Origin of the sequence: Vibrio sp. 10N.222.47.A9 (assembly GCF_963872585.1) — a bacterium.
GTDB lineage: Bacteria > Pseudomonadota > Gammaproteobacteria > Enterobacterales > Vibrionaceae > Vibrio > Vibrio splendidus.
Genome location: NZ_CAWNBB010000024.1, coordinates 1 through 54,641 on the forward strand (window position 1 = coordinate 1; position 54,641 = coordinate 54,641).

General features: G+C 45.1%; 45 protein-coding genes. 30 read left to right on the forward strand and 15 right to left on the reverse strand.

The window, feature by feature from the left end; genetic code table 11:
• The first annotated feature begins 864 nt into the window (after window positions 1-864).
• From AACT19_RS06440 to AACT19_RS06465, 6 genes are all read left to right on the forward strand, one after another.
• Entirely contained in the window at window positions 865-2,592 is a 1,728-nt protein-coding gene (locus AACT19_RS06440) for a dipeptide ABC transporter ATP-binding protein (protein ID WP_004735537.1), read from the forward strand.
• 94 nt (window positions 2,593-2,686) lie between these two features.
• On the forward strand, window positions 2,687-4,240 hold the full coding sequence (locus AACT19_RS06445) for an ABC transporter substrate-binding protein (protein WP_004735538.1): 1,554 nt from the start codon (window positions 2,687-2,689) through the stop codon (window positions 4,238-4,240).
• Window positions 4,241-4,420: 180 nt separating this feature from the next.
• The gene (locus AACT19_RS06450) at window positions 4,421-5,398 is read left to right on the forward strand and encodes an ABC transporter permease (protein ID WP_004735540.1); all 978 of its coding nucleotides are present in this window, start codon (window positions 4,421-4,423) and stop codon (window positions 5,396-5,398) included.
• Between the two features lie 2 nt (window positions 5,399-5,400).
• Entirely contained in the window at window positions 5,401-6,339 is a 939-nt protein-coding gene (locus tag AACT19_RS06455; protein WP_017089048.1) for an ABC transporter permease, read from the forward strand.
• Between the two features lie 187 nt (window positions 6,340-6,526).
• Window positions 6,527-7,483, forward strand: a complete 957-nt coding sequence (locus AACT19_RS06460) for an SPOR domain-containing protein (RefSeq protein WP_076645772.1) — start codon at window positions 6,527-6,529, stop codon at window positions 7,481-7,483.
• Between the two features lie 198 nt (window positions 7,484-7,681).
• Window positions 7,682-8,923, forward strand: a complete 1,242-nt coding sequence (locus tag AACT19_RS06465) for an NADH:ubiquinone reductase (Na(+)-transporting) subunit B (RefSeq protein ID WP_076645774.1) — start codon at window positions 7,682-7,684, stop codon at window positions 8,921-8,923.
• A gap of 93 nt (window positions 8,924-9,016) precedes the next feature.
• Here the strand turns inward: AACT19_RS06465 and AACT19_RS06470 are convergent, their stop codons facing one another.
• From AACT19_RS06470 to AACT19_RS06480, 3 genes are all read right to left on the reverse strand, one after another.
• Window positions 9,017-9,268: a DUF6482 family protein gene (locus AACT19_RS06470; RefSeq protein ID WP_065682885.1), complete on the reverse strand. Its 252-nt coding sequence runs from the start codon at window positions 9,266-9,268 to the stop codon at window positions 9,017-9,019.
• Window positions 9,269-9,400: 132 nt separating this feature from the next.
• Window positions 9,401-10,756 carry a glutathione-disulfide reductase gene (gene gorA / locus AACT19_RS06475; RefSeq protein WP_004735546.1) on the reverse strand — a complete coding sequence of 452 codons (1,356 nt, stop codon included), beginning with the start codon at window positions 10,754-10,756 and terminating at the stop codon, window positions 9,401-9,403.
• 188 nt (window positions 10,757-10,944) lie between these two features.
• Window positions 10,945-11,799 carry a 23S rRNA (adenine(2030)-N(6))-methyltransferase RlmJ gene (locus tag AACT19_RS06480; RefSeq protein WP_029222664.1) on the reverse strand — a complete coding sequence of 285 codons (855 nt, stop codon included), beginning with the start codon at window positions 11,797-11,799 and terminating at the stop codon, window positions 10,945-10,947.
• A 279-nt stretch (window positions 11,800-12,078) separates the two neighbouring features.
• Between AACT19_RS06480 and prlC the strand changes: the two genes are divergently transcribed.
• Window positions 12,079-14,121, forward strand: coding sequence for an oligopeptidase A (prlC, locus tag AACT19_RS06485; protein WP_017081711.1), 2,043 nt, complete (start codon window positions 12,079-12,081; stop codon window positions 14,119-14,121).
• 96 nt (window positions 14,122-14,217) lie between these two features.
• Here prlC and asnC read toward each other — a convergent pair whose 3' ends face one another.
• The gene (gene asnC / locus AACT19_RS06490) at window positions 14,218-14,682 is read right to left on the reverse strand and encodes a transcriptional regulator AsnC (protein WP_009848066.1); all 465 of its coding nucleotides are present in this window, start codon (window positions 14,680-14,682) and stop codon (window positions 14,218-14,220) included.
• Window positions 14,683-14,808: 126 nt separating this feature from the next.
• Here asnC and AACT19_RS06495 point away from each other — a divergent pair, with 126 nt between their 5' ends.
• The 3 genes from AACT19_RS06495 to AACT19_RS06505 all read left to right on the forward strand — a co-directional run bounded on the left by AACT19_RS06495 (window position 14,809) and on the right by AACT19_RS06505 (window position 19,600).
• On the forward strand, window positions 14,809-17,931 hold the full coding sequence (locus tag AACT19_RS06495) for an EAL domain-containing protein (protein ID WP_076645776.1): 3,123 nt from the start codon (window positions 14,809-14,811) through the stop codon (window positions 17,929-17,931).
• Between the two features lie 172 nt (window positions 17,932-18,103).
• Window positions 18,104-18,883 (forward strand): class I SAM-dependent methyltransferase, encoded by a 780-nt coding sequence (locus AACT19_RS06500; protein ID WP_004735552.1) that lies wholly within the window; start codon window positions 18,104-18,106, stop codon window positions 18,881-18,883.
• A gap of 141 nt (window positions 18,884-19,024) precedes the next feature.
• Window positions 19,025-19,600, forward strand: a complete 576-nt coding sequence (locus AACT19_RS06505; RefSeq protein ID WP_076645778.1) for a hypothetical protein — start codon at window positions 19,025-19,027, stop codon at window positions 19,598-19,600.
• A gap of 147 nt (window positions 19,601-19,747) precedes the next feature.
• Here the strand turns inward: AACT19_RS06505 and AACT19_RS06510 are convergent, their stop codons facing one another.
• Together AACT19_RS06510 and uspA are read right to left on the reverse strand one after the other, a co-directional pair.
• Window positions 19,748-20,626: a carboxylate/amino acid/amine transporter gene (locus tag AACT19_RS06510; RefSeq protein WP_004735554.1), complete on the reverse strand. Its 879-nt coding sequence runs from the start codon at window positions 20,624-20,626 to the stop codon at window positions 19,748-19,750.
• A gap of 52 nt (window positions 20,627-20,678) precedes the next feature.
• The gene (gene uspA, locus AACT19_RS06515) at window positions 20,679-21,113 is read right to left on the reverse strand and encodes a universal stress protein UspA (protein ID WP_004735555.1); all 435 of its coding nucleotides are present in this window, start codon (window positions 21,111-21,113) and stop codon (window positions 20,679-20,681) included.
• Window positions 21,114-21,302: 189 nt separating this feature from the next.
• Between uspA and ftnA the strand changes: the two genes are divergently transcribed.
• The 3 genes from ftnA (at window position 21,303) to AACT19_RS06530 (ending at window position 23,666) form a co-directional block, all read left to right on the forward strand.
• Window positions 21,303-21,830, forward strand: coding sequence for a non-heme ferritin (gene ftnA, locus AACT19_RS06520; RefSeq protein ID WP_004735556.1), 528 nt, complete (start codon window positions 21,303-21,305; stop codon window positions 21,828-21,830).
• Between the two features lie 68 nt (window positions 21,831-21,898).
• Window positions 21,899-22,222 carry a universal stress protein UspB gene (gene uspB / locus AACT19_RS06525; protein WP_004735557.1) on the forward strand — a complete coding sequence of 108 codons (324 nt, stop codon included), beginning with the start codon at window positions 21,899-21,901 and terminating at the stop codon, window positions 22,220-22,222.
• A gap of 250 nt (window positions 22,223-22,472) precedes the next feature.
• Complete coding sequence (locus AACT19_RS06530; protein ID WP_076645780.1) at window positions 22,473-23,666, forward strand: NAD(P)/FAD-dependent oxidoreductase; 1,194 nt, start codon at window positions 22,473-22,475, stop codon at window positions 23,664-23,666.
• A gap of 184 nt (window positions 23,667-23,850) precedes the next feature.
• On the opposite strand, the gene AACT19_RS06535 is transcribed toward AACT19_RS06530, so the two are convergent.
• Window positions 23,851-24,744: a DMT family transporter gene (locus AACT19_RS06535; RefSeq protein ID WP_004735560.1), complete on the reverse strand. Its 894-nt coding sequence runs from the start codon at window positions 24,742-24,744 to the stop codon at window positions 23,851-23,853.
• Window positions 24,745-24,882: 138 nt separating this feature from the next.
• Here AACT19_RS06535 and rmuC point away from each other — a divergent pair, with 138 nt between their 5' ends.
• From rmuC to tatC, 7 genes are all read left to right on the forward strand, one after another.
• Window positions 24,883-26,415, forward strand: coding sequence for a DNA recombination protein RmuC (gene rmuC, locus AACT19_RS06540; protein ID WP_004735561.1), 1,533 nt, complete (start codon window positions 24,883-24,885; stop codon window positions 26,413-26,415).
• 65 nt (window positions 26,416-26,480) lie between these two features.
• On the forward strand, window positions 26,481-27,260 hold the full coding sequence (gene ubiE / locus AACT19_RS06545) for a bifunctional demethylmenaquinone methyltransferase/2-methoxy-6-polyprenyl-1,4-benzoquinol methylase UbiE (RefSeq protein ID WP_026012235.1): 780 nt from the start codon (window positions 26,481-26,483) through the stop codon (window positions 27,258-27,260).
• A 98-nt stretch (window positions 27,261-27,358) separates the two neighbouring features.
• Window positions 27,359-27,964, forward strand: a complete 606-nt coding sequence (locus tag AACT19_RS06550; protein ID WP_019350537.1) for a ubiquinone biosynthesis accessory factor UbiJ — start codon at window positions 27,359-27,361, stop codon at window positions 27,962-27,964.
• On the forward strand, window positions 27,961-29,595 hold the full coding sequence (ubiB, locus tag AACT19_RS06555) for a ubiquinone biosynthesis regulatory protein kinase UbiB (protein ID WP_017079346.1): 1,635 nt from the start codon (window positions 27,961-27,963) through the stop codon (window positions 29,593-29,595). The genes AACT19_RS06550 and ubiB overlap by 4 nt, the downstream gene beginning before the upstream one ends.
• Window positions 29,596-29,649: 54 nt before the next feature.
• Complete coding sequence (gene tatA, locus AACT19_RS06560; RefSeq protein WP_004735565.1) at window positions 29,650-29,904, forward strand: Sec-independent protein translocase subunit TatA; 255 nt, start codon at window positions 29,650-29,652, stop codon at window positions 29,902-29,904.
• A gap of 3 nt (window positions 29,905-29,907) precedes the next feature.
• Window positions 29,908-30,315 (forward strand): Sec-independent protein translocase protein TatB, encoded by a 408-nt coding sequence (gene tatB, locus AACT19_RS06565; protein ID WP_004735566.1) that lies wholly within the window; start codon window positions 29,908-29,910, stop codon window positions 30,313-30,315.
• A 136-nt stretch (window positions 30,316-30,451) separates the two neighbouring features.
• Window positions 30,452-31,207 carry a twin-arginine translocase subunit TatC gene (gene tatC / locus AACT19_RS06570; protein ID WP_004735567.1) on the forward strand — a complete coding sequence of 252 codons (756 nt, stop codon included), beginning with the start codon at window positions 30,452-30,454 and terminating at the stop codon, window positions 31,205-31,207.
• Between the two features lie 349 nt (window positions 31,208-31,556).
• On the opposite strand, the gene AACT19_RS06575 is transcribed toward tatC, so the two are convergent.
• The gene (locus tag AACT19_RS06575; protein ID WP_017079345.1) at window positions 31,557-32,318 is read right to left on the reverse strand and encodes a TatD family hydrolase; all 762 of its coding nucleotides are present in this window, start codon (window positions 32,316-32,318) and stop codon (window positions 31,557-31,559) included.
• 207 nt (window positions 32,319-32,525) lie between these two features.
• Between AACT19_RS06575 and hemB the strand changes: the two genes are divergently transcribed.
• From hemB to AACT19_RS25505, 4 genes are all read left to right on the forward strand, one after another.
• The gene (hemB, locus tag AACT19_RS06580; protein WP_004735569.1) at window positions 32,526-33,569 is read left to right on the forward strand and encodes a porphobilinogen synthase; all 1,044 of its coding nucleotides are present in this window, start codon (window positions 32,526-32,528) and stop codon (window positions 33,567-33,569) included.
• Window positions 33,570-33,647: 78 nt separating this feature from the next.
• Entirely contained in the window at window positions 33,648-34,082 is a 435-nt protein-coding gene (locus AACT19_RS06585) for a GNAT family N-acetyltransferase (protein WP_076645783.1), read from the forward strand.
• Window positions 34,083-34,760: 678 nt separating this feature from the next.
• Window positions 34,761-37,574: a DNA polymerase I gene (polA, locus tag AACT19_RS06590; protein WP_065682019.1), complete on the forward strand. Its 2,814-nt coding sequence runs from the start codon at window positions 34,761-34,763 to the stop codon at window positions 37,572-37,574.
• 193 nt (window positions 37,575-37,767) lie between these two features.
• Window positions 37,768-37,815, forward strand: coding sequence for a hypothetical protein (locus tag AACT19_RS25505; protein WP_438356636.1), 48 nt, complete (start codon window positions 37,768-37,770; stop codon window positions 37,813-37,815).
• A 266-nt stretch (window positions 37,816-38,081) separates the two neighbouring features.
• Here AACT19_RS25505 and AACT19_RS06595 read toward each other — a convergent pair whose 3' ends face one another.
• Together AACT19_RS06595 and yihA are read right to left on the reverse strand one after the other, a co-directional pair.
• Complete coding sequence (locus AACT19_RS06595) at window positions 38,082-38,681, reverse strand: hypothetical protein (RefSeq protein ID WP_017081700.1); 600 nt, start codon at window positions 38,679-38,681, stop codon at window positions 38,082-38,084.
• A 230-nt stretch (window positions 38,682-38,911) separates the two neighbouring features.
• Window positions 38,912-39,571: a ribosome biogenesis GTP-binding protein YihA/YsxC gene (yihA, locus tag AACT19_RS06600; RefSeq protein ID WP_004735573.1), complete on the reverse strand. Its 660-nt coding sequence runs from the start codon at window positions 39,569-39,571 to the stop codon at window positions 38,912-38,914.
• Window positions 39,572-39,719: 148 nt separating this feature from the next.
• Here yihA and AACT19_RS06605 point away from each other — a divergent pair, with 148 nt between their 5' ends.
• The 5 genes from AACT19_RS06605 (at window position 39,720) to hemN (ending at window position 44,323) form a co-directional block, all read left to right on the forward strand.
• Entirely contained in the window at window positions 39,720-40,337 is a 618-nt protein-coding gene (locus tag AACT19_RS06605; RefSeq protein WP_004735574.1) for a c-type cytochrome, read from the forward strand.
• A 557-nt stretch (window positions 40,338-40,894) separates the two neighbouring features.
• Window positions 40,895-41,533, forward strand: coding sequence for a class I SAM-dependent methyltransferase (locus AACT19_RS06610; protein ID WP_004735576.1), 639 nt, complete (start codon window positions 40,895-40,897; stop codon window positions 41,531-41,533).
• Complete coding sequence (yihI, locus tag AACT19_RS06615) at window positions 41,533-42,090, forward strand: Der GTPase-activating protein YihI (RefSeq protein WP_004735577.1); 558 nt, start codon at window positions 41,533-41,535, stop codon at window positions 42,088-42,090. Before AACT19_RS06610 ends, yihI begins: the two co-directional genes overlap by 1 nt.
• Before the next feature lie 6 nt (window positions 42,091-42,096).
• Complete coding sequence (locus AACT19_RS06620) at window positions 42,097-42,585, forward strand: DUF2489 domain-containing protein (RefSeq protein WP_017079341.1); 489 nt, start codon at window positions 42,097-42,099, stop codon at window positions 42,583-42,585.
• Window positions 42,586-42,931: 346 nt separating this feature from the next.
• Complete coding sequence (hemN, locus tag AACT19_RS06625; protein ID WP_004735579.1) at window positions 42,932-44,323, forward strand: oxygen-independent coproporphyrinogen III oxidase; 1,392 nt, start codon at window positions 42,932-42,934, stop codon at window positions 44,321-44,323.
• Window positions 44,324-44,414: 91 nt separating this feature from the next.
• On the opposite strand, the gene AACT19_RS06630 is transcribed toward hemN, so the two are convergent.
• From AACT19_RS06630 to glnA, 5 genes are all read right to left on the reverse strand, one after another.
• Window positions 44,415-47,033: an EAL domain-containing protein gene (locus AACT19_RS06630; RefSeq protein ID WP_076645785.1), complete on the reverse strand. Its 2,619-nt coding sequence runs from the start codon at window positions 47,031-47,033 to the stop codon at window positions 44,415-44,417.
• Window positions 47,034-47,141: 108 nt separating this feature from the next.
• On the reverse strand, window positions 47,142-48,545 hold the full coding sequence (glnG, locus tag AACT19_RS06635; protein ID WP_076645787.1) for a nitrogen regulation protein NR(I): 1,404 nt from the start codon (window positions 48,543-48,545) through the stop codon (window positions 47,142-47,144).
• Window positions 48,546-48,667: 122 nt separating this feature from the next.
• Window positions 48,668-49,744 carry a nitrogen regulation protein NR(II) gene (gene glnL, locus AACT19_RS06640; protein ID WP_017079339.1) on the reverse strand — a complete coding sequence of 359 codons (1,077 nt, stop codon included), beginning with the start codon at window positions 49,742-49,744 and terminating at the stop codon, window positions 48,668-48,670.
• 168 nt (window positions 49,745-49,912) lie between these two features.
• Window positions 49,913-50,476: a DUF4124 domain-containing protein gene (locus AACT19_RS06645; RefSeq protein ID WP_076645789.1), complete on the reverse strand. Its 564-nt coding sequence runs from the start codon at window positions 50,474-50,476 to the stop codon at window positions 49,913-49,915.
• Window positions 50,477-50,702: 226 nt separating this feature from the next.
• On the reverse strand, window positions 50,703-52,112 hold the full coding sequence (glnA, locus tag AACT19_RS06650) for a glutamate--ammonia ligase (protein ID WP_004735585.1): 1,410 nt from the start codon (window positions 52,110-52,112) through the stop codon (window positions 50,703-50,705).
• A gap of 564 nt (window positions 52,113-52,676) precedes the next feature.
• Between glnA and typA the strand changes: the two genes are divergently transcribed.
• The gene (gene typA / locus AACT19_RS06655; RefSeq protein ID WP_004735586.1) at window positions 52,677-54,509 is read left to right on the forward strand and encodes a translational GTPase TypA; all 1,833 of its coding nucleotides are present in this window, start codon (window positions 52,677-52,679) and stop codon (window positions 54,507-54,509) included.
• The last annotated feature ends 132 nt before the right edge of the window (window positions 54,510-54,641 follow it).

The following is a 54,641-nucleotide window of genomic DNA, read 5'->3' on the forward strand; positions in this document are numbered from 1 at the left end:
TTTAATGGAATTGGTATTACCACAATAGAGGCTTCAGTCGAAAGGTTGAGATTTTTGACATCTGTCGTTGAAGTTATTCTTGATTGTGAATACTGATACCCTAAATATTTCAATGTCTTGCTTGATGTGGCCTTCGTAAAATTCATCCTTTGTATCAGGAGAACTCTTACCTTTTTTCTAGATTATCCCGCCTTTCTAAAGGTGTCGGCTTTATTAAATGAGCTGATCGATATCTAATTTTATATAAAACTCACCGCCAATCATTCGACAAATTAATAGGTTTGGTCTAAAGATTTCTATGAAAAGTGAAATTTGACGCTAAATATGTTCTCTAAGGCCTGTATTTGACAGTTTTCTTTACATCAAGTCGCTCAAAATCGTCTCCATTTTAGTAAGTCTTTCGTTTCACTGGTTGGTATTCGTTGAAATGATGTTAGGGGTAATATATATGGTTAATATGCTTCTATCTGGTTGTTTTGTTTGCTTAAATTGCAAAAAATAGCATTTGTTTCTATAGTGTTAATTGTTTTTTGGAATAATTATTTGTTTTTAGTGACTGGTAGTGAGATCTGCTTTTAACCATAGTTTTAACTCTACAAGTAAGTGGTAGTAAGGGATTTGTGAGTATTTATTATCGACAATAGAATGTTGATTTTTATTACTATATGCTCTCTGGGTGAATAGTTATGTGGTGCTTTTGCTTGTTAAGCGTTTAATGTCGACTTTTTATCCTATTTTTGTTGCTTTTCTGTGAATTATTTGCCAAATTGTCAACCGTATAAAATATCAGAACAATATTCTGGTAAGAATGGATTCAATTTTGCAGACAGGGCAGAGAGCTGCCAAAGCAGTAGAGGTCTGGTAATGTCACTTTTAGAAGTAAAAAATCTTCGTATCGAATACCCATCTCGTCATGGAGTTCACGCAGCAGTAAAATCGCTTTCGTTCAACATTGAACGTGGTGAGATTGTTGGCGTTGTAGGGGAGTCTGGTGCCGGTAAATCAACAGTAGGCAATGCTGTGATCGATCTACTGAGCCCTCCTGGTCGCATTGCTAGCGGCGAGGTATTTTTGGATGGCGAAAAAGTCTCTGGCCTATCTCCTGAACAGATGCGTTCTGTTCGCGGCTCAAAGATTGGTTTTATCTTCCAAGACCCAATGACTTCTCTTAACCCTCTATTCACAGTAGAGCAGCAGTTAAAAGAAACGATTCATGCCAACATGAAGGTTTCGGATCAAGAAGCTTACCAACGCTCATTAGATTTGATGAACCAAGTTGGTATTCCGCAACCAGAAAACCGTTTAAAGCAGTACCCACACCAATTCTCTGGCGGTATGCGTCAGCGTGTTGTTATCGCGATCGCATTGGCCGGTGAGCCTGACTTAATCATTGCCGATGAACCAACAACCGCACTGGATGTGTCTATCCAAGACCAGATTTTGGGTTTAATTCGCGACCTATGTATTAAGAAGAACGTAGGTTGTATGTTGGTCACGCACGACATGGGTGTCGTATCTAACGTTACCGATCGCGTAGCGGTTATGTATCGTGGTGATTTAGTTGAGTTTGGCCCAACGGCGAAAGTCCTTGGTACTCCTGAACACCCTTACACGCACAGTCTTATCTCAGCGGTTCCGCGTTCAGATCGTAAACTCGATCGTTTCCCTCTTGTGAGCTACATCGAAGAAGCGCACGAGATGGAACCACTTGATGTGAAAAACCACTGGTTAGGTCAAAGCCAAGATCACCGTGATTACACTGGCCCGTTGTTGAATGTTGAAAACGTCAACTTACGCTTTACTACCAAGGATTCTTTCTTTGAGAGTCGTCGTGAGTACGTTCAGGCGTCAAACAATGTGAGCTTTGAAGTACACGAAGGTGAAACTTTTGGTCTTGTGGGTGAATCTGGTTCGGGTAAATCAACGATTGCTCGTGTGATTGCTGGCTTGTACGCACCTAACTCAGGCAAAGTGACCTTTGAAGGTATTGACCTTACTGGGCTTAAGTCTGAGAAAGAGCGTCGCCCAATGCGTCGCCAAATGCAGATGGTGTTCCAAAACCCATACACATCAATGAACCCTCGAATGAAGATCTTCGACATCATTGCTGAACCTATCCGATTCCATAAACTTACGCGCAACGAGAATGAAACTCGTCAGATCGTTCACGACCTGCTAGAGCACGTTGGTTTAGGCAAGATGGCTGGAGTTAAATACCCACACGAATTCTCAGGTGGCCAACGTCAGCGTATTTCTATCGCTCGCGCCTTGGCAACTCGCCCACGTCTTCTGATTTGTGATGAACCTACGTCGGCGTTAGATGTGTCGGTACAGGCTCAGATTCTTAATCTATTAAAAGACTTACAAGACGAGCTCAACCTAACCATGCTGTTCATCAGTCACGATTTACCGGTTATTCGTCAAATGTGTGATCGTGTTGGTGTGATGCAAATGGGAGAACTATTGGAAGTAGCGCCAACAGAGCAGCTGTTCCAATCGCCTCAGCATGAATACAGCAAACACCTAATTTCTTTAATGCCTGAATTTACGGGTTTAAGAGAAGAAAAAGCAGTGGCAAAAGCCGCGATATAAAAATCAGCAGGCTGGAGTTTGGCTTGCTAAAAATAATAAACAGACGCAAATACAACAACTAGGGATCTGGATTCCCGCATGAAGGAGTTATGCAATGAAAACCATGAAAAGCAAATTAGCAGTAGCTTTAATGGCAGCTGGCCTAAGCTTTAGTGCAGCAGCAGCAGATATTACCGTTGGCTACGCAGCTGACCCAGTATCACTTGACCCGCACGAGCAGCTGTCTGGTGGCACACTGCAAATGTCTCACATGGTGTTTGACCCTCTAGTACGTTTCACTCAAGAGATGGATTTTGAAGGCCGCCTAGCATCTAGCTGGGAGCGTGTTGATGATACGACTTTCCGTTTTAATCTACGTAAAGGTGTGAAATTCCACTCTGGTAACGAACTGACTGCTGATGATGTTGTGTGGACTTTTGAACGTCTACAAGCTTCTCCAGACTTTAAGTCTATCTTCACGCCATACGAAAAAATGGTAAAAGTGGATGACTACACAGTTGAGCTAATATCAAAAGCGGCTTACCCACTAGTACTACAAACAGCAACTTACATCTTCCCAATGGACAGCAAGTTCTACTCTGGTCAGACAGCGGAAGGTAATGATAAATCTGAGCTAGTTAAGCACGGTAACTCGTTCGCTTCGACTAACGTTTCAGGTACTGGCCCATTCATCGTAACTCAACGTGAGCAAGGCGTTAAAGTAACGTTCGAACGTTTCAACGATTACTGGGACACAGAAACTGAAGGCAACGTAGACAAGCTAACACTTGTGCCAATCAAAGAAGATGCAACGCGTGTAGCTGCACTTCTTTCTGGTGACGTGGATATGATTCACCCTGTAGCACCAAACGATCACAAGCGTGTTAAAAACGCTAAGAACATCGATCTAGTAACGCTACCTGGTACTCGTATCATTACGTTCCAAATGAACCAAAACAGCAACGAAGCACTGAAAGATGTGCGCGTTCGTCAAGCAATCGTTCATGCGATTAACAATGAAGGTATTGTTAAGAAAATCATGAAAGGTTTCGCGACAGCTGCTGGTCAGCAAAGCCCAACAGGCTACGCGGGTCACAACGAAGATCTAGTTCCTCGTTACGACCTGAAAAAAGCGAAAGAGCTGATGAAAGAAGCGGGCTACGAAGATGGCTTTACACTAACTATGGCAGCGCCTAACAACCGTTACGTGAACGATGCGAAAGTAGCGCAAGCGTCTGCGGCAATGCTGTCTAAGATTGGTATCAAAGTTGATCTTAAGACGATGCCTAAAGCACAGTACTGGCCTGAGTTTGACCTATGTTCAGCAGACATGATGATGATCGGCTGGCACTCAGATACAGAAGATTCAGCTAACTTCAACGAGTTCCTAACAATGACTCGTAACGAAGAGACGGGCCGTGGTCAATACAACTGTTCTGGTTACTCAAACCCAGAAATGGATGCGATTGTAGAAGCTTCTAACACTGAAACTGACCCTGTTAAGCGTTCTAAGATGCTGAAAGGCGTTGAAGCAACACTTTACAACGATGCGGTATTCGTACCCCTACACTGGCAAAGTGAAGCGTGGGGCGCGAAATCTAACGTAGGTGCAGCAGACGTAGTAAACCCAATGGTTATGCCTTACTTCGGCGACCTAGTTGTAAAATAATCTAGCTTGCTAGAATCGAGAGCCTGAAGCTTTCAGGCTCTCAATATTATTAAGATATAGATTTAAGTTTCGGTATTTGGTCTTCCTTCAGTCTGGCTAAATACCTTTTTTAAGACTGAATTTTTTGTTGTCTAGTCGCGGATTTCGGTTAGACAGTCATGGATAGATAAGGGGCAAGGAATGGTTACGTTTCTGGTCAAGCGCCTGTTTCAGGCACTGATAGTGATGTTTGTGATCAGTTTGGTGGCGTTTGCCATTCAGGATAACCTGGGCGACCCGTTACGTGAGTTAGTCGGTCAATCTGTTTCAGAGGCGGAGCGTCAAGCGCTACGCGATGAACTCGGCTTAAATGATCCCTTCGTTACAAAATATACTCGCTTTATAGGCGCAGCCCTACAAGGTGATCTTGGTACTTCATATTTCTTTAAACGCCCTGCAGTGGACGTAATTTTAGACAAATTGGTCGCGACGCTTGAACTTGTGTTCGGTGCTTCTCTGATTATTGTTTGTCTGTCGATTCCATTAGGCGTTTATTCTGCGATACACCCAAAAAGTTTCTTCACTAAATTGGTCATGGCGGGCAGTAGTATCGGCATCTCGGTACCTGTTTTCTTAACTGCAATCATGCTGATGTATGTGTTCTCTATTGAGCTAGGTTGGCTACCGTCATTTGGTCGTGGTGATACGGCAAACTGGTTTGGTTGGGAGTCTGGCTTCTTAACGCTCGATGGCCTTGCACACTTGGTACTGCCGAGTATTGCTCTGGCATCTATCATGCTACCTCTGTTTATTCGTCTAGTTCGTTCTGAAATGCTAGAAGTTCTAAGTTCTGAATACATTAAGTTTGGTAAAGCGAAAGGCCTAGCGCTAAACAAAATCTATTACCAACACGCATTGAAAAACACCATGCTACCGGTTCTTACTGTTGGTGGTGTTCAGATTGGTACTATGGTGGCATACACCATTCTTACTGAAACGGTTTTCCAGTGGCCCGGTACAGGTTTCTTATTTTTAGAAGCGATCAACCGTGTAGATACACCACTGATTACCGCATACGTTATTTTTGTTGGTCTTATTTTCGTAGTGACTAACACGATTGTTGATTTGCTTTACGGTGTTATCAACCCAACCGTTAACATCACAGGGAAAGGAGCATAATCATGGAACAGACATCGACAGTGCCGTCTCGCTGGGAACGTTTTAAGCAATCAGATATTGTGTATTACTTCTTACGCGACAAAGTGGCAATGGTGAGTTTCGCCATTTTCTCAATCTTTTTAGTGATGGCATTAGCAGCACCTATTCTAGCGCCAACAGACCCGTACGACGTGACATCGATTGATATCATGGATTCAGAGCTGCCACCATCTTGGATGGAAGATGGCGAAGAACGTTTCTTGCTCGGAACGGATGAGCAAGGCCGTGATATTTTATCGACTATGCTTTACGGTTCGCGCTTATCACTGACCATTGGTTTTTTAGCGGTAGGCCTACAACTGACGCTTGGTATCATCATTGGCTTGTCTGCGGGTTATTTCGGTGGCCGTATTGATAGTTTCTTGATGCGTTTCGCTGATGTTCAGCTTTCGTTCTCAACCATGATGGTTGCGATCATTGTCTCGGCCATCTTTAAGGCTAGCTTCGGCAGTGACTTCTACGCGCAATATGCCGTTGTTATGCTGGTGGTGATCATCGGTATTGCTGAATGGCCGCAGTATGCTCGTACAATTCGCGCATCGGTATTGGCAGAGAAGAAGAAAGAATACGTAGAAGCGGCACGTGTGATGGGCTTTAGAGCGCCTCGCATCATGTTCCGTCATATTCTGCCTAACTGTTTATCTCCAATTTTGGTTATCTCTACGGTGCAGGTGGCAAATGCCATCATGTCAGAAGCGGCACTTTCTTTCCTAGGTTTAGGCCTTCCGGTAGACCAACCATCACTGGGTGCTCTGATCAGTACAGGTTTTAACTACATTTTCTCAGGAGCATGGTGGATCACAGCATTCCCAGGTGTGCTTTTGATAACATTGGTTCTAGTTATTAACCTATTAGGCGACTGGTTACGTGACGTGTTTAACCCTAAAATTTATAAAGGGTGATAGCTCTGATTGATTTTTAGATAAAAAAGTCACTAAATTAAGAGCCGTAAGCAATTACGGCTCTTTTTTTGCTTAATGGATCTGGAACTTAGTATCATTGATAGTGTCAATAATACTTAAAATGGAATTCATGTTTTATCGACATATATTCGGTAATAATTAGCCCGTAAGGGTTTAAGTGGTGGTTATGAAATTGACAATGAATGCTGTATGTCGTGCTGTGATGAGAAATTATCGTATGGGGCTTATCGCTGCATCCCTTTTGGTCTCGAGCCAAGTGAGTGCAGAGTCGGTTCTATGTGATGCAACTCAGGCAAGCACTAACCAATTACCACAGCTAGAGCAATCATGTCCGATAGGCAAGGGTGTTTGGGGAAGTAAGGCGCCTAAACGTCATTCAGATAACGAGCTGTTTTGGGTTCAATGTGGCCTGCTGAATAAGCCTTTGTCACTGAACCGAGCAAAGCCCCTATATGAGAAGATCTCGACCAACGTTTGGATGAAGCCTGAAGGCGGAGACTATCGTTGCTTAATCGGACCTTATTCTACCTTCTCGGATGCGAGAAAAGACCTAGCTCAGGTGCGCAAGGTCCCCGGTTATGGTGAAGCCTTTATTCGCATGGTCGATAAGTCGAAAACCTCATCACAGCCTATCGTTGCAAAACCGGCAGAGTCAAAAGCTGTAAAGCCTAAGGCTCCTGTAAAACCAAAACCTGCTCCGAAACCTGTGGCTGCGAAGCAAGCGGCAGCGGTAACGAGTGCTGCAGCTATTCAGACGCTACCAAGCGGTAACGCGAATTCAGACAACGATTTGGAAATCGAAATCCGTGTGACAGCCAATGTTGCGGGTAGCCAATATGCGATTCCTTACCTTCTAGACCATCAACAACAGTTCTATATGGAACAAGGCAAGCCTTGGAGCCGCCTAGATTTCGATAGCGCTGAGTTGGTGTGTAATCAGGTCAGCATGAAACTGATGACTGAAAAGCAATGGCAGAGCATCTTGAGCTCAAAAGTTATGGAAAAACAGAACTGGCCAATGCATCTACCTTATTGGGGCGCAGATAAGAAAGGCCTGTTTACCAACGGAAACGTAAACCAATTGAAAGGTTCTTCATTGCTTAATGTGATGTGCGTGAAATAACGAAGACCCGTTGTAAGACTAAACAAGCCTCAGCCATTGCTGGGGCTTTGTTGTTTATACACCTTCCTTTTTCAACATCGGTTCGACTTTTGGACACCCTTTCTTCATACGAATTTGACTAAAAATCGCTATAAATTGTTCAAATAGAGCAGTTGATGCGTAGAAAACCATAACTCAAGCAATAAGGTGATTGAGATTATGAGTTTAAAAAAACGATTAGAAGACGTGGCTCCACGCTTCGAAGCTGGAGGGAAGTACGAAAAGCTTTACCCTGTGTATGAAGCGTTCGCCACCATATTTTATACGCCCGGCAACGTAAACCGAGGCCAGACCCATGTTAGAGACAGTATCGATCTCAAACGAATCATGATTCTGGTGTGGCTAGCGACCTTTCCCGCGATGTTTTGGGGGATGTATAACGTCGGAAACCAAAGCTTCCTCGCATTAACGTCCAGTTATCAACTTAACGAACTTACCTCTGTTATTGAAAGCAGCTGGCGCTTGTCATGGGCATTTGGTGATGCGCAGTCATTGATAGCAAGTGGCTGGGCAAGTCAGATGTTGCTTGGTGCACTCTATTTTCTACCTGTTTATGCCACAGTGTTTGTTGTGGGTGGCTTCTGGGAGGTCTTGTTTGCAGTCGTTCGCAAGCACGAAGTTAATGAAGGCTTCTTTGTTAGCTCGGTGCTGTTTGCACTCATCCTCCCGCCAACCATTCCGCTCTGGCAAGCCGCATTAGGTATCACTTTTGGTATCGTTGTCGCCAAAGAGCTGTTCGGTGGTACAGGACGAAACTTCCTTAACCCTGCACTAGCAGGCCGCGCGTTTCTCTACTTCGCTTATCCAGCCAACATGTCGGGTGGGCTTGTGTGGGTTGCCGCTGACGGCTATTCAGGCGCGACACCACTGAGTCAATGGTATGAGGGTGGCAGTACTTCGCTTATCAATAATATGACTGGCGAGTCGATCACCTGGATGGATGCGTTTATCGGTAATATACCGGGCTCGATGGGTGAGGTGTCGTCACTGCTTATCATGTTGACGGGTCTGATTCTGATTGCCATGAAGATAGCCTCTTGGCGCATTGTTGCGGGTGTGATTATTGGCCTTGTGGCGACCTCTAGTTTGATGAATTGGATCGGATCTGAAACCAACTCGATGTTTTCTATGCCGTTCTACTGGCACTTTGTGTTGGGTGGCGTTGCCTTTGGTACTTTCTTTATGGCGACCGACCCAGTTTCTGCCGCTTTTACCAATCAGAGTAAATGGGCTTACGGGATTCTTATCGGTGTGATGACGGTTGGTATTCGCGTGCTCAACCCTGCTTATCCAGAGGGCATCATGCTGGCTATCTTGTTCGCCAACCTCTTCGCCCCACTGTTCGATTTTATTGTGAAAGAGCAAAACATCAAACGCAGACAGAAGCGGACATTGCGTTGATTTAAGTGAATAAGAGGGAAAGTTACTCCCAGTAAGAAAGGCTTACATTGATGTAAGCCTTTCAATTTTTATCGAGATTGATTTGAAGTTGATTTAACTCCACTTCAAATCAATCTCGAACGGTTGGGTGTGGCCACAATGCTCACCACACATTTCGTCGTAGGCACTGTTGTGAACCAGCATTGCCGACGCCACGCCTTGGTCGCTAAAGTGGTCGCGTGCTTGGTTAACACTCAAAAACTTCATTGGGTGCTGGTGATCGTCTTTGATTAACTGTTTTTGCTCGTCAATGATTTGGTAAGCCAAGTAGATCCCGCCTTCAAATGATTCAATTAGTAGATTCATCACAAACTCCATTGCTGTTCTAGATAGGTCAGTATCTGTGTTACGTGGAGTTGGGGAGTAAGGTTCAAGAGTAGGCATAAAAAAAGCAGGCACAAGGCCTGCTTTTTAAGAGTTATCAACAAATGGCGTTGACTATCTCATCGTTACGAATTCTTCGCTGCCCGTTGGGTGGATAGCCACAACAGAGTCGAAGTCTGCTTTGGTTGCGCCCATCTTCATTGCAACGCCGAAGCCTTGAATCATTTCATCAACAGTGAAACCGATGCCGTGTAGGCCGACGACTGTCTCTTCTTCGCCTGCACATACTAGCTTCATCTTACAAGGTTGACGGTGTTGAGTGACTGCGGTGTACATTGCAGTAAAACCAGACGTGTATACCTTGATGTTGTCTTTGCCGTATTGCTCTTCAGCTTCTTGAGTCGTTAGACCAATAGTGCCGATAGGTGGGTGGCTGAATACAACAGTAGGAACGAGCGTGTAGTCCATTTTTGCGTTTGTTTGACCGTTGAATAGACGCTCAGAAAGCTGACGACCGGCTTTAACAGCAACAGGTGTTAGCTCGATACCGCCTTCCATGATGTCGCCAACACAGTAGATGCCAGGAACGTTGGTTGCTTGGAACTCGTCTACTTTGATGTAGCCACGGTCGTTGGTTGCAACGCCAGTTGATGCTAGGTTGATAGCGTCAGTGGCTGGGTGGCGACCGATAGCCCAGATTAGGTGGTCAACGTTTTGAGTGTTGCCGTTCTCTAGGTGCAGAGTCAGTGTGCCGTCTGCTTCTTTGACCACTTCTTTAGGTACAGAGTGTGTATGAAGTGTTGGACCTTCCGCTTCCATTACTTCAACCAGTGTTTCAACAATCATTGGGTCGAAGCTGCGAAGTGGTGACTCTTTACGACAGAACAGGTGTGTTTCTGTGCCAAGTGCACTTAGTACGCCTGCGATTTCTACTGCGATGTAGCCTGCGCCGATTACAGCAACACGCTTAGGTTGCTCCATCAGGTCGAAGAAACCGTTTGAGTCGATACCGTGCTCTGCGCCAGGGATGTTTGGAATGGTTGGACGACCACCTACTGCGATCAGGATGTGATCAGCGGTGTAGTGTTCACCGTTAACTTCAACGGTCTTTTCGTCAACAAACTTAGCAAAGCCTTTGATTACGTTTATTTTGTTGTTACCAAGAACGCGATCGTAAGATTGGTGGATACGACCAATGTACGCTTGACGGTTTTCAACCAGTTTGCCCCAGTTGAAGCCTTTTACGTCAACGTCGAAGCCGTAGTCTTTTGAATATAGGTTGATTGCTTCAGCAACTTGAGCACCGTGCCACATAACCTTTTTAGGAACACAACCAACGTTTACACAAGTACCACCAAGGTCTTGAGCTTCGATAAGTGCAACTTTTGCACCGTGCATTGCTGCGCGGTTAGCTGATGCGATGCCGCCTGAACCGCCGCCGATACAGATGTAATCAAAATGAGTCGCCATTACTTTCTCCATTTATTGAAGGTTGTGGGTACAGTGAGCGCACTGAACACCTACGTCCTATAGATTCTTAAATTGTCTAATTATTATATTGAGGGCAGATCGGTTGAACTCAATCTCCCTGTTTAAAATTTATTCGTGTACGTCACAGTCTGCTGAGTATTCGTCAGACGATGACGTTAAGTTCGAGATTACTCGGGTACGATCCACTCTACTTTGAAGTGACCGGTTGCCGGCGCAATTGCTTCCTTCAAGAATGGAAGAATTTCGTTCATTTGGCTTTCTAGCTTCCAAGGTGGGTTGATAACAATCATGCCTGATGCGGTCATACCACGCTCGTTGGTGTCTGGTGATACGCCAAGTTCGATTTGTAGAATTTTGTTGATGCCTAAGCCTTCAAGTCCTTCGATCATATCTTCGATATCACAGCGATTTACCACTGGGTACCAAATTGCGTAGATACCAGTTGCCCAGCGTTTATGGCTCTGAGCAATCGCAGTCACAACATCTCGATACTCTTTTGCCAGCTCATAAGGCGGGTCGATAAGCACCAAACCACGACGTTCTTTAGGTGGCAGGCTGCCTTTTAGGCGTTGGAAGCCATCTTCTTTGTAGATAGACACCTGACGATCGCGGTGGAACTCTTGCTCAAGCAGAGGGTGGTCTGCAGGGTGAAGTTCGGTTAATACCATGCGGTCTTGGTCACGCAGGTGCGCGCGTGCAACACGTGGTGAGCCCGGGTAGAAACGCAGTTTTTCGCCATTGTTGAGTGCAGAGATAGACTCAAGGTAGCTTTGAATGTCTTCAGGAAGATCTTGTTGCCCCGCTTCACTTGCAGACCATAGACGTGCAATACCTTGTTTGTATTCGCCCGTTTTTTCAGACCATTCATGCGTTAAGTCGTAACGACCTACACCAGAGTGAGTGTCATGATAAACAAAAGGCTTATCCTTCTGTTTCAAAGAATTAAGAATAAGGCTCTGTACGATATGCTTTACTACGTCGGCATGGTTGCCCGCGTGGAAGCTGTGGCGATAACTTAACAAATTAAACTCTCGTAACACTCTCGAATTAGAGTGTGGTTAGTGTAGGTGGGGTTAGTTTGACTATTATAACCCCCAATGGACCATAAATTCTCGAACAATTCAGGAACAGTCGCTAGCAATATGCAGTTAGTTATTGGTTCTACTATTGAAATTTGCCTTGTTGGGCACTATCTAATAACTATTCGCAGGTGATTTTTTAGGGCGACCCTGAGCCTGATGACTGTAAGACGACCTCATTACAAAAAAGACGAAAGTCTCTAAAGCCAAAGGAATGTTTATATGTCTAATCCGCTATTAACCTTCACGGACTTACCTCCGTTTTCACAGATCAAACCTGAGCACGTTAAGCCAGCGGTTGAGCAAGTGATTGAAGAGTGTCGCAACAAGATAGAACAAGTACTTGAAGGTAATACTTCACCAAGCTGGGACAACCTCGTTGCTCCAATTGATGAAGTGGATGATCGTTTAGGCCGTATTTGGTCACCTGTAAGCCATATGAATTCTGTGATGAACAGCGACGAACTGCGTGACGCTTATGAGAGCTGCCTGCCTGTACTTTCTGAGTACGGCACGTGGGTCGGTCAACACAAAGGTTTGTTCGAAGCGTATAAAGCGATCAAGGCGAGCGAAGCATTCTCGGCATTAAACCAAGCTCAACAAAAAACCATCACTGACGCACTGCGTGACTTTGAATTGTCAGGCATTGGCTTACCTGCGGACGAACAGCATCGCTACGGTGAGATCAGCAAGCGCCAGTCTGAGCTAGGTTCTCAATTCTCAAATAACGTGCTTGATGCAACCATGGGTTGGAGCAAGCAGATCACAGACGTCGCTGAACTGGCCGGTATGCCTGAATCAGCACTGGCGGCAGCACAAGCCGCGGCAGAAGCTAAAGAGCAAGAAGGTTACCTACTGACTCTGGATATCCCATCATACCTGCCTGTGATGACCTACTGTGATAACCAAGATCTACGCAAAGAGCTTTACGAAGCTTACGTAACGCGTGCTTCTGACCGTGGTCCAAATGCTGGCAAGTGGGACAACACTGAGATCATCACTGAACAACTTAAGCTGCGTCACGAGATCGCACGCATGCTTGGCTTTAGCACTTACAGCGAAAAATCTCTGTCGACTAAGATGGCAGAAACGCCAGACCAAGTACTTGGTTTCCTTAACGACCTAGCAGTAAAAGCCAAACCGCAAGGTGAGCGCGAAGTAGAAGAGCTACGTCAGTTTGCTGAGAAAGAGTTTGGCGTCTCTGAGCTAAACCTGTGGGATATCGCTTACTACAGCGAGAAACAAAAACAGAACCTGTTCGAGATCTCTGATGAAGAGCTTCGTCCATACTTCCCTGAGTCGAACGCAGTGTCTGGTTTGTTCGAAGTACTAAACCGTGTGTTTGGTATGTCGGTGACTGAGCGTGAAGGTGTGGATACATGGCATGATTCAGTGCGCTTCTTTGACATCTTTGATGCGACAGGCACATTGCGCGGTAGCTTCTACCTAGATCTATACGCACGTGAACACAAACGTGGCGGCGCTTGGATGGATGACTGTCGCGGTCGTCGCATTACTCAATCTGGCGAGTTACAAACGCCAGTGGCTTACCTAACGTGTAACTTCAATAAGCCAGTCGGTGATAAGCCTGCGCTATTTACGCACGATGAAGTGGTTACCTTATTCCACGAATTCGGCCACGGTATCCACCATATGTTAACGCAAGTTGATGCGGGTGCGGTTTCTGGTATCAATGGCGTGCCTTGGGACGCGGTTGAGTTGCCAAGTCAGTTCCTCGAAAACTGGTGTTGGGAAGAGGAGGCGTTGTCGTTCATCTCTGGTCATTTCGAAACCGGTGAAGCGTTACCGAAAGAGATGCTAGAGAAGATGCTAGCGGCGAAGAACTTCCAGTCAGCGATGTTTATTCTGCGTCAGCTAGAGCTTGGCCTGTTCGATTTCACGCTGCACACAGAATACGATCCAGAAGTCGGTGCTCGCGTACTAGAAACACTAGCCGACGTGAAGTCTAAGGTATCGGTATTGCCAAGCCTTGATTGGAACCGCTTCTCGCACAGCTTTGGTCACATCTTTGCTGGTGGCTACAGTGCAGGCTATTACAGCTACCTGTGGGCAGAAGTATTGTCTGCAGATGCGTTCTCTGCATTTGAAGAAGAAGGTATCTTCAATACTGAAACGGGTAATCGCTTCCTGAACAACATCCTTGAAATGGGTGGCAGTGAAGAGCCGATGGAGCTGTTCAAACGCTTCCGTGGTCGTGAGCCACAAATCGACGCGATGCTACGTCATGCTGGTATTCAAGCTTAGATTCTAGACGACATAAGCTAGATAGATTAAAGGCTGAACATTGCGTTCAGCCTTTTCTTTTTGGGTCACCTAAACATAATCTAATGCGTGTATAGATTATGGATTCACGTTGCGATTGATTGGGTTTTGCAGCGAGATAAGAGTCTCAGTCGATTGAACCTCGTCGATCGCCTGCAATTTATCAATCAGCACGAACTGCAATTCTTCGATCGATTTACACATCAGCTTTACAAAAATATTGTAAGCACCGGTGGTGTAGTACGCCTCGACCACTTCGTCTAAAGCATTTAGCTTCGCAATGGCCGAGTGGTAGTCGCGGGCTGCGTTAAGGTTAATACCAATAAAGCAGCACACGTCGTAACCTAGCTTTTTGGTGTTTACCACAACTTCTGTTCGCTCAATAATGTCTGCTGATCTCATCTTTTCGATGCGAACGTGAATCGTCGCAGGGCTGACATCGAACTTCTTTGCCATTTCAGCATAAGGAGTACGTGCATCTTCCATCAAAGTTTTGAGAATGGCACGGTCTAGATCATCTAGACGAGCTGTAGTTGTGGACATGCATAATCCTTAGATTGAATGAAAAACATACCGGCTTGAGTACACATCATAGCCAAGGGTGATAATATTAGCAGTAACTATAGGGTTAGGGTGAATTCAGTGCGATTTTCGTTATTTTTTATTGTGATGTGTTGGAGTGTTTTTGCTTCAGCTCAGGCAAAAGATGTGTTGGTTATTCACTCTTATCATCAAGGCTTTTTTTGGACGGATGATTTCCATAAAGGGCTGGCTGAAGAACTCGATCGAGATGGGTTGTCTTACCGGGTTGTTTATCTCGATACCAAGCGAACTCAAAACGCTGAATACTTAGAGCGAATTTATCAGCTATACCGCACCAAGCTGTCGCATGAAGAGTTTGCCGCTGTAGTCGTCAGTGATAATAACGCCCTCAATCTGATGAAACGCTTAGCGCCCGAACTCAATGGCACGCCCGTTATTTTTGGTGGCATCAACAATTTCTCTCCGCAAATGATTGAAGGCTTGCACGCAACCGGTATCACTGAAGATATTGATATGGCGAGCAATATTGAGCTGATCAATCGACTTCAATCGACGGTTAAAAAAGTTTACGTGGTTACCGATCACTCGGTAACGGGTGAAGCTATTCGCGCTCAAGTGGATCTCTTCCTACAAAAACGTCCTGAGTTTTCTGGGTTGGTGGAGCAATATACGCCTGATTCTTATCAAGAACTGATGACGTTCGCGCAACGCGCTGATCTAACCAAAAGCTTGTTGTTCTGGGCCTACTACCGCGACATCAATGGCCGTGTCAGCAGCAAAGAAGACTGGCGTCAGCTCAACAAAAAAACTCAGATGCCATTGTATATCGTGCATGATTTAGGACTTGGGTTTGGTGCGATTGGTGGCGTGATTCACAGTGGAGAAACGCAAGGACGAGACACTGGGCGAGTGCTACTGAATGTGCTCGCTAATCCGGATAAACCGCTGCCCCAAGTGGTTGCTGGCGCGCCAGAAATTAAACTCGATTACCAACAAATATCACGATGGGATTTGGGTGCAGAGAATGAAGCGGCGGTGACTTTTCTCAACAAACCTAAGTCATTTTTAGTTCGCTACCGAGATGAAATTCGCACCATAGGTTTGCTGTTTTTGGTGATGTCGTGTGTCATCGCAACCTTGGTGTATTACCTCAATCGCCTTAAGAAAAGTGAGCGTACCAGCCGACAAAGCCAACTGTTATTGGAGTCGATATTCGACCAAAGCCTGCAGTTCATGGGGATCATTGATAAGGGCGGTGTATTGCAGTCGAGTAACAGCAAACTGCATGAGCTGCTTTACAACCAAGGCTATAAATTGGGAACACCTCTTCAAAGCCATCAACACTGGGAAGACTCAGCAAGGCAAGAACTGAAGGAATACTTTATCTCGAGCGATGAACACCAGATTTTGCGATTTGAAGCTGAGGTGTGGTGTCGTGATCGTGGTGCGATGGTGTTGGATATCTCTTTAAAGCCTATGCCGGGTAGTGAAGAGGATGATGTTCAGTTCTTATTTGAAGCTCGTGATGTTACCTCGGGTAAGCTCGCGGAGAATAAGTTGTTCCAGCGTGAAGCGAATCTCAAGCTGTATTACGACAAACAACCCGTGATGATGATTACGCTCGATGGCAATAATCGCATTCAACAAGTGAACCAGTTTGCTGAGCAGTTACTAGGCTACCCGCTAGACCAGCTACTAGGTCATCGTCCTAGAGAGTTCTATGTCGATGAAAACTCAATGATCCCGCGTCATATTTTATTGCAACCACAACATAAGATTCGAGGCGTGTGGCGTCGTGATATTGAATATCGCCATGCTAATGGCAGCACCATCTGGATTCGTGAAAATATTCGCCCGCTGGTTGAGTCTGATCAGCTGTTGATTGTTGGAGAAGACATTACCGAAACTCGTGAGTTGTCGGAAAAGCTAGAATATCAAGCTCGTTATGACTTGCTGACGGACACGTTTAACCGTAACCACTTTGAGCAAGAGCTGCAAAAGGCGCTCAAAGAGGTTGAGAGCCACATGCGAACTCACGCTATGCTGTTCTTGGATTTAGACCAACTCAAGGTCTTGAACGATACAGCGGGGCATGAAGCGGGAGATGCCGCAATCATGTTTAGTGCCAAGCTGCTGGAAGAGGTTCTGCCATACAATGCCGTGTTAGCGCGAATGGGTGGTGACGAATTTGCAGTATTAATGAAAGACTGTACTGAGCGAGATGCGGTGAATGTGTGTCGCAGTATTATCTCGACGATGAGTGAGAACCCATTCTTGTGGGGTGATATTCGCCTTAATCTTACCAGCTCCATTGGTATCCGATTGATTGACCATACTGCGGCCTCACCACAGATGGTACACGCTCAGGCTGATGCTGCTTGCCATGCTGCTAAAGAGGAAGGGCGTAACCGTTACAACCTTTACCATCAAGATGATGAAGACCTACGTCGTCGTCACCTAGAGATGGAATGCGTCAATCTAGTGCATGAGGCTTTAGCTAATGATCGCTTAGAGTTGTTTGCTCAGCGCATTCTTGGCCTAGATAAAAACAGCGAGAAAATGCACTTCGAAATCTTGGTTCGTATCAAGAATATCCAAGGTGAATACATCTCCCCGGGGATTTTCATGCCAGCCTCAGAGCGCTATAACATAGCGCACTTGATTGACCGCCGAGTCGTGAGCCAAACGCTCGCTTGGTTGGAACATCGACCAAAGGTGATAGATGAACTTGGAATGTGCTCTATCAATTTGTCTGGTCACTCTATGGGTAATCGAGAATTTGTCGAATTCTTGATTGAGAGCTTGAGAGACTCGTCGATACCGTGCCATAAAATCTGTTTAGAGATCACCGAAACGGCTGCGATGAGTAACATGAAGCAGGCGATCAAGTTCTTTACTCGAATCAAAGAGCTTGGTTGTATGATTGCACTGGATGACTTTGGCTCTGGATTATCGTCGTTTGGTTACTTAAAGAAACTGCCGGTCGACATCGTGAAGATCGATGGCTTGTTTGTGCGTGATATTGCTGTCAACGAGATGGACCATGTGATGGTTCGCTCGATCAATGATTTAGCTAAGCAGATGGGTAAACACACAGTGGCTGAGTTTGTTGAAAATACCCAGATAATCGACAAGCTGATCGAACTTGGTGTGAACTACGCACAGGGTTACATCATAGGCCGACCTAAACCACTTGCTGAGCTCGTTGAAGAGTTACAAAAAGAGCGAACGTTAGAGTTCTTGGATTAATTGAACCAAGCTGCACGATGAGTATTCTTTAGCACTAGCAGTGCTAATCGTTTGTAGTGCTAATAGCTTTCAGATCTACTAATAGTTTGCACCGCTAATATGTATTGTTGAGGCAATCAGGTAAACTGGTTGCCTCTTTTGTTTTGAATACTACTGTCTGTTGGAGACGACCTTGCAACTACAACTGATTTGCGAAGATGCTACCCAAATCGATCATTTAAATGACTTAGCGACCCGTTGGAATTTATCTCATGATGAAAACAGCGATTTCGCTTTGGTATTGACTAGCGAGCGACTTGAGTTACGTAAAGTCGATGAACCGAAGCTTGGCGCTATCTTTGTTGATTTAGTCGGAGGGGCAGTTGGTCACAGACGCAAGTTCGGTGGTGGTAAAGGTCAGGCGATTGCTAAAGCGGCAGGTTTAAACAAAGGTGCAACCCCAACTATCCTCGATGGTACCGCTGGTCTAGGACGTGATGCGTTTGTGCTGGCTTCGTTGGGCTGTAAAGTACAGATGGTCGAGCGTCACCCTGTTGTGGCAGCACTGCTTGATGATGGCTTGCAGCGAGCTCAACAAGACCCTGACATTGGTGGTTGGGTAACTGAACGTATGAAGTTGATTCACGCTTCAAGTCACGATGCGCTAGATAAACTCAGCAACGATCCAAATTTCGAACAGCCTGATGTGGTGTACCTAGACCCAATGTACCCGCATCCTGAGAACAAGAAGAAATCGGCGTTGGTTAAGAAAGAGATGCGTGTATTCCAATCATTGGTGGGTGCCGATATGGATGCAGATGCTCTATTGCAACCAGCCCTTAAGCTCGCATCCAAGCGAGTTGTGGTCAAAAGACCGGATTACGCAGCATGGTTAGATGAGCAAAAACCGAGCATGGCGATCGAAACCAAAAAGAACCGTTTTGATGTGTATGTGAAAGCATCAATGACCTAGTTAAGACATCAATAACTTAGAGACGCGCTAAGAAAGTTTCCCGTCATAAATACGATAAATCACTATTTAACACTTGCGATAGTCGCGTTACGGATGTATATCTAACTAAGAATCATTATTATTCTTAGCTGGAGTTGTAGCATGGCTAAACGCTTTTGTAAGTTAAACCGTCGAGATATCACCGAACACTTGGGAGAAATCCACAGCTTGGTCACTGAACCAAAGTTCGTGTGCCGCTCTTGTGCGCGCTCATCGTCGGATCAAGCGAATCTATGCAAACCAACAGCCATCCCACCGATTGATTGTCAGAATAGACCCGCTGAAGAAAAAGTCGCGTGTGGTCTACTTGCTGAAACATTGCCAACTCCAGAAGTTTCTCTTATTGAGGTAATGGACAGCGTTGAGCCAACGGTACAAATCTTTGATCCTGCTATCGTAGAAAAAGCGGATAAAGTCGCGTTGAAAAAAGCCAAGCTGAAAAAATTGATGGCGAAGGCGAGCGGCGATGAGAAAGCTGAACTCAAACAAGCGAAGAAAGCGGCGAAGAAACAAGAGAAGTACAACAAAAAGCTAGCGAAGATGATTAAGAAACAGCAAAAGCTGTTCAAGAAAAGCCAAAAACTGGAAAGTGATCTTGAACGCATCAACCTACAACTTGATGACGTTGCCTTCACTGAAAGCAAGACTCAGGTGGTGAGCCACAATCACATCCACTGAAGTTAATTCGAAGAGCTTATTGCTACACAGATGATTTAAAAAGAGCGACCTACGGTCGCTCTTTTGCTTTCTGGGTATTATTTTAAATAAGAATCTTGCTAGTCAAACAAAGCTTATTAGTTAAATACAGCTTGTTAGCTTAACGCGCTAGGCATTGCTAGCATCTCTCGCAACACGCTTCTTCACCCACGTCTCATTGACGAACAAAGAGAACAAGATAACGGCACCACCAATAGACAAGCGAACCAAATCGACATCTCTGTTCCAAATCAGGATGTTCACCACAAGGCCAGCTGGAACTAAGACATTGTTCATCACAGCCAGTGCGCCAGCATTGACCATGCACGCGCCTTTATTCCACATAAAGTAACCCAGCCCCGACGCAATCAAGCCAAGGTAGATAAGGATTCCCCATTGAAGAGTGGTGGTTGGCAGCTTCTCTGGGTTGCCCAGTAGCATGAAAGCAACGGAAGCGACGCATAACGCCCCCAAGTAGAAGTAACCAAATACGGTTCGCTGAGGTAATTCAGTCGATTCCTTCTCCATCACCACCTTGTAACTCACCTGACCGATAGCAAAGCACAGGTTCGCGCCTTGCACGACGAGGAAGCCAACTAAAAAGTTCTCATTGATGCCCGCAAATTTAATGAATACCGCGCCCAATACCGCAATTGCCGCAGTCACTAAGTACCACGGAGAGAATTGCCCTTTGAGGAAGTCATAAATAAGCGTGACGTAAATTGGGGTAAAAACGGTAAACAAAAGGACTTCAGGAACGGATAACAGTAAGAAAGACTGATAGTAGAAGCAGTACATTAAGCCAAGCTGGATGCCACCAATGGCCATCAATTTAGCGATCAGCTTACGCGAGACGCCACGGAACTTAAGGAAAGGAAGAAACACGATACCTGCAAGGGCAACACGCATCAGTACAGAGAACCAAGCATCAACCTGACCAGCAAGGTAAACGCCGATCAGGCTAAAGGAGAAGGCCCATAGGAGGGTAACACCAGCTAAATAGCTCATAGTAAAACTTCGTTAATAAGATATGAGCTGTATGTTACCTAACCTTAATTCATTAGTCTTCTGAATCTCTTAGAGGCACGACCAGCATATCCACCGGAGAGGCGTTGATCAGTTGTCGTGTTGAAGAAAGTAGCTTGCTCCAGAAATCTTGATGGTGACCACAAACCACCAAATCAACATTGAACTCGTTGATGGTGTCACACAGCTCATGACTCAAATCGCCACTGCCCACTAAGGTATGGGTGATTGGGTATTGAGCATGCTCAGCAAAATTTTGCAGCTGAACTCGAGATGCTTCCATCGCGTTATGTTGGGTTTCTGCCATGTTGATATCAATTAGGCCGGTATACAGCTCTGCGTAGTTAATATCGATATGGATAAAAGAGACTTTGGCTTCCAATGGCTTAGCCAATGCTACCGCTTTATCCACAATTAATTTGCTGTCTTCTGATAAATCGACCGCGACCAAAATATGTTTGTAACTCATATCGCTACCTCCTTTATTCATTGTCTGATTTAAGATTAGCACTATGCGATGGCTTTTTTTGCTGAAGTGATCTCATATCCACTGTCTTGCGTAATGACAGCTCGAAATATTGGTTAACTAATGGCCTGCGAGATATTCATTAAATAGTGATATAGTAGAGAAAATTGAGGATGTAATTAGGAGTCTTAAATGCTGTCAAAAACTATGGTTGAGCAACTGAATGATCAAATTAACCTAGAATTTTTCTCATCCAATCTATACTTACAAATGAGTGCTTGGTGTGAAGACAAAGGATTTGAAGGTGCAGCAGAGTTTCTGCGTGTTCATGCAGTAGAAGAAATGGAACATATGCAGCGTCTTTTCACTTACGTAAGTGAAACAGGTGCAATGCCAATTCTAGGTGCAATTGAAGCGCCTAAACATGAATTTGATAGCCTTGGTGCAGTGTTCCGTGAAACTTATGAACATGAGCAGATGATTACTCAAAAGATCAACAAACTGGCTCACGTTGCTTTCAGCACACAAGATTACTCAACCTTTAACTTCCTGCAATGGTACGTTGCAGAGCAACACGAAGAAGAGAAGTTGTTTAAAGGTGTATTGGATAAGCTAGAGCTTGTTGGTGAAGACGGTAAAGCACTGTTCTTTATTGATAAAGACTTAGCGCAATTGGCAAAAGATGGTTCATCTTCAATTATGGAAGCTCCTGCCGTTTAGGTAGTACGGGAAAGACACTGATTATCTTTTTCTTTTGAGTTTTCTTATGAAGATGTAGGGAGGAAAGGATGATCAGCGGCGACACTATTCTATTTGCACTAATGGTTGTGACTTGCGTGAACTGGGCGCGATATTTTACTGCGCTAAGAACACTCATTTATATAATGCGAGAAGCACATCCTCTACTTTATCAACAAGTAGATGGAGGTGGATTCTTCACAACTCATGGCAATATGACCAAACAGGTTCGCTTGTTTAGTTACATCAAAAGCAAAGAGTATCACCATCACCACGACGAAGTGTTTATGTCGAAGTGTGATCGCGTAAGACAGTTGTTTATACTTTCTTCCGCTCTGCTGGGTGTAACGTTGCTTTCTTCTTTCATCGTCTAAGTTATTTAGTACGTGTGAAGTAGAGTTTAGGTTTTGGTGTAAAGCTTCGGTTGTTGGTTCGCTAAGTCAAGTAGTGGTTTTGCTGCTGTCTGCAAACTGTACAATTGAACATCAATTGCAAAGTTTAAAATTGCCGCTAGAATAGCGAGCAATTAGTAAGGATGTGCTGTTTATGCACATCCTTTTTTATTGATGGCATTTCGAGAACAGGGCGTACTCGAGGTGCAAAAGTGAAGAAAGCAGAACCCCAATGAGTGAAAAGTTTGATGTAATCGTAATTGGTGCGGGCGCCGCGGGCTTAATGTGTGCTGCGGAAGCGGGTAAACGTGGCCGACGAGTGCTGGTGGTTGATCATGCAAAGAAACCAGGCAGAAAAATCTTAATCTCAGGTGGCGGCCGTTGTAACTTCACTAACTATGATGTTTCAGCCAACAACTTCCTATGTAATAACCCTCACTTCGTGAAGTCAGCTTTATCTCAATACACCAACTGGGATTTTATCTCGATGGTGAGCAAGTACGGTATTGAGTTCGAAGAGCGAGACCACGGCCAATTGTTCTGTGTGAATGACCACACTGCAAAAGACATCGTGAGCATGTTGCTTGAAGAGTGTAAGCAGGCGAAAGTTGAACAGCGCTGCCGTTGTGATGTTCACTCCATCGAAAAAACAGACGCTGGCTTTAAGATGCACCTTAATACCGACGAAGTTGAGTGTGACTCACTTGTCGTGGCGACGGGCGGTTTATCGATGCCGAAACTAGGCGCGACGCCATTTGGCTATAAGATTGCCGAGCAGTTTGGTTTGTCTGTGATGCCGACTACAGCGGGTTTGGTGCCATTTACTCTGCATAAAGAAGACAAAGAAGCCTTTGCTGAGCTTTCAGGAATCGCGATTCCTGCCGAGATCACCGCGCAAGACGGCACCTTATTCAAAGAAGCGTTGCTGTTTACTCACCGCGGCTTATCTGGCCCTTCGGTATTGCAGATTTCTTCGTTCTGGAAAGCGGGTCAATCAGTTTCGATTAATCTAGTACCAGAAGTGGACGTTGCTGAGCTACTTGAAAACTCTCGTGAGAAGCACCCAAATCAGAGCCTGAAAAACACCTTGGCGAAAGCACTACCAAAGCGTTTTGTGGAAGTGTTGGTTGACCGCAAAGAGCTGGAAGACAAGCCGCTCAAGCAGTTCAATGAAAAACAGCTGAATGACATTGTAGAGCATTTAGAGAACTGGAAAATAGCGCCAAACGGCACGGAAGGTTACCGAACGGCCGAAGTGACTCTAGGCGGTGTGGACACCAATCATCTATCTTCAAAAACCATGGAATGTAAGGACATCAAAGGCTTGTACTTCATTGGTGAAGTCATGGACGTAACAGGTTGGCTTGGTGGCTATAACTTCCAATGGTGTTGGAGCTCTGGCTTTGCAGCAGGCCAGTGGGTTTAAGCTTTGAGCTTATCCATTAGATTTTAAATTACATAAAAATGGCGAGTCATATGACTCGCCATTTTTGTATCTATAAGCGGTAATCTAGCTCTAGATTCGAATTTATCGATAGCTTTTCGTGCTCAATCGAGTCTTTTGGCTCATTTACTCATTTACTCATTTACTCATTTACTCATTTACTCAGTCACGCAGGTTTGTTTTTTGAAAACTTGACCTGTTGAATCACCAAGCCGGCAATGATCAGTACCAAGCCAAACAGGGTCGCTGGGTGAATCTCTTCACCAATGATGGTCGAAAGTAGCATCAACGAGATAAACGGCGAGGCAAAAATCAGATTGCTGATACGCGCTGTGTTGTTGGTCAGCTTCAGTGCTGATAACCACAAGACAAAGGTAATGCCCATCTCAAACAGGCCAACATAAGTCACCGCCATCCAGCCTTTCGCTGTGATTTGACTAAAGCTCTCGCCTTCGTAAAGGGTTAAACCGATCGCGAAGGGCAATGCCACTAAGAAACCAAGCAATACGCCAATCACAGGGTCAGCCTTGTTTTTGGTGTTTAGAATCCAGTATCCCGCCCAAAGCAAGGTTGAAAGTAGCGCCAGAGCCACACCGAGTGGACTATCGAACTGCATTCCTAGCACATCGCCTTTGGTGGCAATGACCACCACACCGGCATAACTGAAGGTACAAGCAATCCAATCTTGCTTACGAATCTTTTGTCCGAGAAAAACCGCCGCCATCAAGGTTAGCGTGATTGCCCAACTGTAGTTGATGGCCTGCGCTTGAGATGCAGGCAATAGGTCGTATGCTTTGAATAGAATCAGGTAGTAGGCCAGTGGATTGACCAAGCCGAGCAGTAGGTAATACCAAGGGTTTGAAAGAAACGTAGTACTCAGCTGAGAAAGCTTGCCTTGAAAGGCGCAGATGGCGATCAGTGCCATTGATGACACTATGCTGGCAATGGTCAGCATTTGAATCGGCGAAAACTCAGCAAGGGTCAGCTTAAAAGCAGTAGCAACTGTTGACCACAGTAATACCGCGGAAAGGCCAAAGCCCAAGGCACGACGTTCGTTCATAGCAACTCATTCTAATTTGATGGGACAGAATACGGAGCGCCTAGTCTATCTGTCGAAATTTAATACGGCAAACTGGACATTTATCCAGTATCAAAATACCATTTAATGAGTTACTTCCAATTAGGCTAAATCATTATCATGCAATGGATTATCGAACATCAAGCACCGCTTATTGCTGCTATTTCTGGCGCGCTCGTCAGCGGCGGTGTGGTGGGTTGGTGGATCAAACAGAAGTTCTCTTTTCAACAGCGACTTCTTGAACAGCAGCTAGAGTCCGACCGTTTGCTGCATGAGTCTCAACAATCCCAGCTCAAATCCTCGCTCGCAGAGGCGCAACAAGAGCTTAATGAGTTGGATGATGACCGAGACAAAGCGGCATTCGAGCTCAAGCAAGCCCATGGCAAGGTGATGGCCGCGATGGAAAAGCTTCGCTACTTTGAGGCGGTCAAGCAAGAGCGCCAACAGTATGCCGATGATATCAATGTTCTTAAGGAGCATAAGTCTGAGTTAGAGGCTGAGCTTCGCGAGCAAGAGGCAAGACATGACCAAGAAAACCTCGCCAACAGTGAAAAGCTGCAACTGCTAGAACAAGCAGAATCTCGACTTAAGCAGCAGTTTGAACTGTTAGCGAATCAACTGTTTGAGAGTAAAACCGCTAAGGTCGATCAACAAAACAAGCAAAGCTTAGAGGGTTTGTTGTCGCCGCTGAAAGAGCAACTAGAAGGCTTCAAGAAACAAGTGAACGACAGCTTTAGTCAAGAAGCCAAAGAGCGTCATACCTTAGTTCATGAGCTTAAAAACCTGCAACGTCTTAATGAGAGCATGACACGTGAAGCGGTTAATCTGACCCAAGCACTAAAGGGCGATAATAAACAGCAGGGTAACTGGGGCGAAGTGGTACTGGCACGGGTGCTGGCAGAATCAGGGCTGCGCGAAGGTCATGAATACCAAACTCAAGTGAACCTGCAAAACGATGCGGGCAAGCGTTACCAGCCAGATGTGATTGTGCATCTGCCACAAGACAAGCAAGTGGTGGTGGATTCAAAAATGGCTTTGGTGGCGTTTGAGCGTTACTTCAATGCTGAAACTGATCAACAACGTGATGCTGCATTACGTGATCACTTGGCTTCATTGCGCGCGCACATTAAAGGCTTGAGCCAGAAGGATTATCATCAACTCAAAGGCATACAGAGCTTGGATTATGTGTTGATGTTTATTCCGGTAGAACCTGCGTTTCAGGTGGCGATTCAAGCCGACCCTAGCTTAGTTAAAGATGCGATGGAGCAAAACATTATCTTGGTCAGCCCTACCACTCTGTTGGTGGCACTGCGTACCATTGATAACTTGTGGCGTAATGACAGACAGAACCAGAACGCGCAAGTTATCGCGGAACGTGCGAGCAAGCTTTACGACAAATTACGCCTGTTCGTTGATGATATGGAAGGTCTCGGCAGTTCATTAGATAGAGCCAACCAAAGCTACCAAGGAGCGATGAATAAGTTGGTGACTGGGCGTGGCAATGTGATCCGTCAGGCGGAAAGCTTCAAGCAATTGGGTGTTGAGGTGAAGAAACCGATTTCGGTAGGCTTGGCTGAAATGGCGCAAAATGAGGCTTTTTCAGAAAATGTCTCTTTAGTAGAAAGACAACCTACTGAGGATAAAGTAAACTAATCGGCCGCAGCGCCTCTAAATAGAGAGTGTACTGTCGATGAGAACTTACCATGGTAGATAACAGCATTATGGACACAAGCGTGCAGACAAATTCAGCAGTAGAGTCAGAAACCACACACTTTGGTTTCGAAACAGTCGCAAAAGACGAAAAAGTCGCGAAAGTAGCAGAGGTATTTCACTCTGTAGCCGCTAAATACGACATCATGAATGACTTAATGTCGGGTGGTGTTCACCGCTTGTGGAAGCGATTCACGATTGATTGCAGTGGCGTTCGCCCTGGTCAACGCATCCTAGATCTTGGTGGTGGTACTGGCGACCTGACTGCGAAATTCTCGCGTATCGTTGGCGAAAAAGGCCACGTGGTTCTTGCTGATATCAACAACTCAATGCTGAATGTTGGCCGCGATAAACTGCGTGATAGCGGTATTGTTGGCAACGTACATTACGTTCAAGCCAATGCTGAAGAGCTGCCTTTCCCAGATAACTACTTCGATTGCATTACCATCAGCTTCTGTCTGCGTAATGTTACCGACAAAGACCAAGCGCTGCGTTCAATGTACCGTGTGCTGAAGCCGGGCGGTCGTCTGTTGGTTCTTGAGTTTTCTAAGCCAGTACTTGAGCCTCTTTCAAAGGTTTACGATGCCTACTCTTTCCACCTGTTGCCAAAAATGGGTGAGCTGATTGCCAACGACGCAGACAGCTATCGTTACCTTGCAGAATCAATCCGCATGCACCCTAACCAAGAAACCTTGGAAGGCATGATGCAAGAAGCGGGCTTTGAAAATACAAAATACTTCAACCTAACGGGCGGCATTGTTGCGCTGCACCGTGGTTACAAGTTCTAGTCGAACTTGGTAGCAGGCTCGTAGGGCGTGCTAAAAAATAAGAATAAAGACAGAACGGATAGGTTAACGCTTATCCGTTTTCAAAGGTAAGGACAGTCATGCCATTTGATCCATTGGTCACCGCGGTTATTGAAACCTCTTTAAATACTTTCGTGAACGATGATCCAGCCTTGGTTCGTCGTTTGTCTCGTTTAAAGGGGCAGATCATTCAAGTTAATTTGAAAGAGCTGAATAAAACTCTCACTTTCGTTTTTAGCCAACAAATCGATGTGTTGTCTGAATATGAAGGGCAGCCTGATTGCTACCTATCTTTGAACCTATCGGTACTGCCTGAACTGCGTGAGCAATCGAACATCACCAAGCTGATCAAGCAAGATAAGCTGATCTTAGAGGGTGACATTCAACTCGCACAAAAATTTGCTCAGCTGATGACAGACTGCAAGCCGGACTTAGAAGAGTGGCTATCGCGCGTAACGGGCGATGTGGTTGCGCATACCTTGGTACAAGGCGTTAAAAACGTCGGTGGTTTTGTGGCGAAGCAAGCAACTAAGCATCAAAACCATGTTGCTCAGGTTCTGACAGAAGAGTGGAAGATTGCACCGGCTCCGTTAGAAGTGGTGCATTTTTGCGATCAGGTTGATGACGTAAAAAGCTCGGTAGCTCGCCTTGAAGCTAAGTTGAACGCTCTGTTGGAGAAAATATGACCCCAACAGAACTGAAACGTCTTTATCATATTATCAAGGTACAGTTAGAGTACGGCCTTGATGAATTGATGCCTGAGCACCATTTGACTAAAGCTCCTTTGCTGGCGCGAAAGTCACTGTTTTGGCTTAAGAACAAGCATCAAGATAAAGAGTTGGGTCATCGCTTACGCCTTGCGCTGCAAGAACTTGGGCCAGTGTGGATCAAGTTTGGTCAAATGATGTCGACACGTCGTGATCTGTTCCCTCCTCATATCGCTGATCAATTGGCGTTATTGCAAGACCAAGTCGCTCCATTTGATGGCGCATTGGCCAAGCAAGATATGGAAAAGGCACTGGGTGGCAGTTTAGATAACTGGTTTACCGACTTTGATATCGAGCCATTGGCCTCTGCTTCTATCGCTCAGGTGCATACGGCAAAGCTTAAAGAGAGCGGCCGCGAGATTGTTCTGAAGGTAATTCGCCCTGATATTCGTCCGGTGATTGATGCAGATCTAAAACTGATGCACCGAATGGCGCGTATAGTCGCTAAGTCGCTTCCTGAAGCACGTCGTTTGAAACCGGTTGAGGTCGTTCACGAGTACGAAAAAACGTTAATTGATGAACTGGACCTGCGCCGAGAGGCAGCCAATGCCATTCAGCTGCGACGTAATTTTGAAGGCAGCGAAGAGCTGTATGTCCCAGAGGTTATCCCTGATTTAAGCAGTGAAACCCTGATGGTATCAGAGCGAATCTATGGTATTCAGGTTTCCGATATTGAAACTCTGAACGCCAACGGCACTAACATGAAATTGTTGGCAGAACGTGGTGTGACGGTATTCTTCACTCAAGTATTCCGAGACAGCTTCTTCCATGCCGACATGCACCCGGGTAACGTATTCGTTAATCCAGAAAATCCAGACAACCCTCAGTGGATTGGTTTGGATTGTGGCATTGTTGGCACGCTCAATAGCGAAGATAAGCGTTATTTAGCAGAGAACCTGCTGGCCTTCTTCAATCGAGATTACCGTAAGGTCGCAGAGCTGCACGTGGATTCGGGTTGGGTGCCACACGACACCAACGTTAACGATTTCGAGTTCGCGATTCGTATGGTGTGTGAGCCGATTTTTGCAAAACCACTTGGCGAGATCTCATTTGGCCATGTGTTGCTAAACTTATTTAATACAGCAAGACGTTTCAACATGGAGGTTCAACCTCAGTTGGTGCTTCTGCAAAAGACCTTGTTGTATGTCGAAGGCCTAGGCCGTCAGCTGTATCCGCAACTTGATTTGTGGGCAACGGCGAAGCCTTTCCTTGAAACCTGGATGATGAATCAGGTGGGGCCGCAAGCTGTGATCAACGCAGTAAAAGAGCGTGCGCCATTCTGGGCAGAAAAACTGCCAGAGCTGCCAGAGCTACTTTATGACAGCTTGCGCCAAGGTAAAGCCATGAACCACAGAATGGATCAGCTTTATCAAGGTTACCGAGATAGTAAGCGTCAGCAAGCAACAGGAAAGTTTTTGTTTGGCGTTGGAGCTACTTTAGTCGTATGCTCCGCAATATTAGTTTCAAGCCCTTATGAGCAGCTATCTATGGGCTGTGGCATCGCAGGTGTCACATTTTGGCTGCTAAGTTGGCGAGCTTACCGTCGTTAGACAGTAGACTCCCTTAATATTTTTTATGTGTAGACAGACCCGAGGACAATGACAATGGGTGGTATCAGTATTTGGCAACTTCTAATCATTGCTGTGATTGTAATTTTACTTTTCGGAACGAAGAAACTGCGCGGTATGGGCGGTGACTTAGGTTCAGCGGTGAAAGGCTTCAAAAAAGCAATGAGCGATGAAGATAAGCCTGCAGATAAGAAAGACGCAGACTTTGAACCAAAGAACATTGAACAGCAGAAGAAAGAAGCTAGCGCTGAAACGACTGCTGAAACAAAGAAAGACAAAGAGCAGGCGTAAATCGTGTTTGATATCGGTTTTTGGGAACTGGTATTAATATCTGTCGTTGGGTTAGTCGTTTTAGGACCTGAGCGTTTGCCTGTGGCGATTCGCAGTATTTCCAAGTTTGTTGGACAAGCGAAAAGCATGGCAAACAGTGTGAAAGATGAACTTTCTCACGAGCTTAAGGTGCAAGAGCTGCAAGAAAACCTACGCAAGGCGGAAAAAATGGGTATGGAAGATTTATCTCCAGACCTAAAAGCATCAGTTGATGAACTTAAGCAGGCCGCTGCTCAAGTTCAACGCCCGTATGCTAAGCCTGAGTCTGATAAGCCGAGTGAGACTGAACCTAGTGTCACGGAAACTGTGGAATCTGAAACCATTCAGGTCAACAGTGAAGCTTCAGCACCGTCAGATAAGAAAGCCGAATAGTCTCGCAAGGAGGAGTCGCCAGATGCTTATGTAGTTATTTAAGTAGACAGCTATTTAAATAAATAACTATTCAAGTGGATAGATACGCACGCACGCACGCGGCTCCTTTTCGATCTTCCTGTTTAAGAGGTTTGACATGTCTTCGACTGAGCAGACACAGCCTTTAATTAGCCATCTTCTAGAACTGCGTAATCGCCTATTGCGCGCGATTGTTGCTGTTCTGGTGGTGTTTGTTGGGCTAATTTATTTCGCTAATGATATTTATGAGTTCGTCTCTGCACCTTTGGTAGATCGTTTACCTGAAGGCGCGACGATGATCGCAACTGATGTAGCATCACCATTTTTCACACCCTTAAAACTGACCTTGATCGCGTCTATATTCCTCGCGGTTCCGTTTATTTTGTATCAGGTGTGGGCCTTTGTCGCTCCGGGCTTATACAAGCATGAGAAGCGCTTGATCATGCCGTTATTGGCTTCAAGCTCATTGCTGTTTTACTGTGGTGTGGCGTTCGCTTACTTCATTGTATTCCCGTTGGTATTTGGCTTTTTTACCGCCATATCATTAGGGGGAGTAGAGTTCGCAACCGACATATCGAGTTACCTTGATTTTGTGCTCGCGCTGTTCTTTGCCTTTGGTATCGCTTTTGAAGTGCCAGTCGCCATTATCTTGCTATGTTGGACGGGTGCAACGACACCTAAAGAACTGGCAGAGAAGCGTCCTTACATTGTTGTAGGTGCGTTTATTGTCGGCATGATGCTAACGCCGCCTGATATGATTTCGCAGACACTGTTGGCGATTCCAATGTGTATTCTGTTTGAGATTGGTCTGTTCTTCGCGCGTTTCTATGTGCGTAAACCAGATGCGGATGAAGAGGAAGAAGCGGAGTCTTAATTCGCAGATGCCATGTTCGCAGATGCTATAAAAGCAGTAGTCATTACGGATGAGCATGATCGTTAGAGTTCTTCAGTAACAATCACATAATAAAAAAGCGGCCCTAGGCCGCTTTTTTATTATGTCTGTTTATCGAATCTTTAACTGATAACCACAGTTCTGACATATATAGAGCTCTTTGATGCCCCAAATTTTATGCCACAGAGTTCGATGTTGACGTTGTAAGTGTTGTGAATGGTCACACATAATCAACTACCTCCATATGCAGGCGGTTGATAGTATACATATCACCTAGTTTTCTCAAATGAATTGAGGATAAATCCGTAATATTTACTTATTAATAGATTTGTCATAGATTAAACAATGATTTAGCATTGATGGTGGTTATATTTTCGACTTCTTCAAGGGTAATTCCGCGTAATTCAGCGATGCGTTTTGCCACCAGTTCGGTGTACGCGGGCTCGTTGCGTTTACCGCGATTCGGTGTTGGTGCTAAGTATGGGCAATCTGTCTCTAGGATGACGTAATTCATATCAAGATGTGGAATCACCTTATCCATCCCCGAGTTCTTAAAGGTCGATACGCCGCCTAAACCTAAATGAAAGCCTAGCTCGTTGATCGCTTGAGCTTCCTCTAAGCTACTGCCAAAACAGTGGAATACCCCGCGTAAGCTGCCATCTTGTTCTTTACGAAGTAGGGCAAGTGTCTCTTCAATGGAATCACGAGTGTGGATCACCACAGGTAGATCAAGCTCTTTTGCCCACTGCAGTTGAGTCACAAACGCCATCTCTTGTTCAGCCTTGAAGGTTTTATCCCAGTACAAGTCGATACCAATCTCACCCACGGCGATAAAGTCATGTTTATCAAACCAAGCTCGAATGGTTTTGAGGGTTTGCTCGATATTCGCATCCACATAACAAGGGTGTAAGCCCATCATTGAACGACACACCTCAGGAAACTGAGCTTCCGTCGCGAGCATTGGCTCGATAGATTCTAAATCGATGTTCGGCAGCAGAATGGTATCAATACCTTGAGCAAGCGCGCGTTGCACGACTTGTTCGCGGTCTTCATCGAATTCGCTCGCGTAAATATGGGCATGGGTGTCGATCATTGTTGTGTCCTGAAAGCGGTCTTTTCTGAGTTGTCATGAGTATACGGCAGTGTGAGGAGAAGGTCATTTTTTGCCATTTATCCCTGTTTTTGAGTGGGTTTTATATTTTACTGTTAGCGTCCTGAGCCATCAGTGATATGCTTTTGCCTGTATTTAGCACTTTCATATCTGAGCATTTTGGTGCTTAGACTAGGCAAGGAGAATCTAGTGTCTGTTTCAATTCAAGGTCAATTCCCAGGTCGTCGTATGCGCCGTATGCGTAAGCACGACTTTAGCCGTCGCCTAATGGCAGAAAATCAATTGTCTGTGGATGATCTCATCTACCCAATGTTTATTCTTATGGGTAAAGAGCGTCGTGAACCTGTCGAGTCAATGCCAGGTGTTGAACGCCTGTCTATCGATCTTATGCTTGAGGAAGCGGATTACCTGTCAAAATTGGGTGTTCCAGCAATTGCTCTGTTTCCGGTAGTGAACCAAGATGCTAAAAGTTTATGCGCGGCTGAAGCTCATAACTCAGAAGGTTTGGTCCAACGAGCAGTACGCTTACTCAAAGAGCACGTGCCAAATATGGGTGTGATTACTGACGTAGCACTGGATCCGTTCACTACTCATGGTCAAGACGGCATCATCGATGAAGATGGTTACGTGATGAATGACGAGACGACTGAAGTCTTAATCAAGCAGGCACTATCACACGCTGAAGCGGGTGCTGATGTGGTTGCACCGTCAGACATGATGGATGGCCGTATTGGTAAAATCCGTGAAGCGCTAGAAGAAGCTGGCTACATTCATACTCAAATCATGGCGTACTCTGCAAAATATGCATCGTGCTACTACGGCCCATTCCGTGATGCAGTTGGCAGTGCTTCGAACCTGAAAGGTGGTAACAAGAAGAACTACCAGATGGATCCAGCCAACAGCGATGAAGCGATTCATGAAGTCGCGATGGATCTTAATGAAGGTGCGGACATGGTGATGGTGAAACCAGGCATGCCTTACCTTGATATTGTTCGTCGTGTTAAGCACGAACTGCAAGCGCCTACGTTTGCTTACCAAGTATCTGGTGAATACGCGATGCACAAAGCGGCGATTCAAAACGGCTGGCTGAAAGAGCGCGAAACCGTAATGGAATCACTGTTGTGCTTTAAGCGTGCTGGCGCTGATGGCATCCTGACGTATTTCGCTAAAGATGTCGCAGAGTGGCTTGCTGAAGATAACGCACAAGCTGCTGAGCACTTGCAAGGCAAGTAAGTACGATCAAGCAAACCATATGATCACCAAAGGGTTGGCCGTTGTGCCAGCCCTTTTGTTTTATGAGGATGAAACAAGATGTCTGTCATTGTGCGTGAAGGCTCATTAGAAGAGGTTGTTTCTGTTGTTGAACAGATTACCGAGTTCGCCAAAAAAGAGAGTGTAGCGTCTTTATCGGAGCGATTAGCGGGTAAAACAAGCCTGATCCTCGTTGCTGAAGAGGCGGGTGTGTTACTGGGTTTTAAGATCGGTTATGAATTGGATGAAAACACGTTTTACAGCTGGTTTGGGGGCGTGTTACCGATCGCAAGGAATAAAGGTGTTGCACAGGCGCAATTAGATATTCAAGAACAGTGGGTGAAGCAACAGGGCTACCAACAGCTGAAAGTGAAATCTCGTAACCTGTTTCCCGCGATGCTGCGTCTGTTATTGAGAAACGGTTACCTAATTGAAAAATTAGAAGAAAAAGAAGACATTAATGCCCATAGAATTCATTTTCTGAAGAAAATTTGAGCACTGTGGCTAACGGTTTATAAATTAAATGAGATTTATTATCATTTAAGTGTTGACTATTAAATGAGAATCATTATTATTAACTTCGTCTTAGGGAATGAGGAAATGTTCACAAGGATGTTAAGTACTCAAGTATCTACTTGGTTACCCAACAGAATTCTCGCGAACTTGTACTAAGTTCTTTTTGACACGACATTGCTCACATTGCTTCCAGTGTAATTTATAGCTTTTAGGTAAAGCTGTGGTATTCAATTTGAATGGCTTTACCGGTTTTTGCTAGGCGACATCTTCGGGTGTCGCTTTTTTTATACCTCCATTTCAACAAGATGCATATTTAGTGGCACGTTTTTTTATGAATAAAACGCCATCAGCATTCTTTTCCACAATGCAAGATCGAGAAAAGATCGTTGATCATATGTTCGATCTGTAATTTTATCCTTTATTTTCAGTGGTTTATTTGCGTTTTTTTGGTGGTTTACCTTAGTTCTCAACAGGGTGGGTAAATAATATAAACAGAGTTATCCACAGAACGCTTGTGTCTAAGAACAAAAAATAACAACAAATCGATTATTACGAACACAACCGAGTGAACGGATACAGATCGACAACGTAGAATCCAACCAACAGACGTGGCATTCTTAACAGATAATTTCTGTACTTACTGGATTCACAAACATTATGGCTCGTATTCCTGATAATCCATTGATTCTGATCGATGGCTCTTCTTACCTATATCGCGCGTTCCATGCTTACCCTGGCACCATGAGCAATGGTGATATCCCAACGAATGCTGTTTATGGTGTGGTTAACATGCTACGCAGCATGATGCGTCAATTTGCTTCTGATCGTATTGCGGTTATTTTTGATGCGAAAGGGAAAACGTTCCGTGATGATATGTACCCAGAGTACAAAGCAAACCGCCCACCTATGCCTGACGATCTTCGTTGCCAGATAGAACCATTGCACAATGTGATTCGTGCGATGGGTTTACCACTTATCTCTATTCCCGGCGTTGAAGCAGATGACGTGATTGGTACGTTGGCTTCTCAAGCTTCTGCGATGGGTATGCCTGTGCTTATCAGTACCGGTGATAAAGATATGGCGCAGCTGGTCGATGACAACGTTACTCTGATCAACACCATGACCAACGTGGTGATGGATCGTGAAGGTGTTATTGAGAAGTTTGGTATTCCGCCTGAGCTTATTATCGATTATCTCGCGCTGATGGGCGATAAAGTGGATAACATTCCGGGCATTCCAGGTGTTGGCGATAAGACTGCGACGGCATTGCTGCAAGGTATCGGTAGTATCGAAAAGTTGTATCAAAATCTTGATGATATTGCGGCGCTTGGTTTCCGTGGTTCGAAAACCATGGCTAAGAAGCTAGCTGATAATAAAGACAATGCTGATATGTCTTACCAGCTTGCGACGATTAAGTTAGATGTTGAACTTGAAGAGACACCAGAGTCACTCGTCAAAGCACAGCCAAATATCGACGAGCTGATCAAACTATACGGCCAACTGGTTTTCAAATCTTGGTTGAACGAGCTGCTTGAAGGTGGTAGTGGTGTGGTTGAGGCGGATGAAAGATCTGCAGCAACGGGATCTGGTGCGGTACGCAGCAGTGCTTCTGCAGCAACGTCTACCGTGGAGATGAATACGTCTGCCGTGACAATTGATCGCAGTAACTACGAAACGATTCTAGATGAAGCGTCATTCAATGTTTGGCTAGAAAAGCTTAAAGCAGCTGAATTGTTTGCTTTCGACACTGAAACAGACAGCTTAGATTACATGGTTGCGAACCTCGTTGGCTTGTCATTCGCAACCGAAGAAGGCGTTGCCGCTTACGTGCCGGTTGCTCATGATTACCTAGATGCACCGCAGCAGCTGGACCGTGATTGGGTACTTGAACAGCTTAAGCCGATTCTTGAAGATGATGCTCAAGCAAAAGTGGGTCAAAACCTGAAGTATGATATGAGTGTGCTAGCGCGCTACGGTATCGAGATGAAAGGCATCAAACACGATACTATGTTGGCTTCTTACGTTTTCAATAGCGTAGGTGGCAAGCACGATATGGACAGCCTAGCGCTACGCTTCCTACAGCATAGCTGCATCTCATTTGAGCAAATCGCAGGTAAAGGTAAGAAACAACTTACTTTCAACCAGATTGAGCTGGGTGAAGCGTCTCCATACGCTGCAGAAGATGCTGACGTGACACTACGTCTGCATAACCGCCTGATGGAAAACATCGAGCAAGATGAAAAGCTTAAAACCATCTATGAAGAAATCGAAGTACCACTGATTCCTGTGATGTCTCGCATTGAGCGTACTGGCGTATTCATCGATGACATGCTGCTAGGGGCTCAATCACAAGAGATTGCGGTTCGTCTGGATGAGTTAGAACAGAAAGCCTACGAGATTGCAGAGCAAGAGTTCAACATGAACTCGCCAAAACAGCTGCAAGCGATCCTGTTTGAAAAAATGGGTCTACCGGTTATCAAGAAAACGCCATCAGGTGCGCCTTCAACTAACGAAGAAGTGTTGCAAGAGCTGGCCCTTGATTACCCGTTGCCTAAGCTGATCATTGAGTATCGTGGCCTTGCGAAACTGAAGTCTACTTACACGGATAAACTGCCGAAGATGATCAACGCTGAAACGGGTCGCGTTCATACTTCTTACCACCAAGCGGTAACGGCAACCGGTCGTTTGTCTTCGACGGATCCAAACCTACAGAACATCCCAATTCGTAATGAAGAAGGTCGTCGTATTCGCCAAGCATTCGTTGCACAACATGGTTGGAAGATCCTAGCGGTCGATTACTCTCAAATTGAATTGCGTATCATGGCGCACCTATCGGGTGATAAAGCGCTGCTGGAAGCGTTCCAACAAGGCAAAGATATTCACGCGGCAACGGCTGCTGAGATTATCGGCGTGGCTATTGATCAAGTTACCACTGAACAGCGTCGTCGTGCTAAAGCCGTTAACTTCGGTCTTATCTACGGTATGAGTGCCTTTGGCTTGGCTAAGCAACTGGGTATTCCTCGTGGTGAAGCACAACACTACATGGACACTTACTTTGAACGCTACCCTGGTGTAATGCAGTACATGGAAGACACACGCAGCGCGGCTTCAGAGCAAGGCTTTGTTGAAACCATTTACGGTCGTCGTTTGCACCTGCCTGAAATCCAATCTCGTAATGGCATGCGTCGTAAAGCCGCTGAACGTGCGGCGATCAATGCACCGATGCAAGGTACGGCAGCAGACATCATTAAGAAAGCGATGCTGTTAGTGGATGAATGGATTCAAGCGGAAGGCGATGGTCGTGTGAAGCTATTGATGCAAGTACACGATGAATTGGTATTTGAAGTTCAAGAGTCAGCTTTAGCCGAAATTGAAAGTAAAGTACAACAATTGATGGAGTCAGCCGCTGATCTAGAAGTACCGTTAGTCGCGGAAGCAGGCCACGGTGACAACTGGGATCAAGCCCACTAATCAATTTTTGACCTTATTGAGTGAATTAGTATGAGCCAGTGCACAAACACTGGCTTTTTTTTGTCTCGAATAAAGTTGAGCCGTAAGAAGAATTTAAGTGTTTTAATAAAACATTCATGAAAAAAAACTACAAAAATTGTTTTCATTTCTGAGCAATTGTTGTACATTAAATCTTGTAGGGTACAGAGGTAAGATGTTCTATCTTTCAGACCTTTTGTTTCACGTTATTGGATTAGGCTGATTCAGCCGCCCCAGTCAGTATTTGACTGGGGCGTTTTTTCTTGTGCGAAAGAAAAATATTTCTAACCTACTATTACTCCCGTAAACCCGCCCTTTTTAGTGTCTTTTCTTACGCTTTCTCAAGCACAGTGATAAACACCTGATTTGCCTTAGATCTGGAACTCGATCAGCATTTGGTAATTTAAATCCGTCTCTCATTTGATTGTTTTATCATTTAAAATAACTTTTATTTTACAAGTTGCCGATAAAGGATTGATCGCTCACACCTTATTTATCAGTGTATTGAGTGGGTGAATGCTCAATGTAATCCATGATTTCTTGTTGTTTCTCAGTACTGTATTTCAGCGCTTCGGCGGTGATTTGGATGGATTGCGCCATAGAAGAGATATTGTTGGTCGCTTTCACTAAGGTTTGCTGCATGGGTTTTAGGATAAGTAGGTAGATAGCAGTCAAAGCGATAACAATGACAGCGATAACGGCTGCTAACGCAATGATGATCTTGGTCTGAATATCATCCAACAGCATTTGACTGGTCTTTTTAAAGGCGAGTCGAGATTGGTCTAAGGCTTGTGGGAGTTGATTGAGTGATGTCTTGGTAGAGCTCGCAAGCTTGTTGATGCTTTCAACGGTTTGGTTCAGAGCTTGTTGTTGGTCTTCACTAAGGTTGGGGTTGTTGACGATCGCCTGCAAAGATTGCGATATCACCTCAAGAGACTCACTCGCATCTTGAGCGTATTTTTCCATACCATCCAAGTCCAAGGTCATATCAACATTGATCAGTGGGGCTTGTTCTTGTTCTGCTTCAGAGGCGAACCCTGTCAATGAGACCAGCATTAGTGCAATGATGGCCAACGGTGTTTTCCACATGAGTATTCCTTTCTCATTGTTCTGTTTATTTAGATGTGTCTTTTAGTATGGTTCACTTCTCTCGTTTCTAACTGGTTAATCTTGTCTTTAATTCTCAAGACTTAGGTTTAACTCACTAATTTTTGGGCAAAAAAATACCCCACCTATATGAGGAAGGGTATTAATAAGGCTAAATCACTTGCTGTAAGTGCTTTAACTTCTAATTATAGATAAAGCTATAGATAGAAGAACTACTCTGAGTCGTTGTGCTCTTCGTCCGCTAGCTCATCAATGATCTGATCAGCAAACACTGGGGCAAACCACTCATCCATCTTGGCACGCAGTTGATCAACGCCGATACCCTTCATTGAAGAGAAGACATCAACCGCAACATCACCACCGAAAGATTTCGCATCATTACGGATTTTCAGTAGCTGTGCTTTACGCGCACCACTTTTCAGTTTGTCTGCTTTTGTTAACAAAACTTGTACTGGGATGCGGCTATCGATAGCCCAGTAGATCATTTGTTGGTCAAGGTCTTTCATTGGGTGACGGATATCCATCAATACCACTAAACCTTTTAGGCTTTCACGTCGTTGTAGGTATTCGCCTAGCGACTTCTGCCATTTTTTCTTCATCTCAAGCGGGACTTGAGCAAAGCCATATCCTGGTAAATCGACGATATGACAACCGTCCGTTACCTTAAATAGGTTAATTAGCTGAGTTCGACCGGGTGTTTTACTGGTTTTCGCCAAGCCTTTTTGGTTTGTAACGCGATTTAGCGCGCTAGATTTACCAGCATTGGAGCGTCCTGCAAACGCAATTTCGATCCCTTCGTCTTCTGGTAAATGACGAATATCAGGTGCACTGGTAATGAAATGCGTGTTTTGATAATGAATTTTTACGCTCACTGTTAACTCCATCTCGACTTTGTGTAGTCGATTGATTACTTTTTTGTGAATTTGTGTAAAATAACCGTGCTCGGCATAAGGTCGCCTATTGTACCATGAGTGGCAACATAGAGTGGTACTGGAAGCTTGATAATTATAATGGAATGTCATGAAGAAATTAGCGCTAATTTTGAGTCTTTTAGCCAGCTGCTCAGTATGGGCTCAAGGTAGTATTGAAGCTGGTAAAGCCAAATCACAAACATGTGTTGCCTGCCACGGTGCTGACGGCAACAGTCTGATCACTCAGTACCCTAAGCTGGCTGGTCAACATGAGAAGTACCTAGAGAAGCAGTTAAAAGAGCTTAAGCTCGGTATGACTAGTGGTGGTAAGCAAGGTCGTAATGAACCTGTAATGGGTGCAATGGCGATGTCTTTATCTGAAGAAGATATGGCTGACCTAGCGGCGTACTACGCATCGCTACCTATCTCTAGTAACTCTACTCCTGAGAACGTAGTAGATGAAGGTAAGGTTCTTTACACCGCGGGTAACGCAGAACGCGGCGTAACGGCGTGTATTGCTTGTCACGGTCCACGTGGTAACGGTACCGAACTTTCTGGTTTCCCTAAGATTTCAGGCCAGCACGCAGATTACATCAAGGCTCAACTTGAGAAATTCCGCGATGGTAGCCGTAATAACGACATGAATGCGATGATGCGTGATGTAGCTAAAAAGTTAACAGACGCAGATATTGATACCTTATCGAAGTACGTTGGTGGTTTACACTAATATGTCGGTTTCTTGCTCTTAGCCAGAGTAAAGAAATGTACGCTCGAGCGAGATTGAAGAGACGCCCCGATCAGTAATGGTCGGGGCGTTTTCTTTTGTATTGGTTTTATTAATATGTTTGTTGCTGATGTCTGATTTATCAATGTGTGATCGATTTGTGTACAAAAGTGTGAACTTGAACTCTTGTAGTCTTTTTGTAACACGGTAAAGTAACGGCCATCAGCTAGGAGCTGACTTAGATACGGATGGTCATCTAGTCTAACGGTATAGACAGAAACGGATCAGGCTAGGACAGCCCAGCAACAAGGTGTTAGAAAAGGATAGCCAAAACTCATCAGGACGATGAACAACAAACAAATTTGGCATGGAAAGCACCAATAACAAATGGAGATTTGTGTACCAAGTTGAGTATGCAAATTTTGGCCGATATAGGCAGATTTAGAGAGCGATAGGTTTTCCTATCGCTTTTTTTATTGATTTGATGAAAAAACACCCAATACCTCTCCACTATAAACTCAGTTTCTGGTATGTTTCGCATCCCTGTTTAAGGATGTGCTATGTATACTTGTCCCTTATGCCATCACCAAGGCGTGAATCACTATTTTGAAGACAAACGCAGAGCCTATCTGCAATGTCAGCAATGTGAACTGGTATTTGTTAAACCTGAACAAAGGTTAGAAGCAAAAGAAGAGAAAGCACACTATGATCTCCATGAGAACGATCCTAGTGATGCAGGCTATCGCCGTTTTCTATCTCGCATCGCGGATCCACTAACAGACAAAATTTCATCTAACTCACACGGGTTAGATTTTGGTTGTGGCCCAGGCCCTACGCTATCTATTATGTTAGAAGAAGCCGGACACACCATGGAGTTGTACGATATCTATTACCACCCAGAAGCTTCTGTGTTGGAAAAAACGTATGACTTTATGACTGCCACGGAGGTGATAGAGCATCTTTATCACCCAGACAAAGTGTGGCAGCAATGGTTGAATTTAGTTAAACCCAAGGGCTGGATTGGTCTTATGACTAAACTAGTAATAGACGTAGACGCGTTTGCTGGTTGGCACTACAAGAATGACCCGACACATGTCGTCTTCTTTAGTCGTCAAACATTCCAGTTTTTGGCAGAGCGGGATAAGCTCGAACTAGAATTTTTTGGAAATGATGTAATTTTACTGAGGAAAGTGCAGTAATGGGTCGTAGTAAGAAATCAAGAAAACCGGGAGCACTTGGCGCTCCGGAACCTATGGTTACTCGTAACCGTAGTGAATCTGATGTTGAAGGTCGTGAGCGTAAGCGTGTTAAAAAGCGCAAAGGCCTTAAGTCTGGCAGCCGTCACTCAGATGGTAGCGAAGCAAAACAGCGTAAAGCTGCACTAGCTCGCGACCCTCGTTTAGGCAGCAAGAAAAAAATCCCGCTGATTGTTGAACCAGCGAAGAAGTCGACGAAACAAGAGCGCAAGCTATCTAACGAACAAGAGTTAGAGATGCTTGAGAATGATGCTCAACTGAACACATTGCTAGATCGTATCGAAAATGGTGAAAACCTAGGTGCAGGTCTGCAGAAGTTTGTTGATGAGAAACTTGATCGTATCGAACACCTAATGGGCCGCTTAGGTCTGCTAGAACCAGAAGACGATGAAGAAGAGATCTTCGAAGAAGCACCGGTTGCATCTAAGAAGAAAGCAAGCTCTGACGAAGACTTGCTATCTCAATTCGAAGATTTCGACTTAGACAGCTTTAAAGGTTAATAGCCAATGAACGTAACCTTATTAGCAATTGCTGGTGGAATTATCATTCTCGGCTTGGGCTCTTACGCAGGTTACCTTCTACTTCAAGTGAAGAAGCAGACGGAGTTGCAAAAGCAGCATCAAGCACTTGCCATTGAAAAACGTAACGCGACGATTTACGAAAACGTAAATACTTTGTGCTTAGCGGGTATTCAAGGCCAGTGTGACTTACCTGAGATCAGTATCCGAGTGTGTATCATTATGGATAACGTTCAGGGTGATGAGCGTGTCGATTTTGATTCTGAGTATCCTGCTCTTTCTGAGCTGTACCATATCGTAAAAGATATGGCTCGCGGAGACGGAAGGCAGGAACTGACGAAGAAAGAGCGCATGCAGCAGAATCTCACACGCCATAAGGCGGAGACTCGCTTGAATGATGCGGTCATTGAAGATTTAAAAAGGTTGCAGGAGAAGGTTAAGCCTCTCAACAACCAAATCAACATTCAGATGATCTAGTCACTAAGACTTTTAAATATAGAGGCTTGTTTAACATTCCGTTTTTAGACGCGCTGCTTTTAATACCTATGCATTTAAGACTTTTCATCTTAAATGCATCTTGTTTTTAAGTCGCCTTATCTTTTAATAGACAATGTTAAATGAGCCTTCTTACCTTTTGCGTCTCGTTAATCCCGACGCTTTGTTAGTGATCAAGCTAGCAGTTCTGAGTTTTTGTCTGAAAAATTGATTTTGTCTTGGAACGACCTTACTGGTCGTGTGGCAAAATAACCCGTCTATATTTTAATGTATGTAAAATGATTTGAGAGACCTTAGGTTCTCGCGGATCTAAATTGGAATTACCGCTATGTCGAGCAAGCCAGTAACAACGAATCAGCAAATCGTTTGGGATCAAGAGATCTTAAACAAGTACAACTATTCGGGACCTCGTTACACTTCATATCCAACAGCGTTGGAGTTTCATGAAGCGTTTACCGTCGCTGATTACGACATGGCGTGTACTCAGTACCCTGAGCGTCCACTCTCTCTTTACGTGCATATCCCGTTCTGTCATAAGCTTTGTTACTACTGTGGTTGTAATAAAGTCATTACTCGTCACTCTCATAAAGCGGATGAGTACTTAGATGTGATTGAACATGAAATCCGCCAGCGCGCCTCTTTGTTGAATGGCCGTGAAGTGACGCAATTGCACTTCGGTGGTGGTACGCCAACGTTCTTGACCAAAACACAAATTACTCGCTTGATGATGATTCTGCGTGAGGAATTTAACTTCACAGCTGACGCTGAAATCAGTATTGAAGTTGACCCGCGTGAGATTGAGCTAGACGTACTTGACCACCTGCGTAACGAAGGCTTCAACCGCCTGAGCATTGGTGTGCAAGACTTCAATAAAGAAGTGCAGAAACTGGTTAACCGTGAGCAAGATGAAGAGTTCATCATTGCGATGGTTAAACGTGCGAAAGAGCTAGGCTTCCGTTCAACCAACCTTGATTTGATCTATGGCTTACCAAAGCAGACTCAAGCTTTGTTCGCGGAAACATTGAAGCAAGTGTTAGAAATGAAACCGGGTCGTTTATCGGTATTTAACTACGCACACATGCCGCAACTGTTTGCCGCGCAGCGTAAGATTAAAGATGAAGACCTACCTGAACCAAAAGAGAAAATGGCAATTCTACAAGATACCATTGAGACTTTAACGGGCGCGGGCTACCAGTTCATTGGTATGGATCACTTTGCTCTGCCTGAAGACGAGCTAGCAGTAGCACAACGTGAAGGTATTCTGCATCGTAACTTCCAAGGCTACACGACCCAAGGTGAAGCTGACCTAATTGGTTTCGGTGTTTCTGCTATCTCTATGGTCGGTGATGCTTACGCTCAAAACCAGAAAGAACTGAAGAAGTACTATGCTCAAGTGAATGACCTGCGCCACGCGCTTTGGAAAGGTGTTGCTCTAGACAGTGACGACCTTCTACGTCGTGAAGTGATCAAACAGCTTATCTGTAACTTTAAGCTTGATAAAACCATGATCGAATCTGAGTTCTCGGTTAACTTTAATCGTTACTTCAAAGAAGATTTAGGGCTACTGCAAACCTTCATCAACGATGAGTTGGTTGAAGTTGACGACAAAGAAATCCGCGTGACTTTGCGTGGCCGTTTGTTGATTCGTAACATCTGTATGTGTTTCGATAAATACCTACGTGCTAAGGCTCGTCAACAGCAGTTCTCTCGTGTGATTTAATCGCTCGACTGAGAATAAAAACATAAAAAATGCCAGCATTATGCTGGCATTTTTGTATCTGTGTCTTGCTAACAGAAGACTTTCTACCTGACTAGGTGACACCCTTTTTGGTGCTTTGTTTACTTTTGGTCATTTGTTTGGCTTCGTTATTCGGTTGAGTGTTGGCATTCTTTTGAACATTGATGAGATCGGTTGGCCACTGATCAAACGGAACTGGACGACTGTATAAGAAGCCTTGAGCCAGTGGGCATTTTAGTTGCTTGAGGAGTTCTGCCTGTTGCTGTGTTTCAACGCCTTCTGCCACTAAGCTCACTTTGAAACCTTTGGTGATGTTAACGATGGCCGCGACGATCGAGCTGTCTAGGTTCTCTTTTTCGAGCTTGCTGACGAAGCTACGATCGATCTTTAAGCAATCAAATGGCAGTTTGTGTAAATAAGCCAGTGACGAATAGCCGGTACCAAAGTCATCAATTGCAATCGAGATGCCTAATGCTTTTAGCGTCAGCATGTTATCGATGATGGCTGGGTCATTGTCGACGATGCGTGACTCAGTGATCTCAAGTGTCAGGTTGCTTGCTGGTAGCTTGGTGTCACGTAGCGTGCCTTTTACTTGTTCAACAAAGCCACTTTCACTCAGTTGATCGACCGACAGGTTGACGTGAATAGAGAAGTCCTTGCTCCATTTTCCTGACTCAATCGCGATGGCAGTATCTCGACACGACTTATGTAGAATTTGCTTGCCGATATCGTAAATCAGCCCGCTCTCTTCAGCGAGAGGAATGAATTCAAGTGGTGAAATTACGCCTTCATCGGCTATCCAGCGTGCTAAAGCTTCAGCCCCAATGGTCGATCCGGATTCTAGATCAATAATAGGTTGATAGAAGGGTTCGAACTGTTGAAGTTCAATCGCTCGGTTCATCCGCGCCAGCATCTTAGTGCGATGTCTTGATGCTTTACCCATCTCAGGGCTGTAAATGCTGACACTAGCTTTGTCTTGTTTTGCGTTGCTCAAAGCAATGCTACTACTACGCAGCAATAGCGCAATGTCGTGGACGTTAGATACACCGACGACGCCCATCGATACTTTAATGACGACACTTTCTGGTTCCATTGAAAATGGGGAAGCAAAGGTTTGAAGCAAGCGATTCGTCAGTAGTTGAGCTTCCTCGCTTTGGATGACGTTCGGGGCGTAAATGGCGAATTCATCACCGCCAGTGCGAGCTAATAGGTACTCGGATGGCAATGTGCCTCTTAAACGAGCGGCCGCAATGATAAGCAATTGGTCACCATTGTAATGACCAAGGCTGTCATTGATGTCTCGGAAGCGATCAATACCCACTAAATAAAGTGTGCCTTTTTCGTTTGCTGGGTTTTTCTTGGCAGCGTCGATAAAGCCTTCGCGGCTGTATAGCTTGGTTAATGAGTCATAGGTAAGCTGAGACTGCAATGCTTGAAAGGAAGCCTTTAAGTTGTTGGCCATTTCATTGAATGACTCCACCAACATGCTGGTTTCATAGATATGCCCCGTCTTTGGCATGCTCGTGTCCCAATCGCCTTTAGCAAGACGCTTTGCCGCATCCGCTGTTGAGGTGATGGGTTGGGTTACGCGATTAAAGGCAATTAACCCAGCAATGACACCAATGCAACTCAGCGCTAGCCCGAGCAACCAACTGTTTCTTTGGTTTTCAGGTAATTCACCGAGTAGGTTGCTTTCAGGGATCGACATACCAATAAACCAAGTGATGCCGTGCTCATCTTCATAAGGGGTGATTTGGTTGAAGTATCGTTCGTTGTCTAGGCGAAAGCTAAAGCGCTGCACGCCCAAATTATCGATTAGGTGAAATTGGTCTACGTAGCTCGCACTTTCACGTATTACCGGGTTAGCACTCTCTGATGCCAGTAAGCGTTGGCCCTTATTGGTTTTCCCTGTTCCCCAAGAGACCACGCTGCCTCCGCCTGAGTGAGCGACCAAGCGTTGCTGTTTATCAATGATATAAACAGAGGCATCCGTTTTATCTTTGAGTTCTTTGAGAAACGCATTGAAGGTATTGATCTTAATGTCGCTAACGACGACGGCTTTGAATTCGTTGTCATCATAGATAGGGGCGAGGGCAGATAAGGTGATCTCTTGGCGTTCATCTGCATTGGCATAAATTGGCGACCATACAGCCTTTTTTTGCGTCGCAACGGTTGTGTACCAAGGGCGGACTCTCGGGTCGTAACCTGAAATCACAGATCGAATGTCTTCGCTGATCTTGCTGCCACGGTAAATGACCAGCTGATCGCTAGTACGCTCGTCTTGTACCATCAAGGTATAGCCGTTGTTAGCTTCTTTACGAAAACCGACATAGTTACCATCTTCATAACCAAAGCCGATCACATCGAGTTGAGGTATAGCAGTGAAATGGTCTGAAAACGTATAAAGAATGTAGTCTTGGACCTTGCTAAGGTTTCCCGCTTGGTAAAGGTGGTGGTAGCCGATGTTATGGCTGAGCGAGAGGTTCGCGTGAAATGGCTTTTCTAAAAAGTTGGACAGGCTTTGATGAACATGGTCAGTAAGTGATGTTAGTTGGCGTGCACTAACATCACTCACCATCTCTTTGTAGCTTTGCTTTTGAGTGAAAACCATTACGCTCATAGTGAACAGAAAAATCATCACGAATGGCAGAACCACAGCAGTTCTCAAGGTAATTTGTGTTTTCAAAGACATCTTTAGCTACAACTTTAGTGAATGGCATACCTTAATTGTACCGACACTATTCAAACCAAGCGACCCTTTTTTGGTTAAAAAAGTAGCCGCATCGAGAGTCATATCAGGTCAGTACAGTTCTTTTAGTTTACGAGTTAGGGTGTTTCTTCCCCAACCTAAAACCTTGGCTGCATCCTGTTTATGACCATTGGTATGGTTGAGTGCAGCCTCTAGCAGTATACGTTCAAACTCTGGCAGCGCATAAGTTAGTAGCTCTTTTTCTCCTGAATCAAGCGCACATTTTGCCCAATTAGCGAGCAGTTGTTGCCAGTTGTCTCCAGTCCCTGAGGCCGTTACCACTTTTTCTTCCAACAGTTCTGGAGGTAAGTCTGAAGGGAGTATTTCACTGCCGCTCGCCATGACTGTGAGCCAACGACAGATGTTCTCAAGCTGACGTACGTTACCCGGCCAATTTAGCTGATTGAGCTTCATGATGGTCTCAGAGTGCAGGGTCTTCACTTCTACACCAAGCTCTTCAGCGGCGGATGCTAGGAAGTGGTGAGTCAGCTTTTCAATGTCCTGTTTACGTTCGCGCAGTGCCGGAATATGGATTCGGATAACGTTCAGTCGATGGAAAAGGTCTTCACGGAAACCACCGTCATGCACCAAGCGCTCAAGATCTTGGTGGGTTGCTGCAACGATACGAACATCAACCTTAACCGCAGAATGCCCACCGACGCGATAAAATTGGCCATCAGAAAGCACGCGCAGTAGTCGAGTCTGAATATCGAGTGGCATATCGCCTATTTCATCAAGAAACAGAGTACCGCCGTTGGCTTGTTCGAATCGTCCTTGGCGAACACTGTTAGCGCCAGTAAAGGCGCCTTTCTCGTGGCCAAACAGCTCTGATTCGATCAAGTCTTTAGGGATTGCCGCCATGTTTAACGCAATGAATGGCTTTTTAGCTCTTGGGCTGTGACGATGCAGCGCGTGCGCGACTAATTCTTTACCAGTCCCCGATTCACCATTAATAAGAACCGAAATGGATGAACGAGACAAACGGCCAATAGCTCGGAAAACTTCCTGCATTGCCGGTGCTTCACCGATGATTTCTGGTGCGTTGGTTTCTTCGGCTACTTCGCTGGCTTGCTCGCGTTTCTGCTCTTGGCTGTGTGCGATGGCTCGCTCTACTAGAGTCAGTGTCTCATCAATATCGAACGGCTTTGGTAGATATTCAAAGGCGCCTTTTTGATAAGCATTCACCGCCGCATCGAGGTCTGAGTGCGCGGTCATAATGATCACTGGCAGGTCGGGAGAGCGCTGGTGAACTTGGTGTAACAGCTCAATCCCGTCAATGCCAGGCATGCGAATGTCAGACACCAAAACGTCTGGTGTTTCGCGCTCAAGAGCAAGCAATACGCTCTCAGCATCAGCAAATGTTTCACACTTTATATCCGCAGATGACAGTGTTTTTTCTACGACCCAACGTATAGAACTGTCGTCATCGACGACCCAAACGTATCCCTTACTCATAATTCAATTCCTTTGCAGCCAAATCTATTGTGATAATCATTGTTGTTTTTATGATGTCTTTAATCTTTGTGTTACCGAGTTAAGCCTTTCGTCTCGCTGTCCAATCGCGAGGTTCTGTTGACCTAAATGGGTAGGTAAATCGTGAATGTGGTGTTACCCGGCCAGCTCTCAACATCAATTTTTCCATTGTGCTGATCGATCAGGTTTTGAGAAATCGATAGTCCTAGCCCTGTGCCACCCTCTCGTCCGCTGACCATTGGGTAAAACAGCGTGTCTTTTAAATCATCGGGGATTCCCGGACCGTTATCGCTGATCTCAATGCGCGCTGCGAGTTTGTGTCGCTGCCCATGAATATTGGCTTGATGCACCGTTCTGGTGCGAATGGTGATTTTCCCTGATTCTTGGGCCTTTAAAATCTGCGCCGCGTTGCTCACGATATTGAGCATCGCTTGTTCAACTTGTGCTGAATCCATCAGAATGTCCGGTAAGCTCGGGTCGTAATCTCGTTCGATGGCGAGCGTTGAACCCGACTCGAGTTCTACGAGCTGCCTGACTTTCTCAAGTATCTGGTGTAGGTTCTCTTCTGACTTGGTCCCCGGTTTTTGAGGACCAAGCAGGCGATCGACTAACGCTCTTAGGCGGTCGGCTTGCTCAATAATGATCTGTGTATATTCATTAAGAGACTGATCAGGAAGCATTTTCCCAAGTAACTGCGCCGCACCTCTTAAGCCACCGAGTGGGTTCTTAATCTCATGTGCTAACCCGCGCACCAACAGCTTAGCTGCTTGTTGTTGTGCGTGTTGGTTGAGCTCTTGGCTGAGGCGTCTTTGCTGGTCTATCTTGCGCATCTCAACCAATAACAGCGTCTCTCGTTGCCAAGAGATTGGGCTAACCGTGACTTCAAGCATCAGTGGGCGGTTATCAACAACGAAGGTAACGTCACTGTCGGTAATGCTCTGGCCACTTTGTAGCGGTTGCGTCAGAAGCGCCAAATCCAGTGAGGCGTGTTGAATAAGTTGGCTCAGTGGATGATCGACGATGCGTCGCGCGCTTTGTGAAAAGAGTTGTTCAGCCGCCGGGTTGGCGTATCGGACATACAGTTGCTCATCGAGCATCAATGTTGAGGTCACCATATTGTCGAGAATGGCGCTGGAAAGATGATGTGTATCTATGCTGTCGCTTTTGGCTGATCGATTCACTATTTCGTCCTTGAACTGGTGTTTTTCTCACTGCACCAAATTGGTGCGTAGCTAAGTTCAAGTATGGCGCATATCAACCAGAAGCTAAAGATAATTCATTAGAGTCGCTGAAAGCTGCTTCGATTAGGTGAAAAGTAGAGGTAATTCAGTCTCTTTTAACACATTGGCCTACTTGAGCGTCGCTCGATGTAAATACACGGTGACTGGACTAGTAGATGCAATAAGCTTGCCGCTTCTATGTGCTTGAATTGCAATGGTGTGAGTACCTCGATCGATACCTTTCAGTTCCCAATTCGGTTGGGTTTGTGGGGCGCCGTAGCGACGACCATCGAGCATCAATTGCAATTGCTCTCCAATACCAAGTTTGCGGCTAAGTTCTATTTGAACAGGGATTAAGCCGCGGTTGCTACGGATGGTTTGGTCATGAACGGGAGTCAGCATGGTGAGGGCTAGTTGAGCTGGTGTCTCACGTTTCGTGCTTTCTGTTTTCCCCTGAGCTGGCGTTGCCGTTTTAGTTGTAGATGAAGCTGCAGCATCAACGGGCGTCGAGGCTTCAAATTTAGGAGCCGGCGCTGATGCTTGCACATCCGGTAGGCGAAGAGATTTGGCATCTTGAGCGCTAGGGTTATCACTAAAGTGGAGAACACCATCCTCATCCACCCAGGTATACACCGTTTGAGCAGAGCACGAGATCGCGACTGTTAACCCGATCAGGAACAGTATATTTTTCATATCTTTAGCCTCTTTTCACCGCTAGGTGATTTCACGTTTGGCGTTGGTTTTGTTATTGATTTTATTGTATTTATAGCAGCAGCCTCTGAGGGCTTTTGTCTAAGGTATGGTACGAGGAAGCTGGGGGAGGGAGTATATAAAAAAGGCCCGCCTGCGAGGCGAGCCTAATATTTAGTCAGCGATTCTTACAAGGTTGCAGTAAGAAATGGCTTATCTCTACAGGAGATTAAACTGAGTAGTACAGTTCAAACTCAAGTGGGTGTGTTGCCATGTTCACGCGTTGTACGTCGTCAGATTTCAGTGTGATGTAAGAATCAATGAAATCGTCAGAGAATACGCCGCCAGCTGTTAGGAACTCACGATCGTCGTCTAGTGCTTTAAGCGCTACTTCTAGAGATTCAGCAACGGTTGGGATTTCAGCCGCTTCTTCTGCTGGAAGGTCGTATAGATCTTTATCCATAGCTTCGCCTGGGTGGATCTTGTTCTTGATACCGTCAAGGCCAGCCATCAGCATTGCTGAGTAACATAGGTATGGGTTCGCTGCTGGGTCACCAAAACGTAGCTCGATACGACGTGCTTTCGGGCTTGGTACTACTGGGATACGGATAGAAGCAGAACGGTTACGTGCTGAGTAAGCAAGCATTACCGGAGCTTCAAAACCAGGTACAAGACGCTTGTACGAGTTAGTTGACGGGTTAGCAAATGCGTTGATTGCACGAGCGTGCTTGATTACACCACCGATGTAGTAAAGCGCCATTTCAGATAGGCCGCCGTACTTATCACCAGCAAACAGGTTAACGCCGTCTTTTGCTAGAGATTGGTGAACGTGCATACCAGAACCGTTGTCACCAACTAGTGGCTTAGGCATGAATGTCGCTGTTTTACCAAATGCGTGAGCAACGTTGTGTACAACGTACTTGTAGATTTGAGTCTCATCCGCTTTTGTTGTTAGCGTGTTGAAGCGAGTTGCGATTTCGTTTTGACCCGCAGTTGCTACTTCGTGGTGGTGAGCTTCAACTACTAGGCCCATCTCTTCCATTACTAGACACATTGCTGAACGGATGTCTTGAGATGAATCTACAGGAGCTACTGGGAAGTAACCGCCTTTAACGCCAGGACGGTGACCTTTGTTACCGCCTTCGATGTCAGAACCTGTGTTCCAAGCTGCTTCTACATCATCAATCTTGAAGAAAGAACCAGACATGTCGTTTGAGAACTTAACGTCATCGAATAGGAAGAATTCTGGCTCTGGACCAACTAGAACTGTGTCTGCGATACCCGTAGAACGTAGGTATTCTTCAGAACGCTTAGCGATAGAGCGTGGGTCACGGTCGTAGCCTTGCATTGTTGCAGGCTCAAGGATGTCACAACGGATGTTTAGCGTTGCATCTTCTGTGAATGGGTCCAGTACAGCTGAAGCTGCGTCTGGCATCATTACCATGTCAGATTCGTTAATGCCTTTCCAACCAGCTACTGAAGAGCCGTCAAACATTTTACCTTCTTCGAAGAAGTCTGCATCAACTTGGTGAGAAGGAATAGAGATGTGCTGCTCTTTACCTTTTGTATCAGTAAAACGTAAGTCGATAAATTTAACTTCGTTCTCTTGGATCAGGGATAGTACATTTTCTACTGACATCTTGGATAACCTCCAGTGTTATTAATTCGGTATTAGCTCGATTCGGTTGAAACTAGCATTGATTAATGTCTATAAGTGCATTAATCGATGCTGATTTATCTATAGCCAAAAACGTGCCAATAAAATTATTCCATTAATTTCAATGATTTACTTGTTTTCTTGTTTCGTTTACTTTGGTTTTTGCACCAAAATGATCTTCCAGCGCACCTTGTTGGTGCATCTGCTTGTCTGTGCACCAATATGAAACATAAGCGAGCACCATTCAGCAATGAATTGCCTAAGTTGTCAATCCACTTTTGTTATTTTGCCGGAGATTTGGCTGTCTATCTTGCGGCTGATGCTTTTTTAGAATCCTACGAATTAGGCTGTTAGATACTGTACTGAATCAAAGTTAAGCGGATATGAATCGCTAATAAAGAAAAAAGCCTTGGTTGAGATCACATATTTCTGGGTTTTTGTCTAAAATCTGGTATATTATTGACCGTTTTTTAAATCAAGCTAGCGGTTATTATCCAAACTTTTGAGATAATTGACGGCTACCTTTTATGAGTGAATCGAGAATCCATGTCTACTCCACAGATTGATAAGTTAAGAAATATCGCGATCATCGCGCACGTTGACCACGGTAAAACGACTTTGGTTGATAAACTACTACAACAGTCAGGCACTCTTGAGTCTCGTGGTGAAGCTGAAGAGCGTGTCATGGATTCGAATGACATCGAAAAAGAGCGTGGCATTACAATCCTTGCTAAGAACACAGCAATTGACTGGAATGATTACCGTATCAACATCGTAGATACCCCTGGACACGCGGACTTCGGTGGTGAAGTTGAACGTATCATGTCTATGGTTGATTCAGTTCTTCTGATCGTTGATGCAGTTGATGGCCCAATGCCTCAAACTCGTTTCGTAACGCAAAAAGCTTTCGCACACGGCCTTAAGCCAATCGTTGTTATCAACAAGATTGACCGTCCTGGTGCTCGTCCTGATTGGGTTATGGACCAAGTATTTGACTTGTTCGACAACCTAGGCGCGACTGATGAGCAACTAGACTTTACTGTTGTTTACGCTTCAGCTCTAAACGGTTGGGCAACAATGGAAGAAGGCGAAGTTGGCACAGACATGGAACCATTGTTCCAAGCTGTTGTTGATACAGTAGAAGCACCTGCAGTTGACCTTGAAGGTCCACTTCAAATGCAAATTTCGCAACTTGATTACAGCTCTTACGTAGGTGTTATCGGTGTTGCTCGTGTTACTCGTGGTTCTGTTAAGCCAAACCAACAAGTAACTATCGTGAATGCTGAAGGCAAAAAACGTAACGGTAAAGTAGGTACTGTACTTGGTTACCTAGGTCTTGAGCGTCACGAAGTAGAACAAGCTAACGCTGGCGACATCATTGCAATCACAGGTCTTGGTGAACTGAAAATTTCAGACACTATCTGTGACGTAAACAATGTTGAAGCAATGGAACCACTGTCTGTTGATGAACCAACAGTAACAATGACTTTCCAAGTAAACACTTCTCCGTTCGCGGGTAAAGAAGGTAAGTTTGTAACTTCACGTAACATCCTTGAGCGTCTTGAAAAAGAATTGGTTCATAACGTTGCACTACGTGTTGAAGAAACTGAAAGTCCAGACCGTTTCCGCGTATCAGGCCGTGGTGAGCTTCACCTTTCTATCCTGATCGAAAACATGCGTCGTGAAGGTTTCGAGCTAGCAGTATCTCGTCCAGAAGTAATCATCAAAGAAGAAGATGGTCAGAAAATGGAACCGTTCGAAACGGTTACTATCGATGTAGTTGAAGAGCACCAAGGTGCGATCATGGAAAGCATCGGTCTACGTAAGGGTGAGCTAACAGATATGGCACCAGATGGTAAAGGCCGTGTTCGCATGGACTTCATGATGCCTTCTCGTGGTCTTATCGGTTTCCAAACTGAATTCCTTACAATGACGTCTGGTTCTGGTCTTATTTACCACTCGTTCGATCACTACGGTCCTTACAAAGGCGGTATCATTGGTCAGCGTAACAACGGTGTTCTAATTTCGAACGCAACGGGTAAAGCACTGACTTACGCATTGTTCTTCCTTCAAGCTCGTGGTCGTCTATTCACAGAGCACGCTGATGAAGTTTATGAAGGTCAAGTAATCGGTATTCACAACCGTTCAAACGACCTGACAGTAAACTGTCTGAAAGGTAAGCAACTAACGAACGTTCGTGCATCTGGTACTGATGAAGCACAAGTTCTTTCTCCACCGATCAAGCACACTCTAGAGCAAGCTCTTGAGTTTATCGATGAAGATGAACTAGTAGAAGTAACGCCACTAAACGTACGTATCCGTAAGAAACTTCTTACTGAAAACGACCGTAAGCGTGCAGCACGTCCAGCTAAGGCTTAATTGCCAGCTGACTAGCTTCTAGCTAAGTAGATAAGAAAGCCCCGAGTAGCCTAGCTGCTCGGGGCTTTTGTTTTATGTGGTGTTGGAGTAGATACGAGTAAACGAGATGTGATACCAATTCCATTAAATTCA

Bases quoted from the DNA above. Each gene is read 5' to 3' on its own strand.
- hemN (WP_004735579.1), top strand. From the start codon at position 42,932: ATGTCGAGCAAGCCAGTAACAACGAATCAGCAAATCGTTTGGGATCAA.
- AACT19_RS06495 (WP_076645776.1), top strand. From the start codon at position 14,809: ATGTGTTGGAGTGTTTTTGCTTCAGCTCAGGCAAAAGATGTGTTGGTT.
- uspA (WP_004735555.1), bottom strand. From the start codon at position 21,113: ATGAGTTACAAACATATTTTGGTCGCGGTCGATTTATCAGAAGACAGC.
- ubiB (WP_017079346.1), top strand. From the start codon at position 27,961: ATGACCCCAACAGAACTGAAACGTCTTTATCATATTATCAAGGTACAG.
- tatA (WP_004735565.1), top strand. From the start codon at position 29,650: ATGGGTGGTATCAGTATTTGGCAACTTCTAATCATTGCTGTGATTGTA.
- AACT19_RS06510 (WP_004735554.1), bottom strand. From the start codon at position 20,626: ATGAGCTATTTAGCTGGTGTTACCCTCCTATGGGCCTTCTCCTTTAGC.
- ftnA (WP_004735556.1), top strand. From the start codon at position 21,303: ATGCTGTCAAAAACTATGGTTGAGCAACTGAATGATCAAATTAACCTA.
- AACT19_RS06470 (WP_065682885.1), bottom strand. From the start codon at position 9,268: ATGAATCTACTAATTGAATCATTTGAAGGCGGGATCTACTTGGCTTAC.
- AACT19_RS06585 (WP_076645783.1), top strand. From the start codon at position 33,648: ATGTCTGTCATTGTGCGTGAAGGCTCATTAGAAGAGGTTGTTTCTGTT.
- AACT19_RS06440 (WP_004735537.1), top strand. From the start codon at position 865: ATGTCACTTTTAGAAGTAAAAAATCTTCGTATCGAATACCCATCTCGT.
- tatC (WP_004735567.1), top strand. From the start codon at position 30,452: ATGTCTTCGACTGAGCAGACACAGCCTTTAATTAGCCATCTTCTAGAA.
- AACT19_RS06460 (WP_076645772.1), top strand. From the start codon at position 6,527: ATGAAATTGACAATGAATGCTGTATGTCGTGCTGTGATGAGAAATTAT.
- AACT19_RS06605 (WP_004735574.1), top strand. From the start codon at position 39,720: ATGAAGAAATTAGCGCTAATTTTGAGTCTTTTAGCCAGCTGCTCAGTA.
- AACT19_RS06645 (WP_076645789.1), bottom strand. From the start codon at position 50,476: ATGAAAAATATACTGTTCCTGATCGGGTTAACAGTCGCGATCTCGTGC.
- AACT19_RS06535 (WP_004735560.1), bottom strand. From the start codon at position 24,744: ATGAACGAACGTCGTGCCTTGGGCTTTGGCCTTTCCGCGGTATTACTG.
- yihI (WP_004735577.1), top strand. From the start codon at position 41,533: ATGGGTCGTAGTAAGAAATCAAGAAAACCGGGAGCACTTGGCGCTCCG.
- AACT19_RS06450 (WP_004735540.1), top strand. From the start codon at position 4,421: ATGGTTACGTTTCTGGTCAAGCGCCTGTTTCAGGCACTGATAGTGATG.
- AACT19_RS06610 (WP_004735576.1), top strand. From the start codon at position 40,895: ATGTATACTTGTCCCTTATGCCATCACCAAGGCGTGAATCACTATTTT.
- prlC (WP_017081711.1), top strand. From the start codon at position 12,079: ATGTCTAATCCGCTATTAACCTTCACGGACTTACCTCCGTTTTCACAG.
- glnG (WP_076645787.1), bottom strand. From the start codon at position 48,545: ATGAGTAAGGGATACGTTTGGGTCGTCGATGACGACAGTTCTATACGT.
- AACT19_RS06465 (WP_076645774.1), top strand. From the start codon at position 7,682: ATGAGTTTAAAAAAACGATTAGAAGACGTGGCTCCACGCTTCGAAGCT.
- AACT19_RS06445 (WP_004735538.1), top strand. From the start codon at position 2,687: ATGAAAACCATGAAAAGCAAATTAGCAGTAGCTTTAATGGCAGCTGGC.
- polA (WP_065682019.1), top strand. From the start codon at position 34,761: ATGGCTCGTATTCCTGATAATCCATTGATTCTGATCGATGGCTCTTCT.
- typA (WP_004735586.1), top strand. From the start codon at position 52,677: ATGTCTACTCCACAGATTGATAAGTTAAGAAATATCGCGATCATCGCG.
- uspB (WP_004735557.1), top strand. From the start codon at position 21,899: ATGATCAGCGGCGACACTATTCTATTTGCACTAATGGTTGTGACTTGC.
- AACT19_RS06505 (WP_076645778.1), top strand. From the start codon at position 19,025: ATGGCTAAACGCTTTTGTAAGTTAAACCGTCGAGATATCACCGAACAC.
- AACT19_RS06630 (WP_076645785.1), bottom strand. From the start codon at position 47,033: ATGTCTTTGAAAACACAAATTACCTTGAGAACTGCTGTGGTTCTGCCA.
- AACT19_RS06620 (WP_017079341.1), top strand. From the start codon at position 42,097: ATGAACGTAACCTTATTAGCAATTGCTGGTGGAATTATCATTCTCGGC.
- asnC (WP_009848066.1), bottom strand. From the start codon at position 14,682: ATGTCCACAACTACAGCTCGTCTAGATGATCTAGACCGTGCCATTCTC.
- glnA (WP_004735585.1), bottom strand. From the start codon at position 52,112: ATGTCAGTAGAAAATGTACTATCCCTGATCCAAGAGAACGAAGTTAAA.
- gorA (WP_004735546.1), bottom strand. From the start codon at position 10,756: ATGGCGACTCATTTTGATTACATCTGTATCGGCGGCGGTTCAGGCGGC.
- AACT19_RS06550 (WP_019350537.1), top strand. From the start codon at position 27,359: ATGCCATTTGATCCATTGGTCACCGCGGTTATTGAAACCTCTTTAAAT.
- rmuC (WP_004735561.1), top strand. From the start codon at position 24,883: ATGCAATGGATTATCGAACATCAAGCACCGCTTATTGCTGCTATTTCT.
- AACT19_RS06530 (WP_076645780.1), top strand. From the start codon at position 22,473: ATGAGTGAAAAGTTTGATGTAATCGTAATTGGTGCGGGCGCCGCGGGC.
- AACT19_RS06595 (WP_017081700.1), bottom strand. From the start codon at position 38,681: ATGTGGAAAACACCGTTGGCCATCATTGCACTAATGCTGGTCTCATTG.
- AACT19_RS06575 (WP_017079345.1), bottom strand. From the start codon at position 32,318: ATGATCGACACCCATGCCCATATTTACGCGAGCGAATTCGATGAAGAC.
- AACT19_RS06455 (WP_017089048.1), top strand. From the start codon at position 5,401: ATGGAACAGACATCGACAGTGCCGTCTCGCTGGGAACGTTTTAAGCAA.